Source organism: Arthrobacter sp. CC3, assembly GCF_039907775.1.
GTDB lineage: Bacteria > Actinomycetota > Actinomycetes > Actinomycetales > Micrococcaceae > Arthrobacter.
The window spans coordinates 1-56948 of the sequence record NZ_JARCCY010000011.1; the positions used below are offsets into that span (position 1 = coordinate 1).

Consider the following 56948-nt stretch of genomic DNA (forward strand, 5'->3'; position numbering starts at 1 on the left):
GTGCCCTTGTTGGTCTTGACACCCACCACGCGGTTGCCGTCCTTGATGAAGCCGGTGACTTCACAGTTCTGGATGATATCCACACCCAGCTCGTCGCACTTGCGGGCGAAGGCCCACGCCACGTGGTCGTGCTTGGCGATACCGGCGCGCGGCTGGTAGGTGGCGCCCATGACGGGGTAACGGATGTTGTCACTGATGTTCAGGATCGGGCAGAGTTCCTTGACCTGCTTCGGGTCCAGCCACTCCGCGTCCACGCCGTTGAGCTGGTTCGCACCCACCCGGCGCATGCTCTCGCGGACATCGCCCAGGGTGTGGGCGAGGTTCATCACGCCGCGCTGGCTGAACAGGAAGTCGTACTCCAGTTCCTCGGGCAGGATCTCCCAGAGCTTCAGGGCGTGCTCATAAATGGCCGCGCTCTCGTCCCAAAGGTAATTGGAACGGATGATCGTGGTGTTCCGGGCCATGTTGCCGCCAGCCAGCCAACCCTTTTCCAGGACCGCAATATTGGTCATGCCATGGTTCTTCGCCAGGAAATACGCCGTAGCCAGACCATGCCCGCCACCGCCCACAATCACGGCGTCATAAGAGGACTTAGGCTCCGGGTTGCGCCAAAGGAAATCCGGGTGCTCGGGGAGCTGGTGGGTGCTCACTGGGCTGCTCCAATCAGGTCTGCTTCGAAGGCGGCAGTGTCGGTGCCGCTGTTGAGGTGAGGGTAGAGGGGGAACTGTTCGGCGAGGGCGGTCACCCGGGCGCGGAGTTCGACGACGGTGCTGTCACCCAAGGTGCCGGTGCTCGCGGACGCAATCAGCGCCGTCGCGATGATGTCCGCTACTTCGGTGAATTCCTCGGCGCCGAAGCCGCGGGTGGCCAGGGCCGGCGTGCCGATCCGGAGGCCGGAGGACACCATCGGCGGGCGCGGGTCGAACGGCACGGCGTTGCGGTTCACGGTGATACCGATCCGGTGCAGGGCGTCTTCGGCCTGCTGGCCGTCCAGTTCAGAGTTCCGCAGGTCCACCAGGACAAGGTGGACGTCGGTGCCGCCGTTGACCACGGAGATGCCTGCCGCGGCAACGTCCGCCTGGAGGAGCCGGTCGGCCAGAAGCTTCGAACCCTGCAGGACGCGCTCCTGGCGTTCCTTGAACTCCGGGGAGCCGGCGAGCTTGAAGGCCACGGCTTTGGCGGCGATGACGTGCTCCAGGGGGCCGCCCTGCTGGCCGGGGAAGACTGCGCTGTTGATCTTCTTGGCGTACTGCTCCTTGGCGAGGATGACACCGCCGCGGGGGCCGCCGAGGGTTTTGTGGGTGGTGGTGGTGACGACGTCGGCGTACGGCACCGGGTTGGGGTGCAGCCCTGCGGCTACCAGGCCGGCGAAGTGGGCCATGTCCACCATCAGGTAGGCGCCCACGAGGTCCGCGATCCGGCGGAACTCAGCGAAATCGAGCTGGCGGGAGTAGGCAGACCAGCCGGCAACGATGAGCTTCGGGCGGTGCTCCAGTGCCAGCGCTTCGACTTCAGCCATGTCGATCCGGAGGTCGGACTCCCGCACGTTGTATGGGACCACGTTGTAGAGCTTGCCGGAGAAGTTGATCTTCATGCCGTGGGTGAGGTGGCCGCCGTGGGCCAGGCTCAGGCCCATGATGGTGTCGCCCGGGTTCAGCAGGGCGAACATGGCGGCGGCGTTGGCCTGCGCGCCGGAGTGCGGCTGCACATTGGCGAATTCAGCACCGAAGAGCGCCTTGACGCGATCAATGGCCAGCTGCTCGATGACGTCCACGTGCTCGCAGCCGCCGTAGTAGCGCTTGCCCGGGTAGCCCTCGGCGTACTTGTTGGTCAGCACTGAGCCCTGCGCCTCCATGACGGCGGACGGGGCGAAATTCTCCGACGCGATCATTTCCAGGGTGGACTGCTGGCGGCCCAGCTCATTGGCAATGGCCTGCTGGACCTCGGGATCGACTACGGAAAGTCGCTCGTTCAACTGCTCAACCACGGATGCTCCTTTGAGATACCACTCTTGCTGTAACTAATATATTAGTGTGAGGTCAATGGTATGATTGGTATCACAAAAGAGTCAATAGCGGGAAGCAAGTGGCACTGGGCTTCCGGTTAGGACCCGATCGCCCGGTAGTGAAGCTGAGCGATGAAGAACTGAGTAGCCATGAACGGAGCGGCACCTTGAATGCACTTCCTGTTTTGCCACCCGCCGAGGACGAAGTCCTGTCCCAGGCGGAGGCCGCCTATCGGCAGCTGCGCGACAAGCTGATCATGCTCGAGATCCGGCCGGGCGAACCCATCAACGACGGTCAGCTGGCGGCCGAGCTCGGGTACGGCCGCACTCCGGTGCGCGAGGCAATCAAGCGGCTGGAAGTGGACCACTTGGTGGTGTCCTATCCGCGCCGGGGAACCTTTGCCACGACCGTGGACTTCACGGAACTGGCCGATGTCTCGGAGGTCCGGGAGCTGCTGGAGCCCCTGGCGGCACGCAGCGCGGCCACGAGAGCAAACGCCGCCATGCGCCGCGAGCTGCTGCACGTTGCCGACACCATCGCCGGGCTGGATCCGAATCCCAGCCAGTCCCGCGACCTCATGCGCTACGACCTGACCGTGCACCGGCTGATCTACAAGGCCGCAGCCAACCCGCACCTGGAAGACACCTTGATCCGCTACGACAACCTGGCCACCCGCATCTGGTGCTTGGTCCTGGACAAGGTGCCCTCGGTGAGCGGCCACGTCACCGAACACGTCGAGCTGCTCAAGGCAGTGGCGGCGGGCGACGCCGACAAAGCAGGCGAGCTGGCCCTGCACCACGTGACGAGCTTCGAAGAGACCATCCGCAAGGTGCTCTAAACGCTCTCTCACTTTCCGGCGTTAACAACGGAACGCTCTTTCACTTTCCTCAAGAAAGTGAGAGAGCGTCCCGTGGGGGCTGGCAGCCTTACCGGCCGCCTCCGCCGATCACCCCGGCTTCCACGGCCTTCGTGACGGCGTCCGCCTCGGCCTGGGTCAACTTGCCGTCGGCAACGGCGGTGTCCAGCCTGGTCTTGAGGGCGGCGGCACGTTCGGCCTGGCCCGCAGCCCGGATTTCCTCCAGGGCTGCGGTGACCTTGGATTCCTCGACGCCGAGCGACTCCGCAAGGGACTTGGCCATCGCCGCGTCCATGGCGGAGCGGTCCGGTTTGGCGCCTTCGGCAGGCGCAGTACCTTCGGCAGGCGCCGTACCCTCGGCAGGCGCCGTGCCGTCTGCCGCCTCGGTGGGCTTGTTGGCGTCCCGGAAGGCCTTGATCGCTTCGGTCACCTTGGCTTCCTCAACGCCAAGCTTCGTGGCAAGGTCAGCGGCCAGCTGGCCGCGGTCCCCTCCCTTGTGGCCGCCCCGCTTTCCGCTGTCGGTGGCCGCGGTGCCGTCGGTGCTTGCCGACGCCGACGCCGTGGCACTCGGCGTCGGGGTTTCGGCGGCCGACGCCATTCCGGTGACTCCCAGGCCGGCGCCGAGCGCCAAGGCCCCGGCCGTCAGGCCAAGGGTTATTCTCTTTGTGCGTGACATCTGATGTCTCCTCGATCCGCCGTGTGAACGGCTCTTTGGGAAGAACGGCCGGTATGCACCGTCCTTCACTCAAAGATGCAGCGCCAACATAGGGCACTGCTGTTCGGATCCTGTCGGCAGGCTGTGAAAGCGGGCCGGGAGGTCATTCATCTGTCATGGCTGCCTGAATGTGGCGGTTCAGCCGTTTCTTTTCCAGCTCTTCGGCCACCGGACGTTCAGCAGCAGCAGACCCAGCAGGAGCGAGTCAATGGTCATGATTGCGGCCATGAGGTAGGCCCAGCCGATCATCATGGCTTGTTCACCACCAACCTGCGGCGTGGACACTTGGCGGGCATCGATGATCGCATATCAATCTCCTGACGTGGATCCCCCCAGTCAATCGATAGTCCACCAAGTGTGGCACGGCCGCGGCCCGGACGGAACGGCCCGCACTACTCGAATCCGGCCCTTGTAATACACCGAAAAGCGCGCGGAATACTCGTTAGATAATCGCCGCGCGGAGCTGCTTGGCGGCGAGCGCGGGATCGTCGGCGCTGTAGATGGAACCGCCGACGACGGCGACGTCCGCGCCTGCGCGCTGCACAGCTTCGATGGTGGAAAGGTTCACTCCGCCGGCCACGGAGAACGGCACGCGGGCTTCCTCGCCGGCGTTCAGCAGCACATCCAGGTTGTAGCCCGGCTTGGCCTGCTCATCCAGGCCCGCGTGGAACTCGATGAACTTGGCACCGAGGGCACGGGCTTCCTTGGCGCGGGTGACTTTGTCCGCGACGCCGATCAGGTCGACGACGATGCCCTTGTTGTGGGCCTTGGCTGCTTTGACCGCGCCGGAGATGGTGGAATCGTCCGCGCCGCCGAGGACGGACACCAGGTCCGCGCCTGCACTGAAGGCGATCTCTGCCTCCAGTTCGCCTGCGTCCATCGTTTTGAGGTCAGCGAAAACGATCTTGTCCGGGTGGGCGGTCTTGATGGCGGTCACGGCGGACAGGCCTGCGTTCTTCACCAGCGGAGTGCCGAGCTCGATGATGTCGACGTATTCGGCAACCTTGCCGGCGAGTTCGAGGGCTGCTTCGACGGTCAGGACGTCTATGGCGACTTGCAGTTTCATGTGTCTGTTCCTTGCTTGTTGAGGGGTTTGGTTGGCTTGGTTTGGTGCGGCTATTCGAGATTTGCGTGGCGGAGCCACAGGTCTTCCGGCGCGATGGCTTCTTCATCCCAGAGGCTTTGGAACACCGCTTCCGTGGTGGTGAACAGCACCTGTTCGAAGAGGCTGCCCGAATACTGCCGGGAGACAGCCGAACCGTGGTCCGTCTTTTGTGCGGCGGGAATTACGACGACGGCGGACGCCGCCTCCGCGAGCGGTGAACCCGGGTTGGTGGTGTACACGGCCACCCGCGCGCCCTGGGCAGCTGCGGTCTGTGCCGCTTTGACAACACTGGAGGTGGTGCCTGAGCCGGAGGCGGCGAGCAGCACGTCTCCAGCCGTAATGGCAGGGGCCGTGGTCTCGCCCACCACATGAACCGCCAGCCCCAGGTGCATGAGCCTCATGGCGGCCATTTTCAGGACGAGGCCGCTGCGGCCGGCGCCGGTGACGAAGATCCGCTTCCCGTACCGGATTTCCGCGGCAAGGGCGGCAACCTGGTTCGGATCCACCCGGGCGGCTGTCCGCTGGATCTCGTCCAGCACCAGGAGCTGGTTCCTGGTGACCGATGTTGCTTCGGCTGTGTCCGGCGTTCCAGCCAGGGCTGCAGGTTCGGCGTCCGTGATGACACTCAAGGGATTACCTCCTTCGGGGCGGTTGCTGTCCTTCAATCCTCTGACGCCGAACGGGTGGGCGCCACGGCATGATCGGACGGTTTTCCCCACCCAAAGGGATAGGCATAACCGAGGATTTCCATACAATGGATGGGTGCCAGTCACCGCAGAAGCCACCCTTTCCACCCTCACGCCTGAGCCGCCCGCGGGCCTGATGCCGCTGCTGGAGGCGATCACATGCCTGTCCGCGGCTCCGCTGACCGAGATTGCCCAGAGGCTGCACCAGGCCACTGCGCCGTACCTGCGCAGCAGCGCCCTGGTGATCTTTACCGAAGACTGCACGGGGCGTCCGCAGAAGAAGTCCGGCGACGAGTCCGTCATCAGCCGGGTCTCCATCGCGGAGCTGGACCACATCAGGACGTCGCTGAATTCGAGTGGAACCTGGCGCGGCACGGCCGCGATCGGGGGCACGGACCGCACGGCCCTGGCCCTGGGTTCACCCACAAACGCGTTGCTGGTCCTTACCGACCCGCAACCCGTGGGGCAAGCCAGCCTAGACATCGGTGCCGGCGGAACCGGCGGGGAAGCACAGCTGCCGTGGCAGGTCGGCTACCTCTGGAACCTCGCCGCCGAGCGGATCCGGGAAAAGGTGGCGGATGCACCGCCGTCGTACCTCATTGAGTCCCGGGCGGCGTCAGCCGAACGCGTCAGGGTGACGGCGGAGCTGGTGGACCGGCACTCGACAACCCTGGAGACCCTGCTCGCCGCCCTCCGCTCCCCCGCCCTTCCGGACGAAACTGCACGAAAGTCCGCCACCGACTTCGCCGCAAAAGCCCTTGTGGAGCTGCGGACACTCAACGACCGCACCACCGAACTCGTCGAAGAACCCGTTGCCACGGCGTTCCAGCGCCTCCGCGAGGATCTCCGCCCCCTCATGCACTTCAGCGGTATCGACGTCCAGTTCATCGAGCCGCCCGTCAACGGCCGCGCCCTCCCCGGGGAAGTTGCGCATGCCGCCCGGGCGATCGTCCGCGGACTGGTGCTCGCCATGGTTGAACAGCCGGATGTTCGGCGCATCCGGACCCAGTGGGATTGCGACGGCGCGAACCTCCTCATCAATGTGCGCGACGACGGCCTGGGCAGCCTTTCCGCAGAGGCCCCCAGCATCGCCCGCCTGGCGCAGCGGGTGGAAGTCTTGAACGGCCGGATGGCGATCGACCTCATGCAAGGCTGGGGTGCCGACGTCGCCGTCACCATTCCGCTGGACCCGCCCGGGCGCTCGTTGCCCGACGTCGCCGCCTGGAACCTGGGCGACCGCGAATTGGAAGTGCTGCAACTGCTTGCCGCCGGGCAGCGGAACCGCGCGATCGCCGGAAAACTGCATGTCAGCGAGAACACCGTCAAGTTCCACCTGCGCAACATCTACCGCAAACTCGGAGCCACATCCCGCACCGAGGCCATCGCCTTGGCGCACAGCAACGGGCTGCGCAACTAAATGGGAATCGAAGTTCGTCCGGCAACGGAGTTTGTGGACGTCAAGACGATGCTGGGGCCCAGGCGTCCGGACGCGACGGTGTGCTGGTGCCTGAGCTACCGCATTCCCGCCAAACAGAACGCGGCGCTGAAGAGCACTGCCCGCGGGGAACTGGTGCAGGGGCTGGTGGCGCAGGATCCGCCGCCCGGAGTTCTGGCGTATGACGGCGGGGAGGTAGTGGGGTGGGCAGGCGTCCATCCGCGCGCCGATACCGGCTTCGCCCGAAACCGCCGGATCCCCCACGTGGACAATCTGCCCGTGTGGTCGGTCTGGTGCATCAGGGTGCGGCCGGGATATCGCGGCAGGGGGATCTCCCATCAGCTGTTGCAGGGCGCAGTCGAGTTTGCGCGCTCATACGGCGCGCCCGCCATTGAGGGTTACCCGGTGGATAACCAGGGCAGGAAAGTGGATCTGACGATGGCCTATGTCGGCACACGCGGGCTTTTCGAGAAGGCAGGCTTCGCCAAGGCCGCGGACACCGACTCCGTCCTCAACGGTTTCCCGCGCGTGCTGATGCGCCGCGACCTGCGCTGACCGCCGGCCCCGCAGCGGTTCCGAGCCCATTCGAATGCTTCCTGCCATCCTCCCCCAGGCCCGGACTGATGCCACTGCATGATCGGACGGTTTCGCCTACCCGAACGGGTGGGGGTATGGCGGGAGCGTTCGAACGTCCGCTGCAGGGGTCAGGTCATATTCTTGACAACGCCTGTGAGCTACCGCACTCTGTTGCATAAGCTGAACCTTGTTGATCACTGCGGAACACGAAGGCAACGACCGATCCGGTCCTCACCCGGCGTGCCAGTTCCCTTCGTAGAAAGTCATGGTCCTGGACTGCGCCTTTATGGCCCTGACCTCCGAGGACCCACCGAACCTGTCCGCGGGGCCTGCGCAGGCACCCTGCATCGAAGCCCCGCCAATACTCAGTAAGGAAACCTTTATGACAAACAAAGGTGACATAACAACCGCTCAAAGAGGCAAAGACAGACAGAACTCCCGCAGGCTCACGATGTCCGACATCAACATCGTGGACCAGCGGATGCTTAAGAAGGCCCTCGGCGGCACCATCGTGGGCAACACCATGGAGTGGTACGACGTCGGCGTGTTCGGCTATCTCATCACCACCATGGGACCCGTATTCCTGCCGGAGGCAGACAAGGGCGTCCAGACCCTGTTCCTGCTTGGCACCTTTGCCGCAACGTTCATCGCCCGCCCACTCGGCGGCATGGTCTTCGGCTGGCTGGGCGATAAGGTGGGCCGCCAAAAGGTGCTGGCAGCGACCCTCATGCTGATGGCGGCAAGCACCTTCGCCGTCGGCCTCCTGCCGGGGTACGCACAAGTTGGCATCTGGGCGGCCACACTGCTGGTGCTCCTGAAGCTCGTGCAAGGATTCTCCACGGGCGGCGAGTACGCCGGCGCCACAACCTTCGTGTGCGAATACGCCCCGGACAAGCGGCGCGGGTTCTTCGCCAGCTTCCTGGACATGGGCTCCTACATCGGATTTGCCCTGGGCGCTGCCACGGTGTCCCTCCTGCAGGTCACCCTGGGGCAGGCGGCCATGGAGGACTGGGGCTGGCGGATCCCGTTCCTGGTGGCCGGGCCGCTGGGCCTGGTTGCAATCTACTTCCGGAACAAGATCGAGGAATCGCCCCAGTTCCAGGCAACCCTTGACGCGCAGGAGGGGGCCGCCGTCGAAGCTGCCGCGGGCGACAAGGATGTTGCCGGCGGTCCGCTGGGCGTCATGAGGACCTACTGGCGCCCGATCGTGCTGGCCATGATCCTCGCGGGCGCGGCCAATACCGTGGGCTATGCCCTGACCTCCTACATGCCGACATACCTGACCGAATCCAAGGGCTATGACCCGGTCCACGGCACTCTGCTGACCATTCCCGTGCTGGTGGTGATGTCACTGTGCATTCCGCTCACAGGGAAGCTCTCGGACCGCATCGGGCGCCGCCCGGTGCTGTGGATCGGAGCCGGAAGCACCATCCTGTTTGCCGTCCCCGCGTTCCTCCTGATCGGGATGGGCGAGATCTGGTCGACCCTGGTCGGACTGTCCCTGGTCGCCTTCCCCGTGACGTTCTACGTTGCCAACCTGGCCTCGGCGCTGCCGGCGCTGTTCCCCACTTCGTGCCGGTATAGCAGCATGGGCATCGCCTACAACTTCTCCGTTGCCATTTTTGGCGGAACAACGCCCTTCCTGGTGCAGGGCCTGATTGAGGCCACGGGTGACGACATGGCCCCCGCGTACTATCTGATGGCGACATCGGTGATCGGCGCGATCGCCATCTATTTCCTGAAGGAATCTGCACGCCGCCCGCTGCCCGGCTCCATGCCGAGCGTGGACACCGCAGCCGAAGCGCACGCGCTCCTCGCAGCCCAGGACAACGATCCCTTCATCGAATGGGACGAGCCGCCGTTCGAGAAGCGCGCCGAAGCCTCGGCGGGAGCTGCCAGGGCCTAACCGGCACGCATTCTCCACCGGCTCGTGCGCGTCGCGCACCCGCACGTGTCCCCGTCGCAGTCAGCGACGGGGACACAGCCTTGTCTGGTCAGTGCTGGCGGCCAAAACCGGCTATTGACCTCGCCGGCTCGCCAGTATACGCTTTCCAGAATCACTGATATATCAATAACGTTATTAGACATATATCTATCGCCTTCCATCGGGTTCCGGTGGACAGCAGGTACGCCACCGCGGCCAAGCCTCGTGACCGTGCTGGGCGGTCAACCAGCACGCAAAGCCCCTCGGGAACACACGGCACCCTTTCCGCCCCAGCCCCTAGCAGCCAGGAATGGACAAATGATCGGTTCAGAAGAAACTATCGACACCCACGGCAGGCTTGCATCGCAGCAGCCCACGCCCGGCGGTGGTGCGGCCGGGGCCGACGAGCTCATCGGCGAAGCGCTGGGGCTGGCCGACGCATCCGTGCTCTCCGGCAAGCCTCTTGCCAAGCTGATCCAGCAGAAGGCCCGGGCCGAAGCCAAGGCCCTGGCCGACGAGGGATCGGCTCCAACCCTCGCCGTCGTGGTTGCCACAGAGGACAGCTCCACACACTGGTATGTGCGTTCCATCGAGCGCGCCGCAGAAAACGCCGGCATCGACTGCAGGATCATCGACGTGGGCCATGACGCCACCGAACAAGTGCTCGTCGCCGTGCTGAAGGACCTCAGCGCTGAGCCATCCGTCAACGGAATCATTCTGCAGACTCCCCTGCCTCCCGGCGTGAAGACCGAGGAACTGGCCAAGCACATTTCCCCGGCCAAGGACATCGACGGCGCAAACCCGCTGAGCCTGGGGCTCCTGGCCGTGGGTGAACGCGCCTTCGCGCCAGCAACGGCACGCGCCGTCGTCGAAATGCTGGACTACTTCGAAATTCCGGTGGCCGGGCGGCACGTGGTGGTTGTGGGCCGTTCCACGGTGGTCGGCAAGCCGCTGGCCCTGCTGCTGTTGCAGAAGGACGCCACCACCACCGTCTGCCACTCCAGGTCCGGTCCGCTGCGGAGGTACACAAAAACTGCCGACGTCGTGGTTGTTGCCGCCGGCCGCACCGGCCTGATCACAGGGGACGACGTTTCCAAACATTCCGTGGTCATCGATGTGGGGACCAATGTGCTTTCCGACGGCTCACTCGCCGGCGATGTGGACGGCACCAGCGTGCGCCCGGTAGCTGCCGCGCTAACGCCGGTCCCCGGCGGTGTGGGCTCCGTTACAACAGCGCTGCTGCTGCTCCACGCCGCCGAAGCGGCACGGGAACAGTCCCGCACCGCCCGGACGACGGTGTTTGCATCATGACCGGCGTCGCGACATCACCCCGCGCCGCGGATCCCGCCGTGGGCGGCACCAAGGTGGTGACAGACTGGACCGCGCTCATCCCGGGTGATTTCGTCACAGTGCTGGAGGGTCTCACAGTCCCATGTTCAGGCTGGATTGACGAAGTCACCGAGGATGGCGCCATCGTATGGCTCGTCTTATCGCTGGGGCGCGGCCGCCGCATGTTCTTTCGCGCGGACGGGGACATCATCACGGTCAACATGGCGTGACCAGAGCCCCGTCTTCGGGAACCAACAGGTCCGCCCAACCATCTAACCAACGAGGGAGCACCCAGTGGCAGCTCAAACCCTTGCGATCGTCGGCGGGCCGGGATCAGACGGCGGGCGGCCCGCCGTCGGCGATCACACCTGGGCGGCAGCACGCCGCCTGGCTTTCGACTGCGCCCGCCCCCTCGGACTGGAGCGCGTCCCGCTTGGCGAGGCGAACGGACGAACCCTGGCCGCCGACCTCATCACCTTGCAAGAGATGCCACACTACGCTTCGTCCGCAATGGACGGCTGGGCAGCCTGCGATGATGGTCCCCGGGTGCTTAGGGAACCGGGGATGCCGCTCGGGAGCAGCCAGGCCATCCTGATGGTGGACGGCAGCGCACCGGCCGGCGAGGTGCTGATTGCCGCAGGGACAACCCTGAATCCCGCCCATGTCGCTTTGGCGGCCGTTGCCGGCTTCGATCGGCTGGAAGTACGAGGCAAGCCACTGGTCAAAATACTGGTCAGCGGTTCGGAGGTGGTGACTTCCCGGGTCCCTGCAGCCGAGCAGGTCAGGGATGCGTTCGGGCCCCCGCTCGGTATCGTCATCGGCATGCTCGGGGGCACTCCTGGACCGCTGGTCCGCATCGGTGATTCCTACGAGGAATGGCTTACAGGGCTGGGCGCCGCCGAAGCGCCGATGGCCCGGTGGCCCGAGGTCGTCGTGACCACCGGCGGGACCGGACGCTCCGGTGCGGACCATTTCCGGAAGGCCATCGCCGCCCTTGGCGGACGGCTCCTCATCGATGGCGTGGCCGTGCGGCCGGGCCACCCCGCAGCCCTGGCCAAACTTCCCAACGGGCGGTTCATCATCGGACTTCCCGGCGACCCGCTGGCAGCCCTGATGGCACTCTTCACTGTTGGAGGTCCCCTTCTGGCCGCACTCGGCCATCAGCCGCTGGCCGAGACCACCCAGGTACCCTGCGGTGCGACGATCTCCGCCCACCCTGCCTCCACCCGGCTCATGGCGTTCCGCTGGATCAACGGCCTCGCGGTTCCGGCCCCCTACGCCGGGCCCGGAATGCTGCGCGGGCTGGCTGCCGCAGACGGCTTCTTGGTAATCCCTCCGCGCGGGGCTCAACGGGGCGAGCAGGTGGCAGCATTGGGTCTCCCCTGGCGCCCGGAACTGTAGCCGCAGGCCGCCCCTCCCCGGCATTCCCGTCCTCGCAACGGCTGGCATCTCCCCTGCGAATCCGACGCCCGGGCAGCTAACACAAAGCCGCGTGATGACGTCCGCGCGCCCGCCTCAGTCTAGGATCAGAATTGGGAATCAGGTGGGACAAGGGCGAGCCTGACCTCCGGTCACGGCAACAACACGGGAGCATCTCTGATGGCTGCAAGAGACGAACTAGGGACTGACAAGGATCCGGATATCCAAGGCGGAGGTGTCCAGTCAGTGGACCGCGCCCTCCAGATCCTGCAGATCCTTGCCCGTGACGGCCATGCCGGAGTCAGCGAGATTGCCGAAGAAATGGGCGTTCACAAGTCCACCGTCTCGCGGTTGCTCGGCTCGCTGGTGACCCGGGAGATGGTGCACCAAAACAGTGATCGGGGAAAGTACCAGCTGGGGTTTGGCGTCCTCCGCCTGGCCAGTTCCATTCCGGGCAGGCTGAGCCTGGTGCGGGAGGCACGCCCGGTGCTCGAAAGCCTGGCCGAGGAATTCAAGGAAACTGTCAATCTCGCGGTGCTTCGTTCCAACTATGCGGTAAACGTGGACCAGGCCATGGGGCCGTCCACGCTGGCCACCTATGACTGGGTGGGCAGCCTTACACCCCTGCACGCCACCTCCAGCGGCAAGGTGCTCCTGGCAGCCCTGCCGGCCGACGAACGGGAGCGGGTCCTGAAGAAGACGGGCCTGGCAGCCCGGACACAGCGGACCATCACCAGCCGCAAGGAACTTGAAAAGCAACTCCTCGACGTGTCCCGCGACGGCTACGCGGTGGTCCACGAGGAGTTCGAGATCGGTCTCACCGCCATTGCCGTCCCGGTCTGCAACCATGCTGGAACGGTCATCGGGGCCGTGAGCATCTCCGGCCCTTCGTTCCGCTTCGACCCGGAAAACACTCCCGGCCTGATCCAGGGCCTCCGGGCCGCCGGCCTGGTCATCAGCGGAAAAATGGGTTACACCGGGCATTAGGCACCCAACCGGTGATCGGGCGAGTCGAAATCCCGGTCTCGACAGGCTCGGCCCACCGGCCGTCCTGACCCTGTACTACGCCAGAACGACGGCGACACACCGGCAAGTCCGGAGTGTCGCCGTCGTTCGCGGTTTAAACAGGGTCACGACGGCGGGCGGCTCGGGTGGCTCGGATGGCGGGCGGCCCCTTGCGGGGGTCAGCCTGCGGCGTAGACGTCGGTTTCACGTTTCAGCCGGCGGGTGATCAGCTCCACCCTCCTGGACATGTGCGTGCCCACTTGGAGCCTGTCACCGGGCCAGCTGGAGGCCTCCCGGGAGTCTTCGAGCGCCTTGGCCAGGGCGCGGGACAGGGCATAGACCTTCCAAACGTGCTTCAGGTGGTGGACGGTCCGCTTCTTGTAGCCGGGCGCTTGCTGCATCAGGCGGACGGCGGCGCGCGCCATGGCGTCGCCCAGCAGTTTCTCCCCGCTGTGAATTCTTTCCATGCGGACCTTCACCATCCCCAGTGCGCCGACCCATGTCGTTGAGTGCTTCCTTCGAGTGTGGCGAAGGCAGCTCAGCGTCCGCTCAAGGCTCTGCAAGGATTTGCTCAAGACCCGGCCGGCGGGCTGACGGAGTATGTTGGGAAACCGACGAAAGGTGGATCTCGATGACGGAACCGGACTGGGTCCAACACGCTATCTGGTGGCACGTGTACCCGATCGGCTTCGTAGGGGCGGAGCCTTCGGCCGGCGCGCCGGCCGGCGCTGCGGACCGGCCCCCGGTCCACCGGCTCGGCCAGCTGGTTCCCTGGCTCGATTACGTCGTGGAACTCGGAGCTTCCGGGCTGGCCCTGGGGCCGGTCTTTGCCTCGGAGACCCACGGCTACGACACCACAGACTACTTCCGCATCGACCCCCGGCTGGGCGACGACGCGGACTTCGACGAGCTCATTGCCCAGTGCCACGCCCGCGGGCTGAAGGTCCTGCTCGACGGCGTCTTCAACCATGTGGGCCGCAGTTTCGGGCCCTTCCAACGCGTGCTCACCGAAGGGCCCGGCGCTCCCGCCGCCTCATGGTTCCGCCTGCAGTGGCCGGAGTCCGGGTGGACGCCGGGGACCGAGCCCGGCTATGACGACTTCGAGGGCCACCACCACCTGGTGGCGCTCAACCACGACGACCCCGGCGTTGCCGCCCTGGTCACGGACGTGATGAAGCACTGGCTGGGCCGCGGGGCGGACGGATGGCGGCTGGACGCAGCGTACGCCGTGCCGGCGTCGTACTGGGCGCCGGTGCTGGCGGAGGTGCGCCGCGACTTTCCGGAGGCCTACTTCGTGGGCGAGTACATCCACGGCGACTTCGCCGAAGAGGTGGAGCGGAGCACCCTGGATTCGGTGACCCAATACGAACTGTGGAAGGCGGTCTGGAGTTCCCTCAACGATGCCAACTTCTACGAACTAGCGTCCGCTCTGGAGCGCCACAACGGGTTCCTGGACAGCTTTGTGCCGCTCACGTTCGTGGGCAACCACGACGTCACCCGCCTGGCCAGCAAGCTGGACAACCCGGACCAGCTGGCGCTTGCACTCACTGTCCTGCTGACGGTGGGCGGGACGCCCAGTATCTACTACGGCGATGAGCAGGCCTTCCGCGGCGTCAAGGAGGACCGCGCCGGCGGCGATGACGCCGTCCGTCCGGCGTTCCCCGCCGGCCCCGCGGAACTGGCAGCGGCCGGCTGGCCCGTTTACCACCTGCACCAGGAGCTGATCAGCCTCCGGCGGCGGCATTCCTGGCTGCACCGGGCGCGCACCACCGTGCTGACGCTCAGCAACGAGCACCTCGTCTACCAAGCCAGGGACGACGGCGGTGCGGACAACGGCGAAACAGGCGACGGCGGTGCGCTGACAGTCGCGCTGAACCTTTCGGCCACGCCGGCGGACCTGCCCGTGCCGTCCGGGGCAGGCACACTGCTGGCCGGGCAGGGCCGCCAGCGTCCTGAACGGAACGTTGTCAGCCTGCCCGGCTTCGGGTGGGCGGTGCTCGGGATCGGCTAGCGCCTAGCCGGCCGCCGGACCGGCCAACGCCGCAGCAGGCTGCGCAGCCGCGCCCTCATGGTGCGTTACGGTCTCCGCCAGGTGTGGCACGAAGCGGACGAACATGGCCTTGAAGCCGGGGGTGTTCGACTCCCGTGCCACGTTCTCCTTGTGGACCAGGGCGTTGGCTTCGGGGAAGTACGCGGCCGCGCAGCCCTTCGCCGTCGGGTACGCGACCAGGCGGAACTTGTCCGCCTGCCGGTCGTGCCCGCGGAAGGTGCTGACCACGTCCACCAGGTCCCGGTCCTGGAAGCCGAGCTCGGCCAGGTCCTCAGGGTGGACCAGGATCACGCGCCGGCCGCCCGAGATCCCGCGGTACCGGTCGTCCAGGCCGTAGAACGTGGTGTTGTACTGGTCGTGGCTGCGCATGGTCTGCAGCACCAGGTGGCCCTCCGGCGGGGTCAGGTATTCCAGCGGACTGACCGTGAAGCGGCCCCGGCCGATGTCCGTCTTGAAGGACCGGGTGTCGCGCGGCGGGTTGGGCAGCACAAAACCGTTTTTGGTCCGGACCCGGGTGTTGAAGTCCTCGAACCCCGGCAGGACGCGGGAGATGTGGTCACGGACCACGTCATAGTCTTCGGCCATGGCCTTCCAGTCCACGGAATGGCCTTCGCCGAAGGTGGCCTCGGCCATCCGGGCCACGATGACCGGTTCGGCCAGCATGTGGTCGGAGACCGGCGCCAGCCGGCCCTGGGTGGAGTGGACCACTGACATGGAGTCCTCCACGGACAGGAACTGCGCACCCCCCGGGTGCTTGTCGTCCTTGTCCGTCCGGCCCAGTGTGGGCAGGATCAGCGAGGTGCGCCCATGCACTATGTGGGATCTGTTCGGTTTGGTGGAGATGTGCACCGTCAGGCCGATCCGCTGCATGCCCGCTTCCAGGGTCTCCGTGTCCGAGCAGGCGAGGGAGAAGTTTCCGCCCATGGAGACAAAGACGTCCACCTCGTCGCGCTCAAAGGCTTCCATCGACTCGACAGCGTCGTAGCCGTGATGGCGCGGGGACTGGATGCCGAACTCCTTGTCCAGCGCCTCGAGCAGCCATTCCTTCGGCTTTTCCCAGATGCCCATGGTGCGGTCACCCTGGACATTCGAGTGTCCGCGGACCGGGCAGGCGCCCGCGCCGGGCTTGCCGAAGTTCCCCTGCAGGAGCAGGACGTTCACCATTTCCTTGATGGTGTCCACCGAGTGCGGCTGCTGCGTTACACCGAGGGCCCAGCAGAAGATGGTGGCCTTGGAGCGGATCAGCATCCCGGCAACGGTTTCGATCTGCTCGCGGGACAGGCCGGTGGCCTTCTCGGTTTCCGCCCAGTCCAGCTCGCCGCAGGCCTCGCGGTAGGCATCGAACCCGTCGGTCTGCGCGTCGATGAAGGAACGGTCGACGACGGTGCCCGGGTTGCGTTCCTCCTCCACCAGGAGCAGGTGGCCCAGCGCCTGGAACAGTGCCAGGTCACCGCCCACCTTGATCTGCAGGTACTCGTCGGCCAGCGGCGTGCCGCCGCCCACCACACCCGAGACAGTCTGCGGATCCTTGAAGTTGAACAGCCCTGCCTCCGGCAGCGGGTTGACCGCCACCACCTTGCCGCCCTTGTCCTTGCACTCCTTCAGGGCCGAGAGCATCCGGGGGTGGTTGGTGCCGGGGTTCTGCCCCACCACGAAGATCAGCTCGGAATCGTGGATGTCCTCCAGCGACACAGTCCCCTTTCCGATACCGATGGTCGGGTTCAGCGCCGAACCCGAGGATTCGTGGCACATGTTGGAACAGTCCGGGAGGTTGTTGGTGCCCAGGGCGCGGGCGAACAGCTGGTACATAAACGCAGTCTCGTTCGCCGTGCGCCCGGAGGTGTAGAACACGCAGCGGTCCGGGGTGGAGGCCCGGATGTGTTCACCGATCAGGTCAAAGGCCTCCGCCCAGGAGATCGGCGAATAGTGGGACTCGCCTTCGCGGATCACCACCGGCTCGCTGAGCCTGCCCTGGTTGCCCAGCCAGTACTCCGTCTTTCCCGACAGTTCGGCGATGGAATGCCTGGCCCAGAACTCGGCGCCGACCGTGCGGAGGGTGTTCTCCTCGGCCACGGCTTTGGCGCCGTTCTCGCAGAACTCGGCCGCTTTGCGCTTCGTGGCCGACTCCGGCCAGGCGCAGCCGGGGCAGTCGAACCCGCCCTGCTGGTTCAGCCGCAGCAGGGACTGCGCCGTGCGGGTCACGCCGGCCTGCGCCACGGCACGCTCAAGTGCCACCATGACGGCCTTGACCCCCGCGGCCTCAGTCTTCGGCTTGTGGACTTCGAGTTTGTCCTCGTTGATGTCCTCGACCGGCGCCGGCTGCCGGCCGAGCTTGAGGGGATTCACTGGTTTACCCGGGCCAGCGTCTCGCGCTCCGCACCGATGGTGGTGTTGTCGCCGTGGCCCGTGCGGACCACCGTGGCGGCAGGCAGCGTCAGCAGCCGTTGCCGGATGGAGTCGAGGATGGTGGGGTAGTCGCTGTAGGACCTGCCCGTGGCACCGGGTCCGCCGTTGAACAGCGTGTCTCCGGTGAAGACCGTCCCTTCATCCTCGAGGTGGAAGCAGGTGGATCCCGGCGAGTGCCCCGGGGTGTGCAGTGCGCGCAGGGTGGCCCCGCCCACCTGGAAGACGTCGCCGTCCGCGAGGTAGCGGTCCGGCTTGACGTCGGGATAGACCTGTTCCCACAGCACCAGGTCGTCCGGGTGGAGGTAGATCGGCGCGCCCACGGCCTCGGCCACGGCCCGGGCGGCCCCGATGTGGTCGTTGTGGGCGTGCGTGAGCAGGATGACCAGGACCTTACGGCCGCGGACCTGGTTGATGATCGCAGCGGCGTCGTGCGGGGAGTCGATGATCACGCATTCGTTCTCATTCCCCACGATCCAGACGTTGTTGTCCACGTCCCAGGTGCCGCCGTCGAGCGAAAACGTTCCCGAGGTGACCAGGTTTTCGATAGTGACGCTCATACCGACGCGGCTTCCGGGGCGGTCTCAGCGGCGGTGACGGTTTCAGCGCCCGGGTGGATTTCCACCACGGACCGCAGCACCTTGCCCTCGTGCATCCTGGCGAATGCCTCCTCCACCTGGTCGATGGTGATCCGTTCGGTGACGAAAGCGTCCAGGTCCAGGTTGCCCAGCTTGTACTGGGCCACGAGCATCGGGAAATCACGGGACGGCAGGCAGTCGCCGTACCAGGAGGACTTCAGGGAACCGCCGCGGCCGAAGACATCCAGCAGGGGGAGCTCGAGCTTCATGTCCGGCGTCGGAACGCCCACCAGCACCACGCGGCCGGCGAGGTCGCGCGCGTAGAAGGCCTGCTTGTACGTTTCGGGGCGGCCCACCGCTTCAATCACGACGTCGGCGCCGTTACCTCCGGTGAGTGCACGGATGGCCTCGGTGGGATCTTCCTTGCTGGAGTCGACACCGTGCGTGGCGCCCAGGGACTTGGCCATTTCCACCTTGTTGGCGTCGATGTCCACCGCGATGATCGTGGTAGCGCCGGCCAGCTTGGCGCCTGCAATCGCGGCGATGCCCACGCCGCCGCAGCCAATGACGGCGACGGATTCGCCGCGCTTGACCTCACCGGTATTGATGGCAGCGCCGATACCTGCCATCACACCGCAGCCGAGGAGCCCGACTGCGGCGGGATCGGCGTCGTCGTCGACCTTGGTGCACTGCCCGGCGGCGACGAGTGTCTTCTCCGCGAAGGCGCCGATGCCCAGCGCGGGCGAGAGCTCCGTGCCGTCCTCAAGCGTCATCTTCTGCGTCGCGTTATGTGTGTTGAAGCAGTACTGCGGCTGGCCCTTCGCGCAGGCGCGGCATTCGCCGCACACGGCACGCCAGTTCAGGATCACGCGGTCGCCGGGGGCCACTTCGGTGACGTCCGGTCCGACGGCGCTGACCACACCGGTGGCCTCGTGGCCCAGCAGGATGGGGAAATCGTCGGTGATTCCACCCTGCTTGTAGTGCAGGTCCGTGTGGCAAACGCCGCAGGTCAGGATATCCACCAGCGCCTCGCCCGGGCCGGGATCCGGCACCAGGATGGTCTCCACGGAGACCGGAGCGTTCTTTTCCTTGGCGATGACGGCTTTTACTTTGTGAACCATGATTTGTGTGTTCCTCTCCTGAGCCCGGGGGGACTCGTTGGCAACGGCACCCGTTGCCAATCTAGCTGACTCGTTGCGGTTCCAAATCTTCGTGCAGTCGGGCCTGCACTACGGTGCGCGCTGCTTCCCGCGCTCGGACGGCTTCCTGCGTGCGGACGGCGCCGCCGCACGCCCTGCCAGGATGCCCGCCCGGTGCCTGAACTTCAGACGGTAGAGCAGTGCTCCGACAATCGCGACTGGACCGACGAAGATTACGCCGCCCGGTGGACGGCGAGGCGGTACGCCGGCCTGCACACCCTGGAGTCAGGTCCGCTGAATTGCGCATTACACAACACGATGCACAAAGCGCGTACTGGCAATATGACAGCCGCCACACGGCGTGTCAACAGATCGCCGAAGAGCGATAGGCGGCAGCGCTCCAGATTCTTATAGGCAGGCAAGGTTTCTGCAACAGCGTCGCTCTCAATGCAACATATTTCCATCAACCAGGCGTTGATTCATCCGTCTGGGCGCTATTTGGATCGCAATGTTCACGAATCTGAAACCCGCAGGTATTGACTGTGTTACATGTCACGTCTAATCTGATGCAACAGCGTTGCGCTGAATGCAACCCCAACAACTTGGTGGATACATGAGTAACGAAACTTCCTCTCCCGCTCTTGCGGGAGGCCTGGAGGCAGAGCCGGATGGCATGCATGAGGGCCGTCCCGCCGGCCGCAGTACGTTGAGCGGCCAGAATTTCCAACCTGCTGACGACGGTGTCAGCAGGGACACGCGCCGCAGGGTCATCGCGGCCAGCTTCATCGGCAACTTCGTTGAATGGTTCGACTACGCCGTTTACGGCTACCTGGCCGTCACGATCGCCACCGTCTTCTTCCCTGAATCAGATCCCCAGACCGGGCTTCTGCTGACGTTCGCCCTGTTCGCAATTTCATTCCTGGTGCGCCCGCTGGGCGGGTTCGTCTGGGGCCATATTGGTGACAGGGTGGGACGGCGCACGGCCCTCTCCCTGTCCATCCTGATCATGTCCGGTGCGACGTTCTGCATAGCCCTCATTCCGGGCTACGACACGATCGGCCTCTGGGCTCCGGTCCTGCTTTTGATCATCAGGGTGGTTCAGGGCTTCTCAGCCTCAGGCGAGTACGCCGGAGCGTCGGCCTTCCTCGTCGAGTACGCCCCGGCCAACAAGCGCGGCCTCTACGCCGCGGTGGTTCCCGCGAGCACCGCAGCAGGCTTGCTGCTTGGCTCCCTGCTGGCGGGCCTGCTGACTATGCTGCTCAGTTCCGATGCGATGCAAAGCTGGGGCTGGCGGCTGCCGTTCCTGCTGGCCGCCCCGATGGGTCTGATCGGACGGTACATCCGGACCAAGCTGGAAGACACCCCCGTATTCCGCGAGATGGCTGCGGAAGACGATGCTGTCAAGGCACCTGTTTCAAGCTTGTTCCGGAACCACTGGCGGCAGCTGCTGCAGGCCGTCGGAGCCGTGCTGCTGAACGCCGTCGGCTTCTACGTGATCCTCAGCTACATGCCCACCTACCTGTCCTCGGAGCTGGGCCTCGGTGAGACCGAATCATTCCTGGCCACCACCGTCGCACTGGTGACGTACATCGGTTTCATCTTCCTGACGGGGATGCTGTCGGACCGTTACGGACGCAAGAAGGTACTCATTGCCGCGTCCGTCAGCTTCATCCTGCTGACGGTCCCCGCGTTCGCGCTTCTGGGAACCGGCAACTTCCTGGTGATTGTCCTGGTCCAGATCCTGCTGGGCGCCATGCTCACGCTCAACGACGGGACGCTCCCCAGCTTCCTGGCCGAGATGTTCCCCACCCGCGTCCGCTACAGCGGCTTCGCGGTCAGCTTCAACCTCTCCAACGCGCTCTTCGGCGGCACCGCCCCGTTCATGGCAACGCTCCTGATCGCCGCCACCGCCAGCGACCTGGCGCCGGCCTGGTACCTCGTCGCTGCGGCAGTCATCTCCCTGGTCGCCGTCGCGCTCTCCAGGGAAACCTGCAAAGAGCCGCTGCGCCACGAATAAAGACTTTCCTCCCACCTCAAAGTAACTGCACCACAGAAAGGCACCACCACAATGACCACCACAGCATCCGAGAACGCAACCTCCGTCGCCGAACTGGAGCGACTCAAAGTCCTCAAGAACGGCGACAAGGTCAAACTGACATTCTCCGATACCGAGTTCGAGCGCCGCATCGCGGGCCTGCGCCGCATCATGGCGGAAAAGGATCTGGACGCCGTTGTCCTGACCAGCTACCACTCCATCAAGTACTACTCCGACTTCCTTTTCACCACCTTCGGCCGTTCCTACGCCATGGTTGTCACCAAGGACGACACCGTCACCGTCACCGCCAACATCGACGCCGGCATGCCCTGGCGCCGCAGCTTCGGCGACAACATCGTCTACACGGACTGGCGCCGGGACAACTACATCTTCGCCATCCAGGAAGTGCTGCGCACCCGCGGCATCAACCCCCGCCGCCTTGGCGTCGAGGACGATTCGCTGCCGCTGGATAACCGCAACAAGATCCAGGCCGCCTTCGCAGGCGCCACCCTGGTGGATGTTGCCCAGGCTGCGATGCGCCAGCGGATGATCAAGTCCGCAGAAGAGATCGAGGTCATCAAGCACGGTGCACGCATCGGCGACCTCGGCGGCGAGGCCATCCGCAACGCCATCACGGCCGGCATCACCGAGTACGAGGTCGCCCTGATCGGCACCGAAGCCATGGTCCACGAGATTGCCCGGACCTTCCCGGATTCCGAAATCCGCGACACCTGGGTCTGGTTCCAGTCCGGCATCAACACGGACGGCGCCCACAACTGGGCCACCACCCGCAAGATCCAGGAACACGACATCCTGTCGCTGAACTGCTTCCCGATGACCTCGGGCTACTACACGGCGCTGGAGCGCACCCTGTTCTACGGCGAACCGGATGCCCGCTCGCTGGAACTGTGGAACATCAACGTCGAGGTCCACAAGCGCGGACTCGAACTCATCAAGCCCGGCGCCGTCTGCAAGGACATCGCTGCTGAACTGAACGAGATCTACGTGGGCCACGGCCTCCTGGCCAACCGTACCTTCGGCTACGGACACTCCTTTGGCGTCCTCAGCCACTACTACGGCCGCGAGGCGGGACTGGAACTCCGCGAGGACATCGACACCGTTCTGGAACCGGGCATGGTGGTTTCCATGGAACCGATGATCACCGTCCTCGACGGCGAACCGGGCGCCGGCGGCTACCGCGAGCACGACATCCTGGTGGTCGGCGAAGACGGCGCGGAGAACATCACCAAGTTCCCGTTCGGCCCGGAATACAACATCATCGGGGCCTAACCAGCACCGAAAATGCCAACACCTCAAAGCGGCGCCACGTCATCCGTGGCGCCGCTTTCGGGCTCTCATACGGAATGATGGTGGACACCATGACCTCTGAAGAAACTCCTGAAACCACTACGAACGGCGACACCAAAGGCACGTCGGTCATCGTCAACGCCATCGCCGTTCTGCGGAGTTTTACCGCTGACGAGCCGCTGCTGGGCGTCACCGAGATAGCCAACCGCGTCGGGCTGCACAAAAGCACCGTCTCCCGCATTCTGGCCACGTTCGAACAGGAACACCTGGTGGAACGAGATCCGGAAACCCGCAGGTTCCGTCTGGGCCTGGGCCTGATCGCCGTCGCCGGACCGCTGCTGGCCGAACTCGAAGAGCGCCGCGTGGCCTACCCCGTGCTGCGCGAACTCACGGAGCAGACCGGCGAAACGAGCGCGCTCATGGTGTGGAACGGGTCGGAGTCGATGTGCGTGGAGCAGATCGCCAGCCACCACCAGATCAAGCACACCACTCCGCTGGGCGCGCGGTACAAGGATGCCCTCAGCGCCTCGGTGCAGGTCTTCCTTGCGGCCGAGCCGGCCGAGCGCGTGCGGGTATTGCTCCGGAGCGGCGAAATTGCCCATCCCGGCCTGGACGAAACCAGCCTCGAGGCGTACCTGATCCGACTGGGCGACGTTGCCACGCGCGGCTGGGCCACCAATTACGGCGAGTCATCCCTGGACGAGGTGGGCCTGGCCGCCCCCGTCTTCGACCACCGCGGCGACATCGTAGCGGCGGTCCTCATCCCGGCGCCCCGCTTCCGGGTTTCCCCGGACACACTGCAGCGCCTCGGGGAGTCCTGCAAGGCGGCCGCGGACCGGGTCACAGCCCGCCTCGGCGGCGCCGCCCCCGCCCGCTGACCCCGACGCTGACCCCAGGAACGCTCTCAGGTGGGGATGACGCGGAACAGGAACTTGGTCCGGACCATCACCCAGAGCAGCGCCACGATCAGGGCGTAGGCGGCGGTGTTGAGCCAGATGTTCCCCTGCTGCAGGGCCGGGATGTTCGCAACCACGGCGATGAGCACCACGTGCATGATGAAGACGTACAGCGTTGCCTGCCCCAGCGGGATCAGCAGCCAGCCCACGGCGCGTTCAATCGGCTTCCAGTAGGCCGTGAGCAGCGCGTAGGCCGTGACCAGCAGGGTGAGCACGTTCAGGAGCCGGCCGGGCTCCAGGTAGGTCCGGCCGAAGAACCGGTCGTAGACGGCGCGGTAATTCGCGTCCGAAGTCAGGGCGAGCCGGACGTCGAACTCGTTGGCCAGGTACGGATTGGCCCAGGACATCAGCGCAAAGGCCACCGTGACGGCCGCGCAGGCACCCACCACCCAGCGGTGGGCGGACAGCCAGGCCACGATGGTCCGGCGGTAGTAGCCGCCCACCAGTCCCAGCACAAACAGGAGCTGCCACACCAGCAGCGGGAAGGAGTCCTCGAACTGCGACGGCAGGAGCCGGAAACGGAACACTGTGCCGGCGGCGTACAGGGCGGTGGTGGCCAGCAGGACCCACAGCACCTTGCCGCGGGCCAGGGCCAGCAGGATCAGCGGGCTGACCAGGAGCATGATCACATAGAGCCCCATCACGTTGAACTGCCACGGACCGAACTGCAGGAGAAGCACCGCGGGGATGACGGCACCGGACACGGGAAACTGGAGCAGGCCCTGCATGCCGGTGTAGAGGTCATAGGTCCGGCCCGCTCCCGACCTGCCGGCGCCGCCGGTCCCCTGGTCCGTGAACGTAGTCAGCACCTCGGAGTTGAAGGCCGGGATGAGGCTGAGCAGGAACACCAGGACAACTACCGCCAGCGCCGTGACGTACAGCTTGCCCGCCCGCCTGCCGGTCTTTTGCGCCACGAGGCCGATGTTGTCCTGGGCCTTGGGTCCGTAGACCATGCCCAGGACAAGCCCGGAGAGCAGCACGAACAGCTCGGCACCGGACACGAAGCCGATGGTTTCCTGGGTCAGCAGCTGGAAGAACGAGGTCATCCCCACGTGGTTCACCACCACGAACAGGATGGCCACGCCGCGCATCAGGTCCACCCGGGCATCCCGCGAGGACTTGTCCGAGTAGGTCCAGTTCGTGGCCGTACGCAGGCGGACCGGCACCAGCCACAGCAGGACCGCGGCCGCAAGCAGTGTGGCCGCCATGACCGCCGCAGGAACACCCGCCAGGGCATTGCCGGATGACCCGCCCAGCCCCTGCACGGTGGCGGTGACCGGACCGGTGGTGAGCGTGGACTCCTTGACGGCTGCCCCGGCGGCCGCCGCCACGTCGGCGTTCCGGGTCAGGCGCCAGTCAATAATGGTGTTGCCGGCGTCCCCCACGTCCGTTTTCTCGTCCCAGACGACGGCGGCAATCCGGTCCAGTTTCCCCTGCCCCGCGTCGCCCAGCACCTGTTTCCACCAGCCGGACTTGATGTCGTTTTCCGAGGGCCCGCCCGCGGACGGGCTGTAGTAGGCGGCAGTCTGGAGCAGCAGCGGCTTGTCCCGCTTCACGGCGTAGGACTCGTAGAAGTTGGCATCGCCGTCGTCGGAAGCCATACCGCCGTCCGCAGCGGACGCGGCCCCCTGGGCCGTTCCATTCAACAGGGCGGCAAGCTCCCCGTCCTTTGGCAGCGTATTGACGGCGGCTCCCCCGCCGGTGTCGTCATGGAGTGCCGTCAGGCCGGCCCAGTCAACCACGTCGTCGCCCGGGTAGTAAGGCGCGTAGGGTGCATCCGAACCGTTCCAGGCGCCGTCGGAATTCGTGTCCAGCGCGGCGAACCCGGCGGTGCCGGGTGCCGGGGCGCTGCGGTTCCGGGTGAACGGATAGTCCCGTGCCTGGAAGGGCTGCCACACCATGACGGCGTTGGATTCTGCGTCGAACGCCCGGGCCACGGCCCGGTATGCCGGTACGTAGGCCCCCGGCTGCTGGCCCCAGGAAACCCAGCTGGCGTTCATGTCCGGGGCGAAACGGATCAGCAGCTTTCCGGGGAAGCCCTGCGCCAGTTCCTCGAGCTGCCCGGCGAAGTCGGCGGCGGCGCCCGCGGTGACCTCCGTCAGGGGCACCGCGGGGTTCACGGTCAGCAGGGCGTGGGCGCCGGAGGACGCACTTTGGGCCAGGAACTCCCGCAGATAGGCCTTTTCCGTGGCTTTGACGGGAAAGGAAACATCGTGCCCGAGGACCGCGGGAGTGGCCTGCAGCCGGGCGGCGAAACCGGCGGCGTCGTCCTCGCCCCATTCGAGCACTGCACCGAGGAGGGGCTTTCCGGGTGCGGCCCCGAGGTCCTCACCGGCGGCAGTGTTCGACGCCGGGACGCCGGCTGGCGCTGTTAAGCCGGCTGGCGTTGTAATGGCGGGCTGCGCCGAAAAAGCGGCTGCCCCGGCCGCCTGCGCGGCTCCGGCAGGCAGGAAGAGCACCAGGGCGAGCAACAGGAGGGAGGTACGGAGGAAGGCTCTAAGCGGACTCATCCCGGCCGCCTTTCGGGAAAAGCGCCGAAACAGTTGTCCCACCGCCAGGCGTTTCCGTGAGCGAGAGTTCGCCGCCGTGCGACTGCACGATCCGCACGCACGTCGCAAGCCCCAGGCCCGAACCCGGGGCGTCACCGGGCCGATGCAGCCGGACCAGCGGTTCAAGGACCCGTTCACGGTCGGCTGCCCCGATGCCCTTGCCGTTGTCCGCCACCCGGACGATGACACCGCGGTCATCGTCCACGGCGTCAATCCGGACCTTGAGTTTCTGCTCGGGGCGGCGGTAGTTGGATGAATTGCCCAGGAGGTTCTGCAACAGCGTCCGTAGTTGCGCCGGATCAGCCACCACTTCTGCGTCCTCACATTCCAGCGAGGCGCCGGCGCCGAATCCGTCGCCCAGGTCGCTCACGGCCTCGGCCACTGCCCTTTGCAGGGAAACCGGCCGGGGACGCAGCATGCCGCCCACCTGGGAATAGCTGAGGACGTCGTCCAGCATGGCGAGCATCCGCCGCCCGCTGCCGCCGATGCGCTGCAGGTAGCCGGCCGCCGGGCTGTCCGGGCGGATGTCGTCGTCGTCCTCGCTCAGTTCCACGTAGCCAAGGATGGTGGTGAGCGGGATGCGGAGGTCGTGGCTGACGCGTCCGGCGAACTCCGCGAGCTTGCGGTTGCTGCGCCCGAGTTCCTCCAGGGCATGCTGGAGTTGCAGCGTGCGGTGCTGCAGCTCCAACACTTCGACCACCTGCGCCGCGAGGACGTCCAGCATGGCGGTCTGTTCGGTGGAGATGGTAGCCGGCGCGTCGGAGAAGACGCACAGGGAGCCCAGGGCGAAGCCGGAACTGGTCCGCAGCGGTGAGGAGGCATAGAACCGGACATTCGCAATTTCGCCGGTCACAAACGGGTTGTCCGCAAATCTCGGGTCATCGCTGGCATCCGGCACAACGGTGGTGTGGCCCTGCTGGAATACTTTGGCACACATCGAGTCCTCCCGGGCGCACAGCCCGGGTTCCAGGCCCGCGGCCGCAAGCTGGAGCTGCTGCTCGGGAGTGATGATGTTGACTACGCTGAACGGCACTCCGCAAAGCTTCGCGGCCAGGTCCACCAGGAAGTTCAGGGCCCGCGCGGCGCTGGCACTGGCACTGGCACTGACGCTGGCACCTTCGTCCGCGGCGGACGCCGGGTCTCTCGGCAATAGTCCGTATTCGCCCAGCACTGAGCGCCGTTCAAAGTCAGCGCTAACAAGGCTGTGCCCATCTGCTTGAGCCACTGGAGTCCCTCTCACCAATCAGGACAGCCGGCCAGGCGCCGCAGTCCCCCCAGCAGGATTCTAGCGGAGCCGGATGCCGCCGGCCGGGGTCCTGTAGTCTCTTGACACCAAGCGCAAATTTCGGGTTGACTATTACGCATGCTGAAATAACAGTTCCATGATGCGGAATGTAGTGGTGCGCTGCGGCCGGGAATGGCCCGTGCGTCCCTCTGCATCGGGGCAGCCCCTTATCCGCATAGCCGACGCCATGGATGCCAGCATTTGCACGAGGGATGTTCAAGCATGCAGCTTGCCGTATTCAACGGGGCGGACCGCGCGGAAGTCACCGCGGCACTTCGCCCCTGCATCGACGTCCGGCGCTGGGTGGACCAGATCGCCGACGCACGCCCGTTTGCCAGCAGCGAGGCCCTGCTGGACTTCGCCCGCAACGCCGCCAGCCCGTTCACTCCCGACGAGGTGGAAGCCGCCATGGCCCACCACCCGCGGATCGGGGAACGGCCCACGGCTTCCACCACCGAGGCCTCCATGTCCCGCTCGGAGCAGGCCGGCGTGGATCCTGCGGACCAGGCGATCACCACGGCACTCGCCGAAGGCAACCGTGCCTATGAGCAAAAGTTCGGCCGGGTGTTCCTGATCCGTGCGGCCGGGCGGACCGCTCCCGAAATCCTGGCAGCCCTGCACGAGCGCCTCAACCACACTGCCGAAGAAGAAGACGCCATAGTGGCCCAGCAGCTGCGCGAAATCGCCCTGCTCCGGCTCGAAGGAGTGATCAGCGAATGACCGTTTCACAGGTGACCACCCACATCCTGGACACCGGGGCCGGGCGCCCGGCTGCCGGCGTCGCCGTCGTACTTTACGCGCGCGACGGCGGCGGCTGGAACCTCGTTGCTTCGGGCACCACGGATGCCGACGGCAGGGCGAAGGACCTTGGTCCGGAACTCCTGCCGGCCGGGACCTACCGGCTGAACTTCGCCACGGGCGCCTACTACGAGGGCCTGGGCACCGCCACGTTCTTCCCGGAAGTGGACCTGGTATTCACCGTGTCCGACGCCGGCGAGCACTACCACGTGCCGCTGCTCCTCAGCCCGTTCGCCTACTCGACGTACCGCGGCAGCTAGGGCACGCCCGGGGCGGCCAACCCACTCAACCCCGGGCAGTAGGCTAGATGGCATGGCTTCTGAAGACACCCCCGCCGAACGGCGCGAAATCACCGTGCGCCGGGCACCCAAATACGTGCCGTTCCTCATACTCGGCGGAATCGTGGGCATCATCGTTGCGGCAGTCATCGCGTTTGCCCTGCCCGGGGACCCGAGCTACGAACCCAGCTCCGTCTTCGGCTTCTTTATGGTCCTTTTCGGCGCCGGCGGCGTCATTCTGGGCGCCATTGTTGCCCTCCTGCTGGACCGGCTCAGCGTCCGCCGCGCCGAGCACGCCGTCGTCGAGGCCGTCCCGGAGACCGACTCCGGCAACGACCCGGACGACGGCGGGGACAGCGGCCCCCAGGCCGGCCGTCAGTCATAATCGGGCGGCCGGGAAAGTCCTACCCCATCACGTGAGATAATCGACCAGTGGCACGCGGCGATGGAAAACTTTCTCATGATCTTCTCCCTGGCGAAAAAGGCCCTCAGGACGCTTGCGGCGTCTTCGGGGTCTGGGCACCAGGTGAAGAAGTAGCAAAACTCACCTATTACGGGCTGTATGCATTGCAGCACCGCGGTCAGGAGTCGGCTGGTATAGCAACCAGCGACGGCAAGCGGATCAACGTCTATAAGGACATGGGCCTCGTATCCCAGGTCTTCGACGAGACCACGCTGAACACCCTGACCGGGCACCTGGCCGTCGGCCACTGCCGCTATTCCACTACCGGCGCCAGCCACTGGGCCAATGCCCAGCCCACGCTTGGCGCTACCGCCACGGGAACCGTGGCACTGGCCCACAACGGCAACCTCACCAACACTGCCGAGCTCAACGCCATGATCAACGACCGCAACGGCGGCCAGCTCAGCGGCGAAATGAAGCAGGGCAACACCTCGGACACCGCCCTGGTCACGGCGCTGCTGGAGGGCGAGGAGGGCAAGTCCCTCGAACAGACAGCCATTGAGCTGCTGCCCAAGATCAAGGGCGGCTTCTGCTTCGTCTTTATGGACGAAGGCACCCTCTATGCGGCGCGCGACACCTACGGCATCCGCCCGCTGGTCCTCGGCCGGCTGGAGCGCGGCTGGGTTGTCGCCTCCGAGCAGTCGGCCCTGGCCACTGTGGGCGCAAGCTTCATCCGCGAAATCGAACCCGGCGAATTCATCGCCATCGACGAGGACGGCGTGCGGTCCCAGCGCTTTGCGGAGCCGACGCCGGCGGGTTGCGTTTTCGAGTACGTGTACCTCGCCCGTCCGGACGCCGCCATCGCGGGACGCTCGGTGTACGAATCCCGCGTGGAGATGGGCCGCCAGCTGGCCCGCGAAAACACCCAGGAAGCGGACATCGTCATCCCGGTCCCAGAGTCCGGCACCCCGGCCGCCGTGGGCTACGCCGAGGAATCCGGCATTCCCTTCGCCCACGGCTTCGTGAAGAACTCCTACGTGGGCCGCACGTTCATCCAGCCCTCCCAGACGCTGCGCCAGCTGGGCATCCGGCTCAAGCTCAACGCCCTCGAGTCCGTGATCCGCGGCAAGCGTGTTGTGGTGGTGGATGACTCGATCGTCCGCGGCAACACCCAGCGCGCCATCGTCCGGATGCTCCGCGAAGCCGGTGCCGCCTCGGTGCATGTGAAGATCTCCTCCCCGCCCGTGCAGTGGCCCTGCTTCTACGGCATCGACTTCGCGTCCCGCGCGGAACTGATCGCCAACGGCGCCACCATCGAGGAAATCTCCCAGGCCATCGGCGCCGACTCGCTGGCCTACATTTCCGAAGACGGCATGATCGACGCCACGCGTCAGCCGCGCGAGCGGCTCTGCACCGCCTGCTTCACCGGCAAGTACCCCATCGAACTGCCCGGCGCGGACAAGCTCGGCAAGAACCTGCTGGAGCGCACGGACCTCGGCGGCCTCCCTGCTGCCGGATCCGCCGCCGGCGCCCCGGCATCCGCCGCCGCAGCCGTGGACTCCGACGAGGATCCGGCCGGCAAGCCCGGCGCCACGGGCTGCGACCCGGGACCGGACGCCGAGTTCGAGAACCTGCTGACCGACGCCGACCGTCTGACCGCTGACAAGAAAGAGTCCGTATGACTTCCGCATCTTCCTCCGCCCAGAACGCCGGCATCACGTACGCCTCCGCCGGTGTTGACGTCGAAGCGGGAGACCGCGCCGTTGAACTGATGAAGGACGCCGTCAAGGCCACCCATAATTCTTCGGTGATCGGCGGAGTGGGCGGCTTTGCCGGCCTCTACGACGTTTCGAAGCTCCTCACTTACAAGCGGCCTCTGCTGGCGACGTCCACGGACGGTGTGGGCACCAAGGTGGCCATCGCCCAGGCTATGGACATCCATGACACCATCGGCTTCGACCTCGTGGGCATGGTGGTGGACGATATCGTGGTGGTGGGTGCCGAGCCGCTGTACATGACCGACTACATCGCCTGCGGCAAGGTTGTCCCCGAGCGCATCGCGGACATCGTCCGCGGCATCGCCGCAGCCTGCTCCGTCGCCGGTACAGCCCTGGTAGGCGGCGAAACCGCCGAACACCCCGGCCTGCTGGGCGAGCACGAGTACGACGTCGCCGGCGCAGCCACCGGTGTTGTTGAGGCCTCCGACCTGCTGGGCCCGGACCGCGTCCGCGCCGGCGACGTGGTGATCGGCATGGCCTCCTCCGGCCTGCACTCGAACGGCTACTCCCTGGTACGCCGCGTCATCAACCACGCCGGCTGGGCACTGGACCGCCAGGTGTCCGAACTCGGACGCACGCTGGGCGAGGAACTGCTCGAACCCACCCGCGTCTACGCAGCTGACTGCCTGGACCTGGCCCGCACCTTCCCGGTGAACGGATCCGCGGCCGGCAAGGCAGTCCACGGTTTCAGCCACGTCACCGGCGGCGGACTCGCAGCCAACCTGGCCCGTGTCCTTCCCCAGGGCCTCATCGCCACGGTGGACCGCGCCACGTGGGAACTTCCCGCCATCTTCAAGCTGGTCTCGGAACTGGGCAACGTCCCGCTGGCCGACCTCGAGCGCACCCTGAACCTGGGCGTGGGCATGGTGGCCATCGTCTCCCCCGAGGCCGCCGACGCCGCCGTGAACCGCCTCAACGACCGCGGCCTGCCGTCCTGGATCATGGGCACCGTCGAAGAGAACTCGGACTCCATCGTGAAGACCGGCCCGGACTACGTCCAGGGCGCCAAGGGTGTTGACGGCGGCGCAGTCCGACTGGTGAACTCCTACGCCTAAGGGCCTTTAAACCCTCATCGAGTGCTCCGCAACCGCCGTTTAGCAGGTCCATAACGGCAGTTGCGGAGCACTCGATGCGTTTAAACCTCCAGCAGGCTGAATATTCCGCCCTGCGGGTCGCTCAGCGTAGCCACCCTGCCGGCGTCCTCGTCGCCGTCCCGCTCCGGTTCGACCAGGACGACGGCGCCAGCGGCCACCGCGGCGGCCACCGCCTCCGCGATGCTGCCGACGCCGAAGTAGACCTGCCAGCCAGCCTTTAGGGCCTGGTCTTCAGTGTCGGCACCCGCGCCGGCTCCCGCATCCGCGTCCGCGCCCGCGTCCGCCGCCTCGTCATCTTCCTCGTCCTCCAGCGGCAGTGGCGCGATCCCGGCCACCTCCGCGCCGTCCACCATCAGGGTGGTGTACGTTCCGCCGTCGTCCTGCGGGTATTCGGTCACCTCGTGCCCGAACAGCTGCTGGAAGAAGGCGACGGCGGCCTGCGGTTCGGGAGTCAGCAGTTCCGCCCAGGCAAGGGCACCGGATTCGTTGTACCTTGCCGTGCCGGTGTGCGTTCCCGGCTGCCACACCCCGGTGGTGCCGCCTCCGGGCGGCGCCAGGAACACCATGACGCCGGTGTCCTCCACCTCCTCGGGGCCGAACTCCACCGTGCCGCCCGCATGCGGCGTTTCCTCCACGACGGCTCCGGCATCGGCGACAGCAAAGTAGATGTTCCACTGCGCGGCCGTGCCGGAGGACTCCTGCTGAGGGTTCTGCGGCGCAATGACCGTGATGAGGTCGTCGCCCAGATAGGCCTTGGAATAGCTGCGCCCGTCCGGTGTTGGCAAGTCCTCGAAGCGCCAGCCGAACACGGCGGCGTAGAAGGCCTTTGCCGCCTGCACATCCTTGGTCTGCAGATCCGTCCGCAGATCTCGCCTGCGTTGAAGGTGGTGCGTCCGGTCATAAAATCATTTCCCTTCGACCCTAAATTCGAACCGCCGCCGGACCGGCAGCGGGACAGCCCACGATCAACCTAGTACGGGGCTACGGCACTGACAACATCCCGCCGCAGGAGGACAATGGCGGCTAAGACGGTCCGCCGCAGCCGAGTCGCCGAAGGACCGCCGGAACGGAGTGAGCCATGGCCGGCCGGGTGGACATTAACGGGCACCCCACCTGGGTGGAGGACCGCGGAGGCAACGCGGAGCCGCTCCTGCTGCTGCACGGCGGCCTGGGCAACAGCGACGATCTGCTCAACAGCATTGGTCCGGGGCTGTCGGACGGTTTCCGCGTCCTGGCCTTCGACCGGCGCGGTCACGGCTATACCGCGGACACGGACGCGGACTTCCATTACTCGGACATGGCGGACGAGACGATCGGCGTGCTGGAGAAAGTGGTGGGCGGGCCGGCCCACCTGGTCGGGTGGAGCGACGGCGGCATCATTGCACTGATCGTGGCGCTTCGCCGCCCGGACCTGGTGCGGAAGCTTGTGGTGGTGGGCGCAAACTACCACTTCGAGGGCATTGCCCCCGTGGAGCTGGACCCGGGCTCCGCCGTGCCGCAGGAACTTGGCAAAGCCTATATCGCGCGGTCCCCGGACGGTCCCGGGCATCTGGACGTCGTGATGAACAAGAGTTTCCGGATGGTCGCTTCGGAGCCCACCCTGTCCACGGCGGACATCGCCCGGATCAGCATGCCGGTGCTCGTTGTGGCGGGCGACGACGACCTGGTGACGCTGCCGCACACAGTTTCCCTGTACGAGGCCCTGCCGAAAGGCGAATTGGCGGTGGTTCCGGCAGCTTCGCACGGGCTTCCCCTGGAGCAGCCGGAAGCGCTCAACCGAGTCATCCTTGCTTTCCTGGCCGCCACTGGTCCGCCACGGACGCTGATGCCGATTCGGCGGGCCAAAACGACGCAGGAGTGACGACAGAAAGGCCCGTCAGGGCACACCGGAAACCGGCGCGGCCTGACGGGCCCAATATCTGAGGTCAGCACCCGGGGTGCTGGAAAAGAAGAGCCGAAGAGCCGTACGGATCACTGTGGTGAATGGTACGACGGCGGCACGCCACTGAGTGCCTTACGGCAGGTTCAGTGGGCGACAACTAACCGATTCGACGGGTGTCAACCTCGTCGTCGTCGTCTTCCAAATCGTCCGCGTACTTATCCACATAAGCCGAATAATCCGGTTCGACCGGCTCACTCGAGAAACGGCTCGGTGCACGACCCTCAGTGCTCTTGAGCTCACGCTGAAGCGCAGAGTAGTCGGTGTTCGGGGAATAGTACTTAATATCCCGAGCCTGCTTGGTAGCTTTTGCCTTTTGACGGCCGCGCCCCATGGCGTGACCCCCTTTTGTACTCGGACCGGAGGTGGTCACCATTGGCGTTAGTGAGGCCCCGGAATGTTTGGTCAATTTGTCGTACACCTAGATTACATGCTTTCAGCGGTAACTGCGCCCCGGATCGGGCCCCCGGGAAACACTCGCCACGTTTATGCAGGTCCGGACCGTCTCCGGTCCGCAGATTTTCTTCGGTAGAGTCGTTTGGGCGACTCCAGGCGGGCGGCCCACCGGCGGCCCTCATCCAAGGAAAAAGCCAGGATTACGACGCCGGGAAGGGTGAATCTTCACGTGAATGACCAGAACGGAACGGACACAGGGAACCAAGAGACATCCCCGCGCGCCGGAATGCCACCGGTCGTCCCCCCGCCGCCTTCCCGGCCGCCAACCAGCAGCCTCCCCGTCCTGCCGCCCGCCGTCACTGATGTCACAGACGAAACAGACGTCACAAACAAAACAGACGAGCCGGACGTCACAGTCGACGCAGACAACAAGCCGGCCCCGAAAGCCGGCGAGCCGCCGCAGACCCTGTTCAAGATCGGCTTCGTGGTGGCCGGGCTCGTGTTCCTGGGCCTGCTCACGTGGTGGCTGGCCACCCTGATCGCGAGCGGGAATGAGCAAGCCGCCAACCAGCCCCCGGCCCCTGCCGTGTCGGAGTCAACATCGCCGTCCGCGCAGCCGACCCGCGGCCAGCTTCCGCAGGACGGCGTGAGCGCGCTGGACTACCAGCGGGGCGACTGCTTCGAGAACTTCGATCCGGAAGCCACGGAGTCACGGGTGGTGGCGTGCACCACCGGCCACTCGGCCCAGCTGGTTGCCGTGTACCGGTTCCCGGAATCGGACTCCTACCCGGGCATTGCCGCACTGCGCGAGAAGGGCCGCGAGATCTGCCAGGACGCCGGACTCACCGACGCCGTGGCCAACTACGTCCTCATGCAACGCAACTCCTACCCGAGCGACACCAGCTGGGAGCAGGGCGACCGTCGGGTGGACTGCTATGTCACCGCGGACAAGGGCAACATCATCATGGAATCCCTCATCCCCTAGTCCTTCCGCCGCACGGACAGCCCGCTGCCGGCGAGGGCACCGCCGTCGCGCTCCTGGCGCTCCAGGCTAGCGATGGTGAGTTCGTCGACGTCGGCCGCGGTATCCACCAGCACAGTGTCCCCGTCGGCGATGTCGCCGGCCAGGATGGCCTTGGCCAGCCGGTCGCCGATTTCGCGCTGCACCAGCCGGCGCAGCGGCCGGGCGCCGTAGGCGGGATCGAAGCCCGTCATGGCCAGCCAGGCGCGGGCACCTTCGGTGACTTCCAGCTCTAGGCGGCGGTCATGCAGCCGCTTGCCGAGTTCTGCCACCTGGAGTTCCACGATCCGGGCCAGCTCCTCGACGTCCAGCGCATCAAACAGCACCACTTCGTCCAGCCGGTTCAGGAATTCCGGCTTGAAGGACGCGTGCACCGTGGCCATCACGGCACTGCGCTTGGCGTTGGCATCCAGCGTCTGGTCCACCAGGAACTGGCTGCCCAGGTTGGAGGTCAGCACCAGGATCACGTTGCGGAAGTCCACGGTGCGGCCCTGGCCGTCGGTGAGGCGGCCGTCGTCGAGCACCTGCAGGAGGATGTCGAACACCTCCGGGTGGGCCTTCTCCACTTCGTCCAGGAGCACCACGGAGTACGGACGACGGCGGACGGCTTCCGTCAGCTGACCGCCTTCCTCGTAGCCCACGTAGCCGGGAGGGGCACCCACCAGCCGCGCCACGGAGTGCTTCTCGCCGTACTCGGACATGTCGATCCGCACCATGGCGCGTTCGTCGTCGAACAGGAAGTCCGCAAGGGCCTTCGCCAGCTCGGTCTTGCCCACGCCGGTGGGACCCAGGAACAGGAAGGACCCGGTGGGCCGGTTGGGGTCGCTGATGCCGGCGCGCGCACGGCGAACGGCGTCCGAGACCGCGGTGACGGCCTTCTTCTGGCCGATCAGCCGCCGGCCGAGCTCCTCCTCCATGTGCAGCAGCTTCTGGCTCTCGCCCTGCAGCATGCGTCCGGCCGGGATGCCGGTCCAGGCGGAAATCACCTCGGCGATGTCACCCGCCGTGACTTCATCGGCCACCATGAGTTCCTGCTTCGCGCCGCCGCCTGCCACCCGGGCGGACTCAGCCTCGGCAGCGGCGGACAACTCGCGCTCCAGTGCGGGCAGTTCGCCGTAAAGGATGCGGGAGGCAGCAGCGAGGTCCCCTTCGCGCTGGTACTTCTCCGCAGCCGAACGCAGCTCGTCGATCCGGGCCTTGAGGTCACCCACGTGGTTAAGGCCGGCCTTCTCCGCTTCCCAGCGCGCGTTCAGTGCCGAGAGCGCTTCCTTCTTGTCCGCCATGTCCGCCCGCAGCGCGGCGAGGCGCTCCACGGACGCGGCGTCCTTCTCATTGGCCAGGGCCAGTTCCTCCATGGTCAGCCGGTCCACCTGGCGCCGCAGCTGGTCGATCTCCTCCGGCGCGGAATCAATCTCCATGCGCAGCCGGGACGCCGCCTCGTCCACGAGGTCGATCGCCTTGTCCGGCAGCTGACGGCCCGAGATGTAGCGGTTGGAGAGCGTCGCGGCAGCCACCAGGGCGGAGTCCGCGATGGACACCTTGTGGTGTGCCTCGTAGCGTTCCTTCAGGCCGCGGAGGATGCCGATGGTGTCGTCCACGCTGGGCTCGCCCACGAACACCTGCTGGAAGCGGCGCTCCAGGGCGGGGTCCTTTTCGATGTTCTCGCGGTATTCGTCCAGTGTGGTGGCGCCGATCAGGCGCAGCTCACCGCGGGCCAGCATGGGCTTGAGCATGTTGCCGGCGTCCATGGAGCTGTCCCCGGAGGCGCCTGCGCCCACCACAGTGTGGAGTTCGTCGATGAAGGTGACGATCTGCCCCTCGGAGCTCTTGATCTCCTCCAGGACGGCCTTCAGCCGTTCCTCGAACTCCCCGCGGTACTTGGCGCCAGCCACCATCGAGGCTAGATCCAGGGCGATCAGGGTCTTGCCGCGCAGGCTTTCCGGCACGTCGTTGGCGACGATCCGCTGGGCCAGGCCCTCGACGACGGCGGTCTTGCCGACGCCGGGCTCGCCGATGATCACCGGGTTGTTCTTGGTGCGGCGGCTCAGCACCTGGATGATGCGGCGGATCTCGGCGTCGCGGCCGATCACCGGGTCCAGCTTGCCGGAGCGGGCGATCGCGGTGAGGTCCGTGCCGAACTTCTCCAGGGCCTGGAAGGTGTTTTCGGGGTCGGCGTTGGTGACCTTGCGGTCCCCCCGGACACCCGGCAGGGCGGCGAGCAGGGCCTCGTGGGAGGCGCCGGCGTCGCGCATTAACTTCCCGACGGCGTCACTGCCGGCGGAGAGCCCCAGCAGCAGGTGCTCGGTGGAAACGAAGGTGTCGCCCAGCTTGTCGGCTTCGTTCTGGGCGTTCTTGATGGCCTGCAGGGCGGTGCGGGACAGCTGGGCCTGCTGCACCGAGGTGCCGGACGACGCCGGCAGTGCTTTGATGGCGGTGCTGGCCTGGACGCTGACGGCGTCAGGATCGGCGCCGGTGGCGCGGAGGAGCGCGACGGCGACGCCCTCGCGATGGTCCATCAGAGCCTTGAGCAGGTGGGCAGGCTCAACCTGGGGATTTCCTGCCGTGGAGGCATTCATGGCTGCTGCCGAAAGAGCCTCCTGGCTCTTGGTGGTGAACTTGGCGTCCAAAGAGAGCTCCTTTCGGGGATAGATCAACTCTTAAAGTTGAGTGTACATGACTCAACTTTGCCGGACGTGGCCTCTAGGTCCATGTTTGCCGACGGCGAAATGGCTGTCTAGGGGCGATCGACCCCCGCCCCCGGGCGCGGCATCCCGGGCGCGGCATCCCGGGGCGGCAGGCCGGGCGACAGCTTGCTAGTCGGCGCCGACGCCAGTGACCAACGTGATCCAGCCCAGATGGCGGGAGACGGCAGCGTGGTCGTTGTAGAAGCCAGTGAAACTGGAGGGAGCCCCCCTCGGCAGGACGCTCGACGTCGACAACACACCCACCAGCTTTCCTCCGACGATGAGGGGGCCGCCGGAGTCCCCCGCCAGCGGGTGCCCTGTCTGCGATTGCGTCCGCACGGACAAACCGCCAAAAGCGTCCGAGCCCCGTCCTGACACCTTCACGCCGGCAGCCTTGACCTGCGGGGACATGGCCCCGGCCCCCTCCGCCTCGTCACCCCAGCCGAACACGCGCGCGTCCGATCCTGCCGCCGGGAACGTTCGGGACAGGCCGGCATAGGTTCCGGGGTGCGGGGTGGAGAGCTTGAGCAGCAGCACGTCACCCACTGGCGACGGGTAGCGGGCAGCAATGGTCCGGACTACGCCCCCGGCACCGAGGGAGGGAGTGTCCAGGCGGACGGAGTGAAGGCTGGCAGAGTCGCAGTGCCTGGCAGTGATCACCCAGCTGGCTGAAATCTGGCTGCCCGTGCAGGCCACCCTGGTGCCGGCGGTGTCGTAGGCGATCTGCACCGCGAAGGGGGCCTCGGCGATGGAAACCGTCTCGCCGCCGGCGATGTCCGTCCCGCCGCGCGAAGGTCCGGCGGCGCCCGGGTCCGGCGTACCCGACGCCGGGAGCGCCGTCAGCGAGAGGAGAAGCAGAGCGGCAGCCATGACCCGCAAAGCGCGGAGAATCCGGGCCTTCAGGCGGCAACGCATTTTCATATGGTAGGACTCCGGCCGCGGAAACGTTAGCCCTCACGCAACACGCCGGCCCGGACACGCAGGAGGGCGGCTCCCCCAAGGAACCGCCCTCCGGCTGGTGTGGCCGGCGCATCGCAGTGCACCTTCCCCACAGAGACTTCTCTGGTGGACCGCCGCCCGCCGCGAGGCGGGCAGACGGTCCGGTGACGACACTACAATGCATTTGCCGGCATGTCACGAAGATGACAAAAGCAGTCATACGGCGGTGGGTATTGTGGAAGCCATGGAGCACACCCAGGACGCCGGCACCCCCACCACCCAGCACATCTTCATCGACAAGGAGAGCCCGGCCGTCTGGCGGGCGCTGAACGGGCTCGGCCTGAAAGCTCGCGAAGCCGCCGATGAAGCCGGCATCAGCAGGGCCCTGACCGAACTGCTCAACGTCCGCATCTCGCAGATCAACGGCTGCGCCTACTGCCTGAACATGCACGTTGCCGATGCCCTCAAAAAGGGTGAAACCACCCAGCGGCTCGCGGTGCTGGCCGCCTGGCGGGACACCGCACTGTTTACGGAGCAGGAGCGCGCGGCCCTGGCGCTGGCGGAGTCCATCACCACCCTTCCGGACGCCCACACCCGCGAACGGGAGGACGCCTACGCCCGGCAGCACCTCAACGCGGCCGAGTACTCGGCCGTGAGTTGGCTGGTGATTACGATGAACGCCTTCAACCGCGTATCCATCACCAGCCAGCACCCCGTGCGGCGCGAAGCCAAGGAACAGCCGGCCGCGCAGGGCTAACCACGCAGGGCTGACCAAGCAGGCTGACCAAGCAAGGCTGACGTTAGGCCGGGTAGACGGCCACTGCGGCCGCCTTGATCACGAAGTAGACAGTCATGCCCGGCGCAAGCCCCAGGTCCGCAGAGGCGGCCGGTGTGATGTCGGCGGACATCCCGCCGGCCCGGACCCGGATCTGGTCGCCGTGCTGTTCCAGGTCCGTGACTGTGACGGGGAATGAGTTCCGGGGGCTGCCGTGCGCTTCGCTCAGGAACACGGAGACGGCCGACGGCGGGAACGCGGCAACGCCGGGCTGCCCGCCCGTGTTTGGCGTGCCGGATCCCACCGGAAAGAGGTCCTCGTCCTGGTGGCCGGCCACCTCAAGACCCCCTGCTGTCCGGATGCCGGTGGCGGTGATGGTTCCGGGAATGAGGTTCAGCCCCGCCAGCCCGGCGGCAAACCGGCTCCGGGGCCGCTGCAGGACCTGCCGGGTGGGCCCTTCCTCGGCAATTCTGCCCCCTTCGAGGATGACCACCCGGTCGGCAAGCATCAGGGCGTCCAGGACGTCGTGGGTGATGATGATGGCGCGACGCCCGGCCAGGACCTTCTTCAGGAGCCTCCGGAGCAGCGGCGCCGCGTGGATGTCCAGTGCCGCCATGGGCTCGTCCAGCAGCAGCACCTCCGGGTTGGCCGCAAGGGCCCTGGCCACCGCCACGCGCTGGGCCTGGCCGCCGGAGAGTTCCGCTGGCCGCCGGGCCTCGAGGTCCCCGGCATCCACCGCAGCCAGCCACTCACGGGCCGACTCCCGGGCCGCTTTCCTGGCCGTTCCGGCGCTGCGGGGCCCGAAGGCCACGTTTTCCAAGGCGGTGAGGTGCGGGAACAGCAGCGGCTCCTGCGCGAGGAGTGCCGTGCGGCGGTGGTGCGGCGCGGTCCAAACGCTGGCTCCGCCGTCGAGGTCGAACAGCACTTTTCCATCGATGACGGCACGGCCGGAATCGGGCCGCAGCAGTCCGGCAATGACGCTGAGGAGGGTGGATTTGCCGGCCCCGTTGGGGCCAAGGACCGCAACCGTTTCGCCCGGCGCGAGGCTCAGGCCGACGTCGAAACCGCGGGCGCCCACGGTTGCCTGCATGCGAAAGCTCACCGGGCACCGTCCAATCGTCCGCCGGCTGCGCCGCCCGTCTCGGCACTGCGCTGGTCCGTCCGTCCCGGGCGGCGATACGTCAGTCCCACCACCGTCACGGCCACGGCCACCAGGACCAGTGAAAGCGCGACGGCGGCGTCGGCGTCCGTTTCACGCTGCAGGTAGATTTCCAGCGGCAGGGTCCGGGTCACCCCTTGCAGGCTCCCGGCGAAAGTGAGCGTCGCGCCGAATTCGCCCAGGCTCCGCGCGAAGGACAGCACGGCCCCGGAGGCCAGGCCGGGCAGCACCAGCGGCACGGTGACGCGTCGCAGAACGGTGGTGGGCGGGGCACCGAGGGTGGCGGCCACCGCCTCGTACCGGCCGCCGGCGGTGCGCAGCGCACCCTCCAGGCTGACCACGAGGAACGGCAGTGCCACGAAGGTCTGCGCGAGCACCACCGCCGTCGTCGAAAACGCAATCTGGATCCCGGCGGCCTCAAGGCTCCGGCCCAGCAATCCTTGTCGACCGAAGGTGTACAGGAGGGCGATGCCGCCCACCACCGGCGGCAGCACCAGCGGCAGCAGCACAAAGGCACGCAACAGGCGCTGGCCCGGGAAGCTCGAACGCGCCAGGACGAGGGCCAGCGGCACGCCAAAAACAATGCACAGCGCGGTGCTCGCCGCCGAGGTCCGCAGGCTGAGACCGAGCGCCGTCAGAGACGATTCGGACGTGACCAGCGGGATGAACTGCGGCCAGTTGACGCGGGCGGCCATGGCCGCCAGCGGAAGGAGCACGAACACTGCGCCCGCCGCGGCGATGGCGTAGACCCAGCGCGGGACTCCGTGGTACCCGCTTCCCCGTCCCCGATTCATGGTCTCCTTACGGTGCCCCGAAACCGGCGTCGGCGAGGGTCTTCCTGCCTTCGGCACCGGTCACCTGGGCGATGAAGGCGGCGGCGAGTTCCTTGTTCCTGCTCGAGCCTACTGTGGCGATGGGATACGTGTTGACGGCCTTGCCGGCTTCCGCGAACGGGATTCCCTTCACCTTGTCCCCGGTGCCCTTGACGTCCGTGATGTACACCAGGCCGGCGTCGGCTTCACCGGAGGTCACTTTGCCCAGCACATCCGTGACTGACGATTCCTCGCTGACCGGCGACAGAGTGACACCGGCGGCCTTTTCCACGGCGTCCGATGCTGCCCCGCACGGGACCTGGCTGGCGCAGACAACCACCTTGACTCCCGGCTTGGCGAGGTCGGCGAAGGCCGCGATCGACGCCGGGTTGGAGGGCGGGACGGCGATCTGCAGGGTGTTCGTGGCGAAGTTCGCCGCCGCCCCTTCGAGGAGTCCGGCGTCGGCAAGCTTGCCCATGTTTTTGGTGTCCGCCGAGGCAAAGACGTCAGCGGGCGCGCCCTGGGAGATCTGCGTGGCCAGGTCCGAGGAGCCGGCGAAGCTGAGCGTCACCTTGGTGCCGGGGTTCTTTGCTTCAAAGTCGCTGGCGAGCTTGGTGAAGGTGGCCTTGAGCGAGGCCGCGGCGAAAACGGTAAGGGTCCCGGAGAGTTGCCCGGCCGTCTCCGAGGATCCGGCACCCGCGGTGCCGGTCGACGTTGACGCTGACGGAGCGCAGGCAGCCAGCCCGAAGGTAAGCGCGGTGGCCGCCAGCAGCGCGGTGGTGCGCGGATTCCAGGACTTCACACAATGCTCTTTCCCTGTGGCGTTTCAATGATCACCGTGGTGGCCTTGACGACAGCCGTGGCAATGGACCCGAGCTCCAGACCCAGCTCCCGCACGGCTTCGCTGCTCATCAGCGACACCACCCGGAACGGCCCGCACTGCAGTTCGACCTGGGCCATAACCTTGTCCGCAGTGATTCCGGTGACCAGGCCGACGAACCGGTTGCGGGCCGAACTGCCCACCCTGGTGGGATCCTCCGGAAGCTGGGCCTGGTCGCGGGCCAGGGTGGCAAGCTCGAACCCGTCAACAGCAAGGCGGCCGGTTTCGTCCTTCACGGGCGTGAGGCTTCCGTTCTCGGTCCAGCGGCGGACGGTGTCGTCACTGACACCCAGGAACCTGGCTGCTTCGGCAATTCGAATGGTTGGCATTTCTTCAGAATAACCTCATTTGCGGATCAACGGGGTCAATTTGTCCGCAAGTACTGAACCATGCGGACTCGTTCCGGAACCGACGATCCGCACCGCGGGCATCGGCTGGCGTGAACCATAGCCCCGCCGCCAGCTGCGGCAGTACGATTTCCGGTGGGGGCGGAGCCGCCAGCGCCGAGGAGCGTTGCCATGAAATGGATCAGGCCTGACAGTCCGGACTATGACGAATCCCGGAAACTTTTCAACGCGATGATCGACCGTCGCCCGGCCGTCATTGCGCAATGCAGCACCCCCGGCGAGGTGGCCGAGGCATTGAAGCATGCCCGCGACAACGAACTGGCCGCGGCTGTCCGTGCCGGCGGGCACTCCGTGGCCGGAATGTCCATGAACGACGGCGGCCTGGTGGTGGACGTGCGTCCCATGAAATCGGTCAGTGTGGATCCGGAGAACCGCACCATCACGGCCGGCGCCGGCCTCACCTGCGGGGAGTTTGACCGTGCTACCCAGGAATACGGCCTCGCCCTGACCGGAGGCCGCGTCTCCACCACAGGACTGGCCGGCTTCACGCTGGGCGGCGGCTCCGGCTGGCTGGAACGGGCCTTCGGATTCGCCTGCGACCATCTGATCTCGGTGGACCTGGTCACCGCCGCCGGCGAACTGGTGACCGCCAGCGCCAGCGAGAACCCCGACCTGTTCTGGGCCCTGCACGGCGGAGGCGGAAACTTCGGCGTGGCCACATCCTTCACCTTCGGACTGCATGAGCTGGGGCCGAAAGTACACGCCGGCCTGATGATCTGGCCCGGGGAGGCCGCCACCGAAGTCAGCCGCGGATATCGGGAGCTTGCCCTCGCCGCCCCCAACGAGGAATGCGCTACCCTGCTCTATTTCACCGCCCCGCCCGAGCCGTTCATGCCGCCGGAGATGGTGGGAAAGATGGCCCTTGGCGTGGTGTACATCTATGCCGGCGACGCCGGTGAAGGCGCCGAGCGGGCCAAGCCGTACCGCGCGCTGAACCCTGCGGTGGATCTGGTGGAGGATACCAACTACGCCGACTTCCAGTGCTCGCTGGATGACCCTCCCGGCCTGTACAACTACTGGAGCGCCGACTACCACAACGAACTTTCCGACGACGCCCTGGACATCATCATTGATTCGGCGCGCAAGCTGCCCGGCCAGCACTCCCAGCAGCTGATCGCACACTGGGGAGGCGCAGTGGGCGGACCTGCCGCGGCCGCCACGCCCCTGCTAAACCGCAATGCGAGCTGGGTGAGCCACCCGTTCGGCCTTGGCGAGACACCGCAGGAGGGTGACGAGGCCAGGTCGTGGGTGAAGGATTTCCGCCACGATATCGCGCCCCATGCCACCGGCGGGGTGTGGTTGAACTTCATCGGCGACGAAGGTCAGGCCCGGGTCCGCGCAGCATTCGGGGATGAGAACTTCACCAGGATGTCCCGGGTCAAACGGGAATTCGATCCGGACAATGTGTTCCGCGGCAACCAGAACATCCCGCCCGCCCCGGAGTAGGTCGGATAGCCCGGAGTGCGGCATGGACAGGCACGTTCTCCGCCACGGGCGTCGACCACCTTCGACGCCCCTAGTCAGGGCATCCACCTCTCAGCATCTGAAGTAGTTGTTTCGTCGCGGGACCTGGCGTGGGTCGATGTGGGGTGGCGGGATGAACCAGGGTATTCCGGTTTTGACGTGGATCTGCCACTGCTCTTTGTGGATCAGATGGTGGTGATGGCCGCACAAGAGCGTGCCGTTCTCTGTGCTGGTGGTTCCGCCGCGTGACCAGTAGGTGATGTGGTGGGCCTCGCACCAGGGTGCCGGGATGGTGCAGCCCGGGAACGCGCAGCCTTGGTCGCGGGCGGTGAGGGCTTTGCGGATGTGCGGCGGCAAGACCCTGGTGGTCCGTCCGATGTCGAGGATGCGCCCCTGGCCGCCGAGGAGGACGGGGATGATGTCGGCGTCGCAGGCGATTTTGCGGACGGTGGCGGGCGCGACGGGGCCGGTGAACGTGAAGGAGCCCGTGCCCGGGAAGCGAGTGCCGGGGATGCCGGTGGTGGCGGTGCCTTGGCCGGTGCCAGACGTCTCGGTGCCGTGTTCGAAGTTCTCCAGCCGGGCCAGGAGGTCGCGGTAGTCGATGGTGACCATGACCTGGGGCCGGAGCCCGCCCGCGGCCGGGAGTGTGCCGGTGGTCAGTCCTGCTTTGACCGCGCCGACGAGGCCATCCAGGAGTTGCTGCGGCCGGGTCCGCTGGTCCAGGTCCTCCGTGTCACCGGGGCTGCCTGTCCCTTCACCGTCGCTACTGTCAGCTGAACCGGTGCGGGTGCGGGGGTTGGTGGCGGTGTTCATCGCCGTCAGCAGGTGCTCGGATTGCTCCGTGGTGGCGAGGATTTCCATCCGCTGCAGTCCGCGGCGGGGCTGTTTGATGAACACACCCTGGCGGTGCCGGAGCTCGGTGTCGGTGGGTTCGGACCCGTCCTGGTCGATCGCCTCCGTCCACTGCCGGGCGACCCGGGCGACGAAGTCGGTGTCGTGCTCCACCGCGGCCCGGGTCAGGGCGTGTTCCATCCGGCCGGTAACTTCCGCATCCGCGTGGTGGCCGGCCCGGTCCAGGGCGAGGGTGATGATGGTCGCGGACCGCGACGCGACGGTCCCGGCTGCGAAGGCGGCGGCGAGTTCGGGCCGTTCCGGTGGTTGGGGGTGCCCGGTGATCCCGGTCCGCGGCAGTACCGCCTCGGCCAGTTCGAGCCGGCGGCGGGCTTCGCCGGCACCGATCCGCAGCCTCAAACGGAGGAACTCGGTGGTGTTCCGGCAGCCGTCATCCGCCGGGTCCGGCTCGCCGGGGACCAGAGCCTCGGTACTCGCTGCCGTTTTGGCAGCCTGGCTGGTGCCGGTTTGGCTGGTGTCCGCTTCGCTGGTGGCCCAGCCGATGGGACCGTGCACGGCGGTCGCTTCGCCCCAGCCCGTGGCCCAGGTAACCGCCGCACCGGACCCCGAGCCAGCCCGCGCGGCAGCACTGGCCTCGCTCCGGGCCCGGTCCACGGCCCCGGCCGCAACGACCTGCATGTATTCCATATTCCGGGAGAACTCCTCGAGCCCGGCGGCAAAGTCAGCCGCTTCCCGGAAGCCCATCACCCTGGCGTCCTCGACCGCCTTCGAACCGGCACGCTTGAACAGCTCAAGGCTCCGGGCCAAGTCACCGATGCTGCCGACGTCGGACGCTAGCGCCTCCGGGCGCCGTGGTGCGCCCGGCACACTCCGCAGACCGCGGCCCGAAATGGGGTGAACGACGGCAGCAGAAACGGCGGCGGCAGGCAATTTGACCCACCGCAGCGCCCCTCCTGCTACTGCGAGTTCCCCCAAGACCTCCATGGGATAACTCTGCCGCGGGGGTCCGACATTATTGATCGAACCGATTCTCGATGGTGAACTTTGTATGGGGACAGGTCAGCCCCTTACGCGGGATGGCGCCGGGACAGGCCATTGATGACCGTTTTCAGCTGCGCCAGTACAGCCTTGACGTTCGCCCTTTCGAGGGTTTCGGGACGGGCCAGACTATCGATATGCCGGACGGGCGCGGCATGGGACAGCGGCCGGAGGACTAGTTCCGGGTATCGGCTGATGTCGGTGGTGTACCGGGGCATCAGTGCGATGCAGTCACTGGCGGCCACCACGGCTGCGGCGACGGAGAAATCGTTGATGCGGTGGCGAATATCCGCTTCTGCTCCTCCGATTGCCGCGATGTGGTGGATGGCGCTCTCGAGCGGGAAGCCCTGGTGGACGGCCACCCATGACGCTGCAACGAGGTCGTCCGGGCCGATCACTTCGTGGCCCGCCAGCCTGTGGTCCTTGCGAAGAACGAGGTCCAAAGGTTCGAACAACAGGTGTTCAAAACGTACTGATGCGGGCCACGCAGGGCTTCCTGCGAGCCGGTGGGCTATCACCAGGTCGTGTTCCTGCGTGAGGCCGGCAAATTCCTCCTGGGCCACATCGAAGTCGCCCAAGATGATTCGGGGCTGGCCCGGCGAACTAAGGGTGTCCAGGAGCGGCCCAAAGAAGGCCAGCGCCGCACTGTGAAAAGCGACGACGGACACGGCTCCCTGCGGTTCACTTTGAAACGTCGCGACTGCGTGCTCTGCACGTTCAAATGCGATCTCCACTTCTACTGCCGCGGCAGCCAACGCCTGCCCTGCGTCTGTCAGGGCCGTCCGCCTCCCGTCCTTGTACGTCAACGGTGCCGGGAAGCGGCGTTGTAGGGCGCTGAGCTGCTGTGACACTGACGAAGGGCTGACGTGAAGGGCTGCTGCCGCAGCGGCGATACTGCCACGGTCCCCTAACTCCCTCAGAGCGCGAAGCTGACCTAGTTCCATTAGCCAAAACTAATGCATTACAGCCAAAATCAACATCTAGTACTAACTGGTCTGGCGGGGCACGATGAACAGATGCCTCCTCTACTAATGCGCTTCCGCGTCGACTTACTGCTGCTCCTGGTAGCCATGTCCTGGGGATCGACGTATCTCGTTGCCAAGGAACTCGTGGCTGTTGAGACCGTGATCGCCCTGCTGGCCGTGCGGATGTTGCTCGCCGCCGCGCTGATGGCAGCAATTATTGGAGTGCGACGCAAGCGCATCACGTCTGCCGAGCTAGCCGTCGGCATTCCCATCGGGATCCTGCTCGGGGCAGTCTTCGCGCTCGAAACGTTCGGGATCGCCCACACTTCTGCGACCAACGCGGGGCTCATCATCAGCCTGACGATAGTTCTCACCCCGCTCGTGGAGTCCATCGTGTGCCGCCGCCGGCTGCCAGCACAGTTCTTCGTCGCAGCCGTGCTTGCCATCGCCGGCGTGATCCTGCTGGCCGGAAACGGCTCATTTGACCCGCCAGGGCCCGGGGACCTGCTCGTGCTGGGCGCTGCCGCCGTCCGCGCCATCCACGTCGTCACCATGCACAAGCTCACGAGCGGACAGGCTCTGGACTCCTTGCACCTGACAACCGTCCAGCTTCGAACGTGCGCCCTACTCTTCACTGCCGGAACCGCGGCCTACGGAGAATCCATTCCCCAATACCTCACGCGGTTGGATCCCGGGCAAGGAACTTTATTCCTCTACCTGGTCTTGGTCTGCACTGTGTTTGCTTTCTTCGTCCAGCTTTGGGCGGTCAGGCGCACGTCCCCATCCCGGGTCAGCCTTCTCCTCGGCACCGAACCCGTCTGGGCCGCCATCATCGGCATTACCTTCGCGCACGATGCCATCGGCATCGCGGGACTCGCCGGCATCGGCTTCATCCTGATCGGAACAGCCTGGGGACGCTCCATAGAACAACGGCACAGCCGGAACCGCCGTGTGCCCGACTCGAAGGACCTAGTCCTGGAAAAGGACAATCTCACCGCACTGAAGTAGGCGTCGGCCCGCGGCACTAGAATTTCCCCCATGGCCGTTTACCTGGATCCGCCGCTCTGGCCTGCCCACGGAACCCACTTTTCGCACCTGATCTCGGACACGTCCCTCGACGAACTGCACCGTTTCGCCGAGGCCGCCGGCATTCCGGAACGCGCGTTCGACGGCGACCATTACGACGTCTCCGAGGCCCGGTACGGGGCACTCGTGGAGGCCGGCGCCATCCCCGTGGAGGCGCGGGTCCTGGTCCGCAAGCTGATCGCGTGCGGTCTCCGCATTCCCGCCCGCGAGCGCGGCAAAGCCCTCAAGCTGCCCCTCTTGAACCGCTGGAACGCCGTGCTGCCGGGCCACGACGCCCTCTTCCTGGACCTCCTGGACCGCTGGGGCGAGGAGCACCGGAAGTACCATGGCCGCACCCACCTCCTGGCGGTCCTCGAAGCCCTGGACCTGCTCACCGAGCCGGCAGACCCTCCGCGCACCGTGGTCCTCGCCGCCTGGTTCCACGACGCCGTCTACCGCGGGATCGCTGGCCAGGACGAGGAGGAATCGGCGAGGCTGGCAGAGGACAGGCTCCTGTACGCCGGGCTGTCCGAGGACGAATCCTATGAAGTAGGCCGGCTGGTCCGGCTCACTGCCGACCACCGTCCCGAGACAGGGGACGACGATGGCGCCCTCCTCTGCGACGCGGACCTGTCGGTTCTCGGCGGCGAACCAAAGGCCTACGGCCGCTACCTCAGCGCCGTCCGGGAAGACTTCGCGCACATCGGCGACGCCGACTTCGCCGCCGGCCGCGCCGCCGTCGTGCGTCATTTGCTGGAGCTGGACCCGCTGTTCAACACGGACCGCGGCCGTGAGCTCTGGCTGGACTCCGCGCGGCGCAACCTTACCGGCGAGCTCAACCCCGAATCCGGTCCCGCATGAGCGAGGTCCAGGCCGCACACCGGCAGCTGCCGTTTACGGTCCGCTTCGAGTGGGGGCTCGACGGCGCCATGGCCGTGGCGCCCGGAGCCGAACTGGCCGTGGTGGTGGATGTCCTGTGTTTCACCACGTGCGTGAGCGTCGCCGTGGAGCGCGGCGCTGAAGTGTTTCCCTACCGCTGGAAGGACGGCACGGCGGCAGGCTTCGCGGCCGGACAGCAAGCGGTGCTCGCCGGCCGGCGCGGCGGCAACGGGGTAAGCCTCTCCCCTGCCAGCCTGCGCACCGCGTCAACGCTGGACCGGGTGGTGCTGCCCTCGCCCAACGGATCGGCGCTTGCCCACTCCCTGGCCGGCGCGGTGCCGCGCGTCGCCGCAGTGTGCCTCCGGAATGCCCGGGCCACCGCCGACTGGGCCGCCCGGAATCTGCCGCCGGCCGCGGTGATCGCTGTTATCGCCGCGGGTGAAAAATGGCCCGACGGCGGACTCCGCCCCGCGCTCGAGGACCAGTTGGGTGCGGGTGCTTTCCTGGCGGCACTCCCCGGGCACCGCCGCGCCGGATTCTCGCCCGAAGCCCGGTGGGCCATGGACGCGTTCACCGCTGCGGAACCCGTGCTGGGCGACGCGCTGCTGGAATGCTCCAGCGGGCGGGAGCTCGTTTTCGGCGGTTACCAGGAGGACGTGGCGATCGCTGCGGAACTCAACGGGAGCACCGCCGTCGCACTTCTCGACGACGGCGCGTTCCGCCGTGCCTGACCGCGCGCCCGTAGGCGGCCGCCGGCCTTAGCGGTAGCTGGTGACGAACGGCCGGTCGGTGGGCACAATCTGCTTGCCGAGGGGCATCAGCGAGACGGGAATGAGCTTCAGGTTCGCGATGGCCAGCGGAATTCCGATGATGGTGATGGCCATGGCGAACGCCGTCACCACATGCCCGATCGCGATCCAGATGCCGGCGACCACCAGCCAGATCACATTGCCCAGGAGCGAGAACACGCCGTTGCCGCCCGGCTTGTCCACCACCATCCGGCCGAAGGGCCACAGCGTGTAGGAGGCAATCCGGAAGGAGGCGATGCCCCACGGAATGGTCACGATGAGCAGGCAGCAGATGATGCCCGCGAAGAAGTACGCCAGCGCCAGCCAGAGTCCGCCGCATACCAGCCAAATGATGTTGAGCAATGTCTTCATAGGGCCATTCTCCCCCGCGCGCGCCCGATCGGGTGTCCGGGATTGCCCTGACCCGGCCCTGAATTCCCGGCCCGCCGCATCAGCCGATGATCGGCCGCTCCTCCGGCAAATGGTAGAGCCGCGGATGCGCGGACAGGGCCAGGGCAGAAGCCACCGTGATGGTGCCGATGCGGCCCACGAACATGAGTGCCATCAGCACCCACTGCGCGCTGGCCGGCATGTGATAGGTGATGCCGGTGCTCACCCCCACCGTGGCGAAGGCGGAGATGGATTCGAAGAGCACCTTCTCGAGGCTGTAATCAGTGAACATCAGCAGCAGCAGCGTTCCCGCAATGACGGCGGCGACGCCAAGCAAGGCAACGGAGAGCGCCTGGCGCTGCGCCGAGGAGCTGATGGAGCGGTGGGCGATGGTGACCTGCTCGCGTCCGCGGACCTCGTTCCAGATGGCGAATCCCAGGATGAGGAAGGTGGTGATCTTGATGCCGCCCGCCGTCCCCGCACTGCCGCCGCCGATGAACATCAGGATGTTGGTGACCATCAGGGTCTCCGGTGTGGCTGCCCCGTAGTCGATGCTGTTGAAACCGGCGGTCCGGGGAAACACACTGCCGGCCAGCGCGCCGAGGAACTTCCCGCCTGTGGAGAGCGGCCCCAGGGTTTCGGGCCTGTTCCATTCGAAGGCCGCGAAAAACACGAAGCCTGCCGCCAGAAGCAGCAGCGTGCCGTAGACCGTCAACCGGACGTGAACTGTCCATTCCCTGATCCGGAACCCGTCCCGCATCAGGGCGATGATCACGGGAAACCCCAGCCCGCCAGCCACCACGGCTGCGCAGAGGGGAACGATGATCCAGGGATCTTCGGCCAGCCCGATGAGGTTGTCGCTGTAGAGGGAGAACCCGGCGTTGTTGAAGGCCGATACAGCATGGAAGATGCCGTGCCAGAGTGCCGTGGCCGGGTTGGCGTCGTACCCGATCCAGAACCGGAGCGTCAGGACCGCTGCCGTGCAGCCCTCCAGCGTGGCCATGATCTTAGCCACCCGCACCAGCACGGAGCGCACATCACCAAAATTCAGCGTGTGGGTTTCGGACTGCGCTACAAGCTGCCCGCGGAGGCCGAGGTTCTTGCGCACCAGCAGCGCGAGCAGCGTTGCCAGCGTCATGATGCCGAAGCCGCCCACCTGGATCAGCCCGAGGATCACGGCCTGGCCGAAGGGTGTCCAGAACGTCGCGGTGTCCACGGTGATCAGGCCGGTCACGCAGACGGCCGAGACCGAAGTGAACAGGGCCGGCATCCCGACGTCGGAGTCGGTGGGGTAATGCGAGGCGGGAAGCAGGAGCAGCCCGGCCCCGACCATTATGACGGCGAGGAACGCCACCGGCACCGACCTGACCGGATGCAGGAGCAGGCGCCTGATGCGGCCGTCCCGGGGCCGGAGGTCCGCGGGCACCTTTGCCGGCCCCTTCAGCGGTACCGCCATTGGATGTCCTCTCATCGGCGGGCAGGCGAAGGGCTTACGAAGGGCGTCAGGCACCGCGACCACAACCGTGGCCGTAGTCCGACGCATCACGGAGCGTAGCACCGCGTGATTCCGGCAGAACCCGGTCTTTACGAAATCCTTACGCCGCCCTTTCCCGGCTACGCAGCGGCGCGGGCGCATACTGTTGGCAGCGTCCCGGCGAAGGGCTAACGTCACAGCCAAGGGGCGGTCCGCAGAAGGAGGCGCAGCGTGACCATTATTGATAACGCCGTCTACGTACATGGCCGCCGGACCACCGACCCGGAGGGGCTTGAGGAGACGTACTTCCTGCTGCGGCAGCGTGAGGGGATGGCCTGGATCGGCCTCTACCGGCCGGACGCACCGGAACTGCGTTCCGTTGCCGACGAGTTCGACCTCAGCCACCTGGCGGTGGAGGACGCCCTGACCGGGCACCAGCGGGCGAAACTTGAGCACTACGGCGAGACCCTGTTCCTGGTGTTGCGCCCGGCGCGCTATCTCGACGACGTCGAAAAGGTCGAGTTCGGCGAGATCCACGTTTTTGTGGGCACGGATTTTGTGGTCACCGTCCGCCACGCGGAGTCACCGGACCTGGCCCGCGTCCGCCGGCGCATGGAAGGAGAGCCCGAATTCCTGGCGCTGGGCCCGGACGCCGTGCTGTACGCCATCCTGGACCAGGTGGTGGATGAATACGAACCGGTGGCTGCCGGCCTGGAAAACGACATCGACGAAATCGAGGACGACCTCTTCAGCGGCGACCCGGACGTCTCGCGCCGGATTTATGAGCTCTCCCGCCAGGTCATCATGTTCCAGCGCGGAACCAGCCCCCTCGCGGGAATCCTGCAGGCCCTGCTCACCGGAACGGCCGAGCATCGGCCCGGCCCCGAGCTGCAGGACCACCTCCGTGACGTCCTGGACCACGTCCTCCGGCTGGGCGAACGGACCGCCTCCTTCCGGGCACTGCTGCAGAACGCGCTCACCGTCAACGCCGCGCTGGTGGCCCAGCGGCAGAACGACGAAATGCGGCGCCTCACCGAATCCAGCTTCGCGCAGAGCGAGCAGGTCAAGCGGATCTCCTCCTGGGCCGCCATTCTGTTCGCCCCCACACTGGTGGGCACCATCTACGGGATGAACTTCCGCACCATGCCCGAGCTCGACTGGATCTTCGGCTACCCGATGGCGCTGGGCCTGATGGCGGCCATGGGCGTGGCACTCTACGCCGCGTTCAAGCACAACAAATGGATCTGACAGCGGTCCGCGCCGCGCTGGCGGACACAGCCCGGAGGGCCCGCGTTCCGGGAATGTCCCTCGCTGTGGTGTCGCGGGACGGGGTGCTCCACACCGGCGCGACAGGTTTCGCGGACCTTGACGGCCATGCCCCCGCGACGGCGGATACGGTTTATCCCTGGTTTTCCATGACGAAGCCGGTGACAGCCACCGCCGCCCTGCGGCTCTCCGACCGGGGGCTCCTGGACCTGCATGCGCCCGTGCACGCATACCTGCCCTGGCTGCGCGCCCCCGGCCCGGCCCAGCAACCGTGTGGCAGCTGCTCAGCCACTCCGCGGGGCTGGGCAATCCGCTGCCCGTGACCTGGATCCACCCGGCGGATGCACCGGCGCCGGACCAGGAGCAGATGCTGCGGAAACTGATGGCCCGGCGCCGCGCGTTCCGCCACCCCGTTGGAGGCACCAGTCATTACTCGAACGTCGGCTACCTCCTGGCGGCCCAGATCATCAGCCAGGCTTCCGGTGAGCCGTTTCCCAGCTACGTCCAGCGCGAGATCCTCGCTCCGCTGGGAATGGCTTCAACCGGCTTCGCCTACCTGCCGGGTCGATCCGCGGCCACCGGCTATGTCCGCCTCCCCCGCCCGCTCGCTCCGGCACTCGCGGCAATCCTTCCACCAGGGACCCTGGGGGCAAGGCACGGCGGATATTCCTCACTCAACCCGTTCCTGGTTGACGGCTCGGGCTACGGCGGCCTGGTAGGAAGCGTGCTGGACGCGGCAGCCTTCGCCCGCTTGCATCTCAACGATGGGCTGGCTGTTCCGCCGGAAACAGCGCGACCCGAAGGAGCCGCCGACGCTGCCGCCGGAACTCCCGCGAGCGGCGCTGAACCACAGGGGCACCGCATCCTCCAGGAGTCCACGGCGCGGGCCATGCGCGACATCCACGTCAAAGGAAGGCAGTTCGACCACTCCGCGGGCTGGTTCCGGAAGCACTCCAAGGAGTACTCCAGGGAGCCATCCGGGTCCTACGTGGAGCATCTCGGCACCGGGCTGGGGTTTTGGAACATCATGCGCCTCTACCCGGAGCAGGGCAGGGCAATCGTGCTCATGTCCAACAGCTCCACGAGCTACGACTACACCAGCCTGTTTTCCGTGCTCCTCCGCCTGCCGTGGACCTGAGGCCTGCGGCTAGGCCTGCTTGACCAGCGCTGCGTCGACGTTGATCTTGACCTTGTCGCTGACCAGCACGCCGCCGGCTTCGAGGACCGCATTCCACGTCAGCCCAAACTCCTTGCGGCTAATTTCGGCCTCTGCGCTGAAACCTGCCCGGGTGGCGCCGAACGGATCGACCGCCACCCCGGTGAACTCCACTTCGAGCTCCACGGGCTTGGTGACGCCGCGGATGGTGAGGTCGCCGGTGACGGTGTAGTCCTCGCCGTCACCTTCGATGCCCGTCGCCCGGAAAGTCATCTCCGGGAACTGCTCCACGTCGAAAAAGTCCGCCCCGCGGACGTGGGCGTCGCGGTTGGCGTCGCCCGAGTCGAAGCTCGCAGTCTTCACGGTGGCGTGCAGGCTGGACGCCGACAGGGACGCGCCCACGTGCGCCTCCGCGGAAGCGTCGGTGAAGCGGCCGCGGACTTTGCTGATGCCGGCATGGCGGACGGTGAACCCGATTTCGCTGTGGGACATATCAAGGGTCCAGATGCCGGGAGTAATACCTTGGGGCAGAGTCACGACGGGTCTCCTTCGACTCGGGTGGCGGGCCTGGCCCGCCGGTTCTTCGGGGTGGTCCCCAGCTGAATGCTAGCGAAGACCATTAGCCACGGCTAGCCTCCGCACCGGGCGCTGCAGGCACAGCGGCAGCCGCAGTCCCAGCCCCAGGCACGGCCCCGGCCACGGGCCACTTCGGCTGCCACCCAATGGCAGGGGCCACGTGCCGGGCAATGGTGCCGAGCAGCTTGGCGTTGAAGTCCACGCCCAGCTGGTTCGGGACGGTGAGGAGGACGGTGTCGGCAGCCTGCACGGCGGCGTCCGCCGCAAGCTCTTCCGCGATGGCCTCGGGCTCGCCCACGTAGCTTTTGCCGAATCGCGCCACCAGCCCGTCGATGATCCCCACCTGGTCCCGCTTTTCCCGAAGGGCGCTGAGCCCGAAGTACCGGCGGTCCTCCTCGTCAACGATCGGCAGCACGCTCCTGCTGACCGATACCCGTGGCGTGTGCTCATGGCCGGCACCGGCCCAGGCGCTGCGGAACATGCTGATCTGCTCGGCCTGAAGCTCGTCGAACGGCACGCCGGTGTCTTCGGTCAGCAGCGTGGAACTCATCAGGTTCATGCCCTGTTCCGCGGTCCAGACGGCAGTGGCGCGGGATCCGGCGCCCCACCAGATCCTGCGCGCCAGGTCCGGCGAGTTCGGCTGGACCGGCAATTTGCCGGGTCCGCCGCCGAAGCGGGGATCCCCGTCGGCCACTCCGGCGCCGGTGATGGCGTGGCGAAACACCGCGGTGTGCCGGCGTGCCATGTCCGCGGCGCTCTCGCCCTCGGCAGGAACGTGGCCGAACACTGCGGCGCCGTCCCGTGCCGGTTCGGGTGAACCGCGGCTGACGCCCAGCTGCAGCCTGCCGCCGCTGATCAGGTCCGTGGCGGACGCCTCCTCCGCCATGTACAGCGGATTTTCGTACCGCATGTCGATCACGCCGGTACCCATTTCAATCCGGCTGGTGCGGGCGGCGATGGCTGCCAGCAGCGGGAACGGGGAGGCCTGCTGCCGGGCAAAGTGATGCACCCGGAAATATGCGCCGTCGATGCCCAGCTCCTCGGCGGCCACGGCCAGCTCAATGCCCTGCAGCAGGGCGTCCCGGGCGGTGCGGGTCCGGGACCCCTCGACGTTGCCCCAGTGGCCGAAGGAAAGAAATCCGATGCGCTTCATGACAGCGGCAACAAGAAGCCGGCACTCTTCATTCCGGGACTAGATCGTTCCGGAACTTGATCATTCCGGGGCTAGGCGGCCGGGGCCTTTGCTGCCAGCACGAACGCCCGGACCTTCGCCAGGTCTTTGACTCCCCGCGAACTTTCGACGCCGGAGGAGACGTCCACTCCCCACGCGCCGGCTTCCTTCGCGGCCCGGGCGACGTTCACGGGGTCAAGTCCCCCGGCCAGCAGCCAGTTCCGCCCGGCAAGACCCTTGGCCTGCACCGACGAGTAGTCCCAGGCCTCGCCCGAGCCGGGCACGGCCGCATCGATCAGCAGCAGTTCCTCGCCCCAGCTGCCGAATGCTTCCGGGGAAGCACCCATGGTGACGGCCCTGATCACCTTCATGCCGGCGTCGTGTGCTGCTTTCACGTCCTCCGGGGTGCGGTCCCCGTGGAGCTGGATCCACCCGAGGCCCGCCTCGCGGGCGACGGCGACGGCGTCCGCCACCGGCTCGTGCCGGAACACGCCCACCGCTGGGGTGCCCGCCGGCACGTGGGCGAGGAGCTCCCGGGCCCTGGCCGGTGTGACCTCGCGCGGGCTCTTGGTCAGGACGAATCCGACGGCGTCCGCACCGGCACCCGCTGCTGCCTGGACCGACTCCGGCGTACTCAGGCCACACACCTTGACGAACATCCCGCTCCTCCTGCAATTCTCTTCCTCCCCTGACGTTAGCAAGCCTGCCAAGTCTGCACCGACGTTACGCCGGGCCCACGTTCCGGCCGCTAGGCTGGGCGGATGGAGATCATCCGCTATGCAGAACTCAGGGCCGAACCGTGGCGCAACAAGGGCGGGGTCACCCGCGAACTGGCCAGCCATCCGAAGGCTGCCTCCTCACAGGACGGCGCATGGGACTGGCGGGTGAGCATCGCCGAGGTGTCCAAGGCCGGCCAGTTCTCAGCGTTTCCCGGCATGGACCGCGTACTCACCGTGGTGGACGGCGAACTCCTGCTGCTGACCGTGGACGGCAGCGAACACCCGCTGGAGAAGAACCGGCCGTTCCGCTTCCCCGGTGACGCGGACGTCACCGGGGCGCTCCCCACGGGGGACATCCGCGGCCTCAACGTGATCACCCGGAACGGGGCGTTCAAGGGTTACACGTCCATCATCGAACTCTCC

At 66.6% G+C, this 56948-nt stretch carries 53 protein-coding genes and 1 pseudogene (1 of these 54 running past the window's edge); 27 read left to right on the top strand and 27 right to left on the bottom strand.

The features are described from left to right. On the bottom strand, positions 1-650 hold a 650-nt coding region (locus tag PV761_RS08595; protein ID WP_347895915.1), incomplete at its 3' end, for an FAD-dependent oxidoreductase. Next, positions 647-1987 carry a serine hydroxymethyltransferase gene (gene glyA, locus PV761_RS08600; protein WP_028272641.1) on the bottom strand — a complete coding sequence of 447 codons (1341 nt, stop codon included), beginning with the start codon at positions 1985-1987 and terminating at the stop codon, positions 647-649. The genes glyA and PV761_RS08595, both read right to left, overlap by 4 nt. A gap of 185 nt (positions 1988-2172) precedes the next feature. On the opposite strand from glyA, the gene PV761_RS08605 reads away from it, so the two are divergent. After that, positions 2173-2844, top strand: coding sequence for a GntR family transcriptional regulator (locus PV761_RS08605; protein ID WP_043439575.1), 672 nt, complete (start codon positions 2173-2175; stop codon positions 2842-2844). Positions 2845-2932: 88 nt separating this feature from the next. Here PV761_RS08605 and PV761_RS08610 read toward each other — a convergent pair whose 3' ends face one another. The 4 genes from PV761_RS08610 to hxlB all read right to left on the bottom strand — a co-directional run bounded on the left by PV761_RS08610 (position 2933) and on the right by hxlB (position 5311). Beyond that, the gene (locus PV761_RS08610) at positions 2933-3538 is read right to left on the bottom strand and encodes a hypothetical protein (protein WP_347895918.1); all 606 of its coding nucleotides are present in this window, start codon (positions 3536-3538) and stop codon (positions 2933-2935) included. A gap of 177 nt (positions 3539-3715) precedes the next feature. Continuing rightward, entirely contained in the window at positions 3716-3862 is a 147-nt protein-coding gene (locus PV761_RS08615) for a hypothetical protein (RefSeq protein WP_156037210.1), read from the bottom strand. 157 nt (positions 3863-4019) lie between these two features. Then, positions 4020-4643, bottom strand: coding sequence for a 3-hexulose-6-phosphate synthase (gene hxlA / locus PV761_RS08620; RefSeq protein ID WP_347895920.1), 624 nt, complete (start codon positions 4641-4643; stop codon positions 4020-4022). A gap of 50 nt (positions 4644-4693) precedes the next feature. Continuing rightward, positions 4694-5311: a 6-phospho-3-hexuloisomerase gene (gene hxlB, locus PV761_RS08625; RefSeq protein ID WP_051629076.1), complete on the bottom strand. Its 618-nt coding sequence runs from the start codon at positions 5309-5311 to the stop codon at positions 4694-4696. Positions 5312-5504: 193 nt separating this feature from the next. On the opposite strand from hxlB, the gene PV761_RS08630 reads away from it, so the two are divergent. The 7 genes from PV761_RS08630 to PV761_RS08660 all read left to right on the top strand — a co-directional run bounded on the left by PV761_RS08630 (position 5505) and on the right by PV761_RS08660 (position 13038). Next, positions 5505-6785, top strand: coding sequence for a LuxR C-terminal-related transcriptional regulator (locus PV761_RS08630; protein WP_347896089.1), 1281 nt, complete (start codon positions 5505-5507; stop codon positions 6783-6785). Next, positions 6786-7358: a GNAT family N-acetyltransferase gene (locus PV761_RS08635; RefSeq protein WP_347895923.1), complete on the top strand. Its 573-nt coding sequence runs from the start codon at positions 6786-6788 to the stop codon at positions 7356-7358. 403 nt (positions 7359-7761) lie between these two features. Next, positions 7762-9285, top strand: coding sequence for an MFS transporter (locus PV761_RS08640; RefSeq protein ID WP_347895925.1), 1524 nt, complete (start codon positions 7762-7764; stop codon positions 9283-9285). Positions 9286-9621: 336 nt separating this feature from the next. Then, on the top strand, positions 9622-10614 hold the full coding sequence (locus PV761_RS08645) for a bifunctional 5,10-methylenetetrahydrofolate dehydrogenase/5,10-methenyltetrahydrofolate cyclohydrolase (protein ID WP_347895927.1): 993 nt from the start codon (positions 9622-9624) through the stop codon (positions 10612-10614). Further along, positions 10611-10862: a hypothetical protein gene (locus PV761_RS08650; RefSeq protein ID WP_043439554.1), complete on the top strand. Its 252-nt coding sequence runs from the start codon at positions 10611-10613 to the stop codon at positions 10860-10862. The genes PV761_RS08645 and PV761_RS08650 overlap by 4 nt, the downstream gene beginning before the upstream one ends. Before the next feature lie 85 nt (positions 10863-10947). Then, the gene (locus tag PV761_RS08655) at positions 10948-12033 is read left to right on the top strand and encodes a molybdopterin-binding protein (RefSeq protein ID WP_347896091.1); all 1086 of its coding nucleotides are present in this window, start codon (positions 10948-10950) and stop codon (positions 12031-12033) included. A 198-nt stretch (positions 12034-12231) separates the two neighbouring features. After that, a complete protein-coding gene (locus PV761_RS08660; RefSeq protein WP_347895929.1) occupies positions 12232-13038 on the top strand; it encodes an IclR family transcriptional regulator in 807 nt (268 codons plus the stop codon). Positions 13039-13235: 197 nt separating this feature from the next. Here PV761_RS08660 and PV761_RS08665 read toward each other — a convergent pair whose 3' ends face one another. Continuing rightward, entirely contained in the window at positions 13236-13523 is a 288-nt protein-coding gene (locus PV761_RS08665) for a hypothetical protein (protein WP_347895931.1), read from the bottom strand. Positions 13524-13687: 164 nt separating this feature from the next. Here PV761_RS08665 and PV761_RS08670 point away from each other — a divergent pair, with 164 nt between their 5' ends. Next, positions 13688-15067: an alpha-amylase family glycosyl hydrolase gene (locus PV761_RS08670; RefSeq protein WP_347895933.1), complete on the top strand. Its 1380-nt coding sequence runs from the start codon at positions 13688-13690 to the stop codon at positions 15065-15067. 3 nt (positions 15068-15070) lie between these two features. Here the strand turns inward: PV761_RS08670 and PV761_RS08675 are convergent, their stop codons facing one another. Genes PV761_RS08675 through PV761_RS08685 form a run of 3 tightly spaced genes read right to left on the bottom strand, consistent with a single transcriptional unit; the run spans position 15071 to position 19208 of the window. Further along, positions 15071-17452, bottom strand: coding sequence for an FdhF/YdeP family oxidoreductase (locus PV761_RS08675; protein WP_347895935.1), 2382 nt, complete (start codon positions 17450-17452; stop codon positions 15071-15073). After that, the gene (locus PV761_RS08680) at positions 17449-18069 is read right to left on the bottom strand and encodes an MBL fold metallo-hydrolase (protein WP_347895937.1); all 621 of its coding nucleotides are present in this window, start codon (positions 18067-18069) and stop codon (positions 17449-17451) included. The genes PV761_RS08675 and PV761_RS08680 overlap by 4 nt, the downstream gene beginning before the upstream one ends. After that, positions 18066-19208: an S-(hydroxymethyl)mycothiol dehydrogenase gene (locus tag PV761_RS08685; RefSeq protein WP_347895939.1), complete on the bottom strand. Its 1143-nt coding sequence runs from the start codon at positions 19206-19208 to the stop codon at positions 18066-18068. Before PV761_RS08685 ends, PV761_RS08680 begins: the two co-directional genes overlap by 4 nt. 691 nt (positions 19209-19899) lie before the next feature. On the opposite strand from PV761_RS08685, the gene PV761_RS08690 reads away from it, so the two are divergent. From PV761_RS08690 to PV761_RS08700, 3 genes are all read left to right on the top strand, one after another. Continuing rightward, positions 19900-21243, top strand: a complete 1344-nt coding sequence (locus tag PV761_RS08690) for an MFS transporter (protein WP_347896093.1) — start codon at positions 19900-19902, stop codon at positions 21241-21243. 51 nt (positions 21244-21294) lie between these two features. Further along, positions 21295-22551, top strand: coding sequence for an aminopeptidase P family protein (locus tag PV761_RS08695; RefSeq protein WP_028272626.1), 1257 nt, complete (start codon positions 21295-21297; stop codon positions 22549-22551). An 89-nt stretch (positions 22552-22640) separates the two neighbouring features. Then, positions 22641-23447: an IclR family transcriptional regulator gene (locus PV761_RS08700; protein ID WP_347895941.1), complete on the top strand. Its 807-nt coding sequence runs from the start codon at positions 22641-22643 to the stop codon at positions 23445-23447. Between the two features lie 26 nt (positions 23448-23473). Here PV761_RS08700 and PV761_RS08705 read toward each other — a convergent pair whose 3' ends face one another. Together PV761_RS08705 and PV761_RS08710 are read right to left on the bottom strand one after the other, a co-directional pair. After that, the gene (locus PV761_RS08705; RefSeq protein WP_347895943.1) at positions 23474-26035 is read right to left on the bottom strand and encodes an OpgC domain-containing protein; all 2562 of its coding nucleotides are present in this window, start codon (positions 26033-26035) and stop codon (positions 23474-23476) included. After that, positions 26022-27299 (bottom strand): GAF domain-containing sensor histidine kinase, encoded by a 1278-nt coding sequence (locus PV761_RS08710; RefSeq protein WP_347895944.1) that lies wholly within the window; start codon positions 27297-27299, stop codon positions 26022-26024. Before PV761_RS08710 ends, PV761_RS08705 begins: the two co-directional genes overlap by 14 nt. Positions 27300-27581: 282 nt before the next feature. Here PV761_RS08710 and uraD point away from each other — a divergent pair, with 282 nt between their 5' ends. The 5 genes from uraD to purM are packed head-to-tail and all read left to right on the top strand — an operon-like array spanning position 27582 to position 31671. Then, positions 27582-28079, top strand: a complete 498-nt coding sequence (gene uraD, locus PV761_RS08715) for a 2-oxo-4-hydroxy-4-carboxy-5-ureidoimidazoline decarboxylase (protein ID WP_028272622.1) — start codon at positions 27582-27584, stop codon at positions 28077-28079. Further along, positions 28076-28417 carry a hydroxyisourate hydrolase gene (gene uraH, locus PV761_RS08720; RefSeq protein WP_028272621.1) on the top strand — a complete coding sequence of 114 codons (342 nt, stop codon included), beginning with the start codon at positions 28076-28078 and terminating at the stop codon, positions 28415-28417. Before uraD ends, uraH begins: the two co-directional genes overlap by 4 nt. Before the next feature lie 52 nt (positions 28418-28469). Then, positions 28470-28820, top strand: coding sequence for a hypothetical protein (locus PV761_RS08725; RefSeq protein ID WP_028272620.1), 351 nt, complete (start codon positions 28470-28472; stop codon positions 28818-28820). A gap of 47 nt (positions 28821-28867) precedes the next feature. Further along, positions 28868-30520: an amidophosphoribosyltransferase gene (purF, locus tag PV761_RS08730; RefSeq protein WP_028272619.1), complete on the top strand. Its 1653-nt coding sequence runs from the start codon at positions 28868-28870 to the stop codon at positions 30518-30520. Next, complete coding sequence (gene purM / locus PV761_RS08735; protein WP_028272618.1) at positions 30517-31671, top strand: phosphoribosylformylglycinamidine cyclo-ligase; 1155 nt, start codon at positions 30517-30519, stop codon at positions 31669-31671. The genes purF and purM overlap by 4 nt, the downstream gene beginning before the upstream one ends. An 80-nt stretch (positions 31672-31751) precedes the next feature. On the opposite strand, the gene PV761_RS08740 is transcribed toward purM, so the two are convergent. Then, positions 31752-32549, bottom strand: a complete 798-nt coding sequence (locus PV761_RS08740; protein WP_347895948.1) for a VOC family protein — start codon at positions 32547-32549, stop codon at positions 31752-31754. A 239-nt stretch (positions 32550-32788) separates the two neighbouring features. Here PV761_RS08740 and PV761_RS08745 point away from each other — a divergent pair, with 239 nt between their 5' ends. Continuing rightward, positions 32789-33571, top strand: coding sequence for an alpha/beta hydrolase (locus tag PV761_RS08745; RefSeq protein WP_347895950.1), 783 nt, complete (start codon positions 32789-32791; stop codon positions 33569-33571). 178 nt (positions 33572-33749) lie between these two features. On the opposite strand, the gene PV761_RS08750 is transcribed toward PV761_RS08745, so the two are convergent. Beyond that, positions 33750-33983: a DUF3073 domain-containing protein gene (locus tag PV761_RS08750; protein ID WP_028272615.1), complete on the bottom strand. Its 234-nt coding sequence runs from the start codon at positions 33981-33983 to the stop codon at positions 33750-33752. 348 nt (positions 33984-34331) lie between these two features. Between PV761_RS08750 and PV761_RS08755 the strand changes: the two genes are divergently transcribed. Next, on the top strand, positions 34332-35030 hold the full coding sequence (locus PV761_RS08755) for a septum formation family protein (protein WP_347895952.1): 699 nt from the start codon (positions 34332-34334) through the stop codon (positions 35028-35030). Here PV761_RS08755 and clpB read toward each other — a convergent pair. Next, positions 35027-37693, bottom strand: coding sequence for an ATP-dependent chaperone ClpB (clpB, locus tag PV761_RS08760; RefSeq protein ID WP_347895954.1), 2667 nt, complete (start codon positions 37691-37693; stop codon positions 35027-35029). The two genes, PV761_RS08755 and clpB, sit on opposite strands and share 4 nt — an antisense overlap. A 186-nt stretch (positions 37694-37879) precedes the next feature. Further along, entirely contained in the window at positions 37880-38665 is a 786-nt protein-coding gene (locus tag PV761_RS08765; RefSeq protein WP_347895956.1) for a trypsin-like serine protease, read from the bottom strand. 268 nt (positions 38666-38933) lie between these two features. On the opposite strand from PV761_RS08765, the gene PV761_RS08770 reads away from it, so the two are divergent. After that, complete coding sequence (locus PV761_RS08770) at positions 38934-39446, top strand: carboxymuconolactone decarboxylase family protein (RefSeq protein ID WP_347895958.1); 513 nt, start codon at positions 38934-38936, stop codon at positions 39444-39446. A 43-nt stretch (positions 39447-39489) separates the two neighbouring features. Here PV761_RS08770 and PV761_RS08775 read toward each other — a convergent pair whose 3' ends face one another. The 4 genes from PV761_RS08775 to PV761_RS08790 are packed head-to-tail and all read right to left on the bottom strand — an operon-like array spanning position 39490 to position 42644. Continuing rightward, entirely contained in the window at positions 39490-40566 is a 1077-nt protein-coding gene (locus tag PV761_RS08775; RefSeq protein ID WP_347895960.1) for an ABC transporter ATP-binding protein, read from the bottom strand. Beyond that, positions 40563-41417, bottom strand: coding sequence for an ABC transporter permease (locus PV761_RS08780; protein ID WP_347895962.1), 855 nt, complete (start codon positions 41415-41417; stop codon positions 40563-40565). The genes PV761_RS08775 and PV761_RS08780 overlap by 4 nt, the downstream gene beginning before the upstream one ends. Positions 41418-41424: 7 nt before the next feature. Further along, complete coding sequence (modA, locus tag PV761_RS08785; protein WP_347895964.1) at positions 41425-42237, bottom strand: molybdate ABC transporter substrate-binding protein; 813 nt, start codon at positions 42235-42237, stop codon at positions 41425-41427. After that, on the bottom strand, positions 42234-42644 hold the full coding sequence (locus PV761_RS08790; RefSeq protein WP_028272609.1) for a TOBE domain-containing protein: 411 nt from the start codon (positions 42642-42644) through the stop codon (positions 42234-42236). Before PV761_RS08790 ends, modA begins: the two co-directional genes overlap by 4 nt. Before the next feature lie 189 nt (positions 42645-42833). Here PV761_RS08790 and PV761_RS08795 point away from each other — a divergent pair, with 189 nt between their 5' ends. After that, positions 42834-44168, top strand: coding sequence for an FAD-binding oxidoreductase (locus PV761_RS08795; protein WP_347895966.1), 1335 nt, complete (start codon positions 42834-42836; stop codon positions 44166-44168). Between the two features lie 90 nt (positions 44169-44258). On the opposite strand, the gene PV761_RS08800 is transcribed toward PV761_RS08795, so the two are convergent. Continuing rightward, positions 44259-46022: a DUF222 domain-containing protein gene (locus tag PV761_RS08800; RefSeq protein WP_347895968.1), complete on the bottom strand. Its 1764-nt coding sequence runs from the start codon at positions 46020-46022 to the stop codon at positions 44259-44261. 83 nt (positions 46023-46105) lie between these two features. Beyond that, positions 46106-47020, bottom strand: coding sequence for a LysR family transcriptional regulator (locus tag PV761_RS08805; RefSeq protein WP_347895970.1), 915 nt, complete (start codon positions 47018-47020; stop codon positions 46106-46108). Between the two features lie 72 nt (positions 47021-47092). On the opposite strand from PV761_RS08805, the gene PV761_RS08810 reads away from it, so the two are divergent. From PV761_RS08810 to PV761_RS08820, 3 genes are read left to right on the top strand one after another with little or no spacing between them, the layout of a single operon-like run. Further along, positions 47093-48049 (top strand): DMT family transporter, encoded by a 957-nt coding sequence (locus tag PV761_RS08810; protein WP_347895972.1) that lies wholly within the window; start codon positions 47093-47095, stop codon positions 48047-48049. 30 nt (positions 48050-48079) lie between these two features. Continuing rightward, complete coding sequence (locus PV761_RS08815; protein WP_347895974.1) at positions 48080-48967, top strand: DUF4031 domain-containing protein; 888 nt, start codon at positions 48080-48082, stop codon at positions 48965-48967. Then, positions 48964-49716, top strand: a complete 753-nt coding sequence (locus tag PV761_RS08820) for a 2-phosphosulfolactate phosphatase (protein WP_028272805.1) — start codon at positions 48964-48966, stop codon at positions 49714-49716. Before PV761_RS08815 ends, PV761_RS08820 begins: the two co-directional genes overlap by 4 nt. Before the next feature lie 27 nt (positions 49717-49743). Here the strand turns inward: PV761_RS08820 and PV761_RS08825 are convergent, their stop codons facing one another. Both PV761_RS08825 and PV761_RS08830 read right to left on the bottom strand, forming a co-directional pair. Beyond that, positions 49744-50145: a YccF domain-containing protein gene (locus PV761_RS08825; RefSeq protein ID WP_347895976.1), complete on the bottom strand. Its 402-nt coding sequence runs from the start codon at positions 50143-50145 to the stop codon at positions 49744-49746. Positions 50146-50224: 79 nt separating this feature from the next. Beyond that, positions 50225-51619: a potassium transporter TrkG gene (locus tag PV761_RS08830; protein WP_347895978.1), complete on the bottom strand. Its 1395-nt coding sequence runs from the start codon at positions 51617-51619 to the stop codon at positions 50225-50227. Positions 51620-51868: 249 nt separating this feature from the next. Between PV761_RS08830 and PV761_RS08835 the strand changes: the two genes are divergently transcribed. Beyond that, positions 51869-52885, top strand: a complete 1017-nt coding sequence (locus PV761_RS08835) for a magnesium and cobalt transport protein CorA (RefSeq protein ID WP_347895980.1) — start codon at positions 51869-51871, stop codon at positions 52883-52885. A 53-nt stretch (positions 52886-52938) separates the two neighbouring features. Further along, positions 52939-54041 (top strand): annotated as a pseudogene (locus tag PV761_RS08840) (serine hydrolase domain-containing protein). Between the two features lie 9 nt (positions 54042-54050). Here PV761_RS08840 and PV761_RS08845 read toward each other — a convergent pair. From PV761_RS08845 to PV761_RS08855, 3 genes are all read right to left on the bottom strand, one after another. Continuing rightward, entirely contained in the window at positions 54051-54596 is a 546-nt protein-coding gene (locus tag PV761_RS08845) for a YceI family protein (protein WP_028272800.1), read from the bottom strand. Between the two features lie 82 nt (positions 54597-54678). Beyond that, on the bottom strand, positions 54679-55788 hold the full coding sequence (locus tag PV761_RS08850) for an LLM class flavin-dependent oxidoreductase (protein WP_347895982.1): 1110 nt from the start codon (positions 55786-55788) through the stop codon (positions 54679-54681). 71 nt (positions 55789-55859) lie between these two features. Next, positions 55860-56465 (bottom strand): phosphoribosylanthranilate isomerase, encoded by a 606-nt coding sequence (locus tag PV761_RS08855; RefSeq protein WP_028272799.1) that lies wholly within the window; start codon positions 56463-56465, stop codon positions 55860-55862. A gap of 102 nt (positions 56466-56567) precedes the next feature. Between PV761_RS08855 and PV761_RS08860 the strand changes: the two genes are divergently transcribed. After that, positions 56568-56948, top strand: partial view of a HutD family protein gene (locus PV761_RS08860; RefSeq protein ID WP_347895984.1) — the 5' portion only. It continues 294 nt past the right edge of the window; 381 of the gene's 675 nt are visible here — the first part of the coding sequence; it begins with the start codon at positions 56568-56570; its stop codon lies beyond the right edge, outside the window.

Bases quoted from the DNA above. Each gene is read 5' to 3' on its own strand.
- PV761_RS08610 (WP_347895918.1), bottom strand. From the start codon at position 3,538: ATGTCACGCACAAAGAGAATAACCCTTGGCCTGACGGCCGGGGCCTTG.
- hxlA (WP_347895920.1), bottom strand. From the start codon at position 4,643: ATGAAACTGCAAGTCGCCATAGACGTCCTGACCGTCGAAGCAGCCCTC.
- PV761_RS08630 (WP_347896089.1), top strand. From the start codon at position 5,505: ATGCCGCTGCTGGAGGCGATCACATGCCTGTCCGCGGCTCCGCTGACC.
- PV761_RS08635 (WP_347895923.1), top strand. From the start codon at position 6,786: ATGGGAATCGAAGTTCGTCCGGCAACGGAGTTTGTGGACGTCAAGACG.
- PV761_RS08640 (WP_347895925.1), top strand. From the start codon at position 7,762: ATGACAAACAAAGGTGACATAACAACCGCTCAAAGAGGCAAAGACAGA.
- PV761_RS08645 (WP_347895927.1), top strand. From the start codon at position 9,622: ATGATCGGTTCAGAAGAAACTATCGACACCCACGGCAGGCTTGCATCG.
- PV761_RS08650 (WP_043439554.1), top strand. From the start codon at position 10,611: ATGACCGGCGTCGCGACATCACCCCGCGCCGCGGATCCCGCCGTGGGC.
- PV761_RS08660 (WP_347895929.1), top strand. From the start codon at position 12,232: ATGGCTGCAAGAGACGAACTAGGGACTGACAAGGATCCGGATATCCAA.
- PV761_RS08665 (WP_347895931.1), bottom strand. From the start codon at position 13,523: ATGGAAAGAATTCACAGCGGGGAGAAACTGCTGGGCGACGCCATGGCG.
- PV761_RS08670 (WP_347895933.1), top strand. From the start codon at position 13,688: ATGACGGAACCGGACTGGGTCCAACACGCTATCTGGTGGCACGTGTAC.
- PV761_RS08680 (WP_347895937.1), bottom strand. From the start codon at position 18,069: ATGAGCGTCACTATCGAAAACCTGGTCACCTCGGGAACGTTTTCGCTC.
- PV761_RS08685 (WP_347895939.1), bottom strand. From the start codon at position 19,208: ATGGTTCACAAAGTAAAAGCCGTCATCGCCAAGGAAAAGAACGCTCCG.
- PV761_RS08690 (WP_347896093.1), top strand. From the start codon at position 19,900: ATGCATGAGGGCCGTCCCGCCGGCCGCAGTACGTTGAGCGGCCAGAAT.
- PV761_RS08695 (WP_028272626.1), top strand. From the start codon at position 21,295: ATGACCACCACAGCATCCGAGAACGCAACCTCCGTCGCCGAACTGGAG.
- PV761_RS08700 (WP_347895941.1), top strand. From the start codon at position 22,641: ATGACCTCTGAAGAAACTCCTGAAACCACTACGAACGGCGACACCAAA.
- PV761_RS08705 (WP_347895943.1), bottom strand. From the start codon at position 26,035: ATGAGTCCGCTTAGAGCCTTCCTCCGTACCTCCCTCCTGTTGCTCGCC.
- uraD (WP_028272622.1), top strand. From the start codon at position 27,582: ATGCAGCTTGCCGTATTCAACGGGGCGGACCGCGCGGAAGTCACCGCG.
- uraH (WP_028272621.1), top strand. From the start codon at position 28,076: ATGACCGTTTCACAGGTGACCACCCACATCCTGGACACCGGGGCCGGG.
- PV761_RS08725 (WP_028272620.1), top strand. From the start codon at position 28,470: ATGGCTTCTGAAGACACCCCCGCCGAACGGCGCGAAATCACCGTGCGC.
- purM (WP_028272618.1), top strand. From the start codon at position 30,517: ATGACTTCCGCATCTTCCTCCGCCCAGAACGCCGGCATCACGTACGCC.
- PV761_RS08745 (WP_347895950.1), top strand. From the start codon at position 32,789: ATGGCCGGCCGGGTGGACATTAACGGGCACCCCACCTGGGTGGAGGAC.
- PV761_RS08750 (WP_028272615.1), bottom strand. From the start codon at position 33,983: ATGGGGCGCGGCCGTCAAAAGGCAAAAGCTACCAAGCAGGCTCGGGAT.
- PV761_RS08755 (WP_347895952.1), top strand. From the start codon at position 34,332: ATGCCACCGGTCGTCCCCCCGCCGCCTTCCCGGCCGCCAACCAGCAGC.
- PV761_RS08765 (WP_347895956.1), bottom strand. From the start codon at position 38,665: ATGCGTTGCCGCCTGAAGGCCCGGATTCTCCGCGCTTTGCGGGTCATG.
- PV761_RS08770 (WP_347895958.1), top strand. From the start codon at position 38,934: ATGGAGCACACCCAGGACGCCGGCACCCCCACCACCCAGCACATCTTC.
- PV761_RS08780 (WP_347895962.1), bottom strand. From the start codon at position 41,417: ATGAATCGGGGACGGGGAAGCGGGTACCACGGAGTCCCGCGCTGGGTC.
- PV761_RS08790 (WP_028272609.1), bottom strand. From the start codon at position 42,644: ATGCCAACCATTCGAATTGCCGAAGCAGCCAGGTTCCTGGGTGTCAGT.
- PV761_RS08795 (WP_347895966.1), top strand. From the start codon at position 42,834: ATGAAATGGATCAGGCCTGACAGTCCGGACTATGACGAATCCCGGAAA.
- PV761_RS08800 (WP_347895968.1), bottom strand. From the start codon at position 46,022: ATGGAGGTCTTGGGGGAACTCGCAGTAGCAGGAGGGGCGCTGCGGTGG.
- PV761_RS08805 (WP_347895970.1), bottom strand. From the start codon at position 47,020: ATGGAACTAGGTCAGCTTCGCGCTCTGAGGGAGTTAGGGGACCGTGGC.
- PV761_RS08810 (WP_347895972.1), top strand. From the start codon at position 47,093: ATGCCTCCTCTACTAATGCGCTTCCGCGTCGACTTACTGCTGCTCCTG.
- PV761_RS08815 (WP_347895974.1), top strand. From the start codon at position 48,080: ATGGCCGTTTACCTGGATCCGCCGCTCTGGCCTGCCCACGGAACCCAC.
- PV761_RS08820 (WP_028272805.1), top strand. From the start codon at position 48,964: ATGAGCGAGGTCCAGGCCGCACACCGGCAGCTGCCGTTTACGGTCCGC.
- PV761_RS08825 (WP_347895976.1), bottom strand. From the start codon at position 50,145: ATGAAGACATTGCTCAACATCATTTGGCTGGTATGCGGCGGACTCTGG.
- PV761_RS08830 (WP_347895978.1), bottom strand. From the start codon at position 51,619: ATGGCGGTACCGCTGAAGGGGCCGGCAAAGGTGCCCGCGGACCTCCGG.
- PV761_RS08850 (WP_347895982.1), bottom strand. From the start codon at position 55,788: ATGAAGCGCATCGGATTTCTTTCCTTCGGCCACTGGGGCAACGTCGAG.
- PV761_RS08855 (WP_028272799.1), bottom strand. From the start codon at position 56,465: ATGTTCGTCAAGGTGTGTGGCCTGAGTACGCCGGAGTCGGTCCAGGCA.